At 62.8% G+C, this 51,146-nt stretch carries 47 protein-coding genes and 1 pseudogene; 25 read left to right on the plus strand and 23 right to left on the minus strand.

Translation table 11 applies throughout. The features are described from left to right. Together C515_RS20765 and C515_RS20770 are read left to right on the plus strand one after the other, a co-directional pair. A partial coding sequence (locus tag C515_RS20765) for a transposase (protein WP_043649277.1) occupies nt 1–248 on the plus strand: 248 nt, incomplete at its 5' end. 91 nt (nt 249–339) lie between these two features. Further along, nucleotides 340–1,095, plus strand: a complete 756-nt coding sequence (locus tag C515_RS20770) for a DUF418 domain-containing protein (protein ID WP_051304879.1) — start codon at nt 340–342, stop codon at nt 1,093–1,095. Nucleotides 1,096–1,257: 162 nt separating this feature from the next. On the opposite strand, the gene nirD is transcribed toward C515_RS20770, so the two are convergent. The 5 genes from nirD to lplT form a co-directional block, all read right to left on the minus strand. Further along, on the minus strand, nt 1,258–1,581 hold the full coding sequence (gene nirD / locus C515_RS0111815; RefSeq protein ID WP_028455707.1) for a nitrite reductase small subunit NirD: 324 nt from the start codon (nt 1,579–1,581) through the stop codon (nt 1,258–1,260). Between the two features lie 117 nt (nt 1,582–1,698). Continuing rightward, on the minus strand, nt 1,699–4,248 hold the full coding sequence (gene nirB, locus C515_RS0111820; protein ID WP_028455708.1) for a nitrite reductase large subunit NirB: 2,550 nt from the start codon (nt 4,246–4,248) through the stop codon (nt 1,699–1,701). Between the two features lie 573 nt (nt 4,249–4,821). Beyond that, on the minus strand, nt 4,822–7,881 hold the full coding sequence (locus C515_RS0111825) for an efflux RND transporter permease subunit (protein WP_028455709.1): 3,060 nt from the start codon (nt 7,879–7,881) through the stop codon (nt 4,822–4,824). Then, a complete protein-coding gene (locus tag C515_RS20775) occupies nt 7,878–9,026 on the minus strand; it encodes an efflux RND transporter periplasmic adaptor subunit (RefSeq protein WP_081686924.1) in 1,149 nt (382 codons plus the stop codon). The genes C515_RS0111825 and C515_RS20775 overlap by 4 nt, the downstream gene beginning before the upstream one ends. Then, complete coding sequence (gene lplT, locus C515_RS0111835) at nt 9,019–10,311, minus strand: lysophospholipid transporter LplT (protein ID WP_028455710.1); 1,293 nt, start codon at nt 10,309–10,311, stop codon at nt 9,019–9,021. The genes C515_RS20775 and lplT overlap by 8 nt, the downstream gene beginning before the upstream one ends. 220 nt (nt 10,312–10,531) lie before the next feature. Between lplT and C515_RS0111845 the strand changes: the two genes are divergently transcribed. Continuing rightward, nucleotides 10,532–11,398 (plus strand): hypothetical protein, encoded by an 867-nt coding sequence (locus tag C515_RS0111845; protein WP_028455711.1) that lies wholly within the window; start codon nt 10,532–10,534, stop codon nt 11,396–11,398. A 256-nt stretch (nt 11,399–11,654) separates the two neighbouring features. On the opposite strand, the gene C515_RS20780 is transcribed toward C515_RS0111845, so the two are convergent. The 6 genes from C515_RS20780 to C515_RS0111880 form a co-directional block, all read right to left on the minus strand. Beyond that, nucleotides 11,655–12,428 carry a pseudouridine synthase gene (locus C515_RS20780; RefSeq protein WP_245575028.1) on the minus strand — a complete coding sequence of 258 codons (774 nt, stop codon included), beginning with the start codon at nt 12,426–12,428 and terminating at the stop codon, nt 11,655–11,657. Between the two features lie 662 nt (nt 12,429–13,090). Further along, nucleotides 13,091–14,365 (minus strand): Y-family DNA polymerase, encoded by a 1,275-nt coding sequence (locus C515_RS0111860; protein ID WP_028455712.1) that lies wholly within the window; start codon nt 14,363–14,365, stop codon nt 13,091–13,093. Then, nucleotides 14,362–14,844: a LexA family protein gene (locus tag C515_RS0111865; protein WP_245575029.1), complete on the minus strand. Its 483-nt coding sequence runs from the start codon at nt 14,842–14,844 to the stop codon at nt 14,362–14,364. Before C515_RS0111865 ends, C515_RS0111860 begins: the two co-directional genes overlap by 4 nt. A 346-nt stretch (nt 14,845–15,190) precedes the next feature. Continuing rightward, a complete protein-coding gene (locus C515_RS0111870) occupies nt 15,191–16,558 on the minus strand; it encodes an NAD(P)(+) transhydrogenase (Re/Si-specific) subunit beta (protein WP_028455714.1) in 1,368 nt (455 codons plus the stop codon). A 2-nt stretch (nt 16,559–16,560) separates the two neighbouring features. Further along, a complete protein-coding gene (locus C515_RS0111875; protein WP_081686925.1) occupies nt 16,561–16,932 on the minus strand; it encodes a proton-translocating transhydrogenase family protein in 372 nt (123 codons plus the stop codon). Between the two features lie 30 nt (nt 16,933–16,962). Then, the gene (locus tag C515_RS0111880) at nt 16,963–18,141 is read right to left on the minus strand and encodes a Re/Si-specific NAD(P)(+) transhydrogenase subunit alpha (protein ID WP_028455716.1); all 1,179 of its coding nucleotides are present in this window, start codon (nt 18,139–18,141) and stop codon (nt 16,963–16,965) included. A gap of 203 nt (nt 18,142–18,344) precedes the next feature. On the opposite strand from C515_RS0111880, the gene C515_RS0111885 reads away from it, so the two are divergent. The 17 genes from C515_RS0111885 (at nt 18,345) to C515_RS22570 (ending at nt 35,460) form a co-directional block, all read left to right on the plus strand. Next, the gene (locus C515_RS0111885; protein ID WP_028455717.1) at nt 18,345–18,683 is read left to right on the plus strand and encodes a DUF2325 domain-containing protein; all 339 of its coding nucleotides are present in this window, start codon (nt 18,345–18,347) and stop codon (nt 18,681–18,683) included. Nucleotides 18,684–19,005: 322 nt separating this feature from the next. Further along, the gene (gene flgB / locus C515_RS0111890) at nt 19,006–19,419 is read left to right on the plus strand and encodes a flagellar basal body rod protein FlgB (protein WP_028455718.1); all 414 of its coding nucleotides are present in this window, start codon (nt 19,006–19,008) and stop codon (nt 19,417–19,419) included. A 10-nt stretch (nt 19,420–19,429) separates the two neighbouring features. After that, a complete protein-coding gene (flgC, locus tag C515_RS0111895; RefSeq protein WP_028455719.1) occupies nt 19,430–19,837 on the plus strand; it encodes a flagellar basal body rod protein FlgC in 408 nt (135 codons plus the stop codon). 21 nt (nt 19,838–19,858) lie between these two features. After that, nucleotides 19,859–20,560, plus strand: a complete 702-nt coding sequence (locus C515_RS0111900; protein ID WP_028455720.1) for a flagellar hook assembly protein FlgD — start codon at nt 19,859–19,861, stop codon at nt 20,558–20,560. 14 nt (nt 20,561–20,574) lie between these two features. Next, on the plus strand, nt 20,575–21,975 hold the full coding sequence (flgE, locus tag C515_RS0111905; RefSeq protein ID WP_028455721.1) for a flagellar hook protein FlgE: 1,401 nt from the start codon (nt 20,575–20,577) through the stop codon (nt 21,973–21,975). A gap of 19 nt (nt 21,976–21,994) precedes the next feature. Beyond that, nucleotides 21,995–22,735 (plus strand): flagellar basal-body rod protein FlgF, encoded by a 741-nt coding sequence (gene flgF / locus C515_RS0111910; RefSeq protein WP_028455722.1) that lies wholly within the window; start codon nt 21,995–21,997, stop codon nt 22,733–22,735. A 40-nt stretch (nt 22,736–22,775) separates the two neighbouring features. After that, the gene (gene flgG / locus C515_RS0111915) at nt 22,776–23,561 is read left to right on the plus strand and encodes a flagellar basal-body rod protein FlgG (protein ID WP_028455723.1); all 786 of its coding nucleotides are present in this window, start codon (nt 22,776–22,778) and stop codon (nt 23,559–23,561) included. A gap of 6 nt (nt 23,562–23,567) precedes the next feature. Then, on the plus strand, nt 23,568–24,254 hold the full coding sequence (locus tag C515_RS0111920; protein ID WP_043649283.1) for a flagellar basal body L-ring protein FlgH: 687 nt from the start codon (nt 23,568–23,570) through the stop codon (nt 24,252–24,254). A 15-nt stretch (nt 24,255–24,269) separates the two neighbouring features. Further along, on the plus strand, nt 24,270–25,334 hold the full coding sequence (locus tag C515_RS0111925) for a flagellar basal body P-ring protein FlgI (RefSeq protein WP_028455725.1): 1,065 nt from the start codon (nt 24,270–24,272) through the stop codon (nt 25,332–25,334). A 77-nt stretch (nt 25,335–25,411) separates the two neighbouring features. Then, a complete protein-coding gene (flgJ, locus tag C515_RS0111930) occupies nt 25,412–26,356 on the plus strand; it encodes a flagellar assembly peptidoglycan hydrolase FlgJ (RefSeq protein WP_028455726.1) in 945 nt (314 codons plus the stop codon). Nucleotides 26,357–26,387: 31 nt separating this feature from the next. Beyond that, on the plus strand, nt 26,388–28,430 hold the full coding sequence (gene flgK, locus C515_RS0111935) for a flagellar hook-associated protein FlgK (RefSeq protein WP_028455727.1): 2,043 nt from the start codon (nt 26,388–26,390) through the stop codon (nt 28,428–28,430). Between the two features lie 20 nt (nt 28,431–28,450). Continuing rightward, nucleotides 28,451–29,917 (plus strand): flagellar hook-associated protein FlgL, encoded by a 1,467-nt coding sequence (gene flgL / locus C515_RS0111940; protein WP_028455728.1) that lies wholly within the window; start codon nt 28,451–28,453, stop codon nt 29,915–29,917. Between the two features lie 127 nt (nt 29,918–30,044). Next, on the plus strand, nt 30,045–31,397 hold the full coding sequence (radA, locus tag C515_RS0111945) for a DNA repair protein RadA (protein ID WP_028455729.1): 1,353 nt from the start codon (nt 30,045–30,047) through the stop codon (nt 31,395–31,397). A 113-nt stretch (nt 31,398–31,510) separates the two neighbouring features. Beyond that, the gene (gene trxA, locus C515_RS0111950) at nt 31,511–31,837 is read left to right on the plus strand and encodes a thioredoxin TrxA (RefSeq protein WP_028455730.1); all 327 of its coding nucleotides are present in this window, start codon (nt 31,511–31,513) and stop codon (nt 31,835–31,837) included. A 209-nt stretch (nt 31,838–32,046) separates the two neighbouring features. Further along, nucleotides 32,047–33,306: a transcription termination factor Rho gene (gene rho / locus C515_RS0111955; RefSeq protein ID WP_028455731.1), complete on the plus strand. Its 1,260-nt coding sequence runs from the start codon at nt 32,047–32,049 to the stop codon at nt 33,304–33,306. A gap of 107 nt (nt 33,307–33,413) precedes the next feature. Beyond that, complete coding sequence (locus tag C515_RS0111960) at nt 33,414–33,671, plus strand: type B 50S ribosomal protein L31 (RefSeq protein WP_028455732.1); 258 nt, start codon at nt 33,414–33,416, stop codon at nt 33,669–33,671. Nucleotides 33,672–33,837: 166 nt separating this feature from the next. Then, nucleotides 33,838–35,460 (plus strand): ArnT family glycosyltransferase, encoded by a 1,623-nt coding sequence (locus tag C515_RS22570; RefSeq protein WP_028455733.1) that lies wholly within the window; start codon nt 33,838–33,840, stop codon nt 35,458–35,460. 46 nt (nt 35,461–35,506) lie between these two features. On the opposite strand, the gene C515_RS20790 is transcribed toward C515_RS22570, so the two are convergent. The 8 genes from C515_RS20790 to argF form a co-directional block, all read right to left on the minus strand. Further along, nucleotides 35,507–35,689: a DUF3149 domain-containing protein gene (locus C515_RS20790; RefSeq protein ID WP_043649286.1), complete on the minus strand. Its 183-nt coding sequence runs from the start codon at nt 35,687–35,689 to the stop codon at nt 35,507–35,509. Nucleotides 35,690–35,787: 98 nt separating this feature from the next. After that, complete coding sequence (locus C515_RS22575) at nt 35,788–37,668, minus strand: sensor domain-containing diguanylate cyclase (RefSeq protein ID WP_051304881.1); 1,881 nt, start codon at nt 37,666–37,668, stop codon at nt 35,788–35,790. Nucleotides 37,669–37,888: 220 nt separating this feature from the next. After that, complete coding sequence (locus C515_RS0111985; protein ID WP_028455734.1) at nt 37,889–38,383, minus strand: YajQ family cyclic di-GMP-binding protein; 495 nt, start codon at nt 38,381–38,383, stop codon at nt 37,889–37,891. Nucleotides 38,384–38,476: 93 nt separating this feature from the next. After that, nucleotides 38,477–38,788, minus strand: coding sequence for a pyrimidine/purine nucleoside phosphorylase (ppnP, locus tag C515_RS0111990; RefSeq protein WP_028455735.1), 312 nt, complete (start codon nt 38,786–38,788; stop codon nt 38,477–38,479). Nucleotides 38,789–38,833: 45 nt separating this feature from the next. Beyond that, complete coding sequence (locus C515_RS0111995) at nt 38,834–39,031, minus strand: DUF2788 domain-containing protein (protein ID WP_028455736.1); 198 nt, start codon at nt 39,029–39,031, stop codon at nt 38,834–38,836. Between the two features lie 173 nt (nt 39,032–39,204). Next, nucleotides 39,205–40,422, minus strand: a complete 1,218-nt coding sequence (locus C515_RS0112000; RefSeq protein WP_028455737.1) for an argininosuccinate synthase — start codon at nt 40,420–40,422, stop codon at nt 39,205–39,207. A 28-nt stretch (nt 40,423–40,450) separates the two neighbouring features. Then, on the minus strand, nt 40,451–41,071 hold the full coding sequence (gene leuE, locus C515_RS0112005) for a leucine efflux protein LeuE (protein WP_028455738.1): 621 nt from the start codon (nt 41,069–41,071) through the stop codon (nt 40,451–40,453). Nucleotides 41,072–41,082: 11 nt separating this feature from the next. After that, entirely contained in the window at nt 41,083–41,997 is a 915-nt protein-coding gene (argF, locus tag C515_RS0112010; protein WP_028455739.1) for an ornithine carbamoyltransferase, read from the minus strand. A gap of 275 nt (nt 41,998–42,272) precedes the next feature. On the opposite strand from argF, the pseudogene C515_RS0112015 reads away from it, so the two are divergent. Then, nucleotides 42,273–42,563 (plus strand): annotated as a pseudogene (locus C515_RS0112015) (DUF3579 domain-containing protein); the annotation flags it as partial. A 161-nt stretch (nt 42,564–42,724) separates the two neighbouring features. Beyond that, complete coding sequence (fabG, locus tag C515_RS0112020; RefSeq protein WP_028455741.1) at nt 42,725–43,465, plus strand: 3-oxoacyl-ACP reductase FabG; 741 nt, start codon at nt 42,725–42,727, stop codon at nt 43,463–43,465. A gap of 132 nt (nt 43,466–43,597) precedes the next feature. Here the strand turns inward: fabG and C515_RS20800 are convergent, their stop codons facing one another. From C515_RS20800 to C515_RS20805, 3 genes are all read right to left on the minus strand, one after another. Continuing rightward, on the minus strand, nt 43,598–44,869 hold the full coding sequence (locus C515_RS20800) for a L,D-transpeptidase family protein (protein WP_051304882.1): 1,272 nt from the start codon (nt 44,867–44,869) through the stop codon (nt 43,598–43,600). 3 nt (nt 44,870–44,872) lie between these two features. Next, complete coding sequence (locus tag C515_RS0112030) at nt 44,873–45,925, minus strand: nuclear transport factor 2 family protein (protein ID WP_028455742.1); 1,053 nt, start codon at nt 45,923–45,925, stop codon at nt 44,873–44,875. Between the two features lie 88 nt (nt 45,926–46,013). Beyond that, a complete protein-coding gene (locus C515_RS20805) occupies nt 46,014–46,334 on the minus strand; it encodes an HU family DNA-binding protein (RefSeq protein ID WP_051304883.1) in 321 nt (106 codons plus the stop codon). Nucleotides 46,335–46,456: 122 nt separating this feature from the next. Here C515_RS20805 and C515_RS0112040 point away from each other — a divergent pair, with 122 nt between their 5' ends. From C515_RS0112040 to C515_RS0112050, 3 genes are all read left to right on the plus strand, one after another. Continuing rightward, on the plus strand, nt 46,457–48,130 hold the full coding sequence (locus C515_RS0112040) for an FAD-dependent oxidoreductase (RefSeq protein WP_028455743.1): 1,674 nt from the start codon (nt 46,457–46,459) through the stop codon (nt 48,128–48,130). A 166-nt stretch (nt 48,131–48,296) separates the two neighbouring features. Continuing rightward, nucleotides 48,297–48,926: a uracil phosphoribosyltransferase gene (upp, locus tag C515_RS0112045; RefSeq protein ID WP_028455744.1), complete on the plus strand. Its 630-nt coding sequence runs from the start codon at nt 48,297–48,299 to the stop codon at nt 48,924–48,926. A gap of 404 nt (nt 48,927–49,330) precedes the next feature. Next, a complete protein-coding gene (locus tag C515_RS0112050; protein WP_028455745.1) occupies nt 49,331–50,572 on the plus strand; it encodes a uracil-xanthine permease family protein in 1,242 nt (413 codons plus the stop codon). A gap of 86 nt (nt 50,573–50,658) precedes the next feature. On the opposite strand, the gene C515_RS0112055 is transcribed toward C515_RS0112050, so the two are convergent. Beyond that, the coding region (locus C515_RS0112055) for a transposase (RefSeq protein WP_043649308.1) at nt 50,659–51,146 on the minus strand (488 nt) is incomplete at its 5' end.

Genomic DNA, 51,146 nt, shown 5'->3' on the forward strand with positions numbered 1-51,146 from the left:
AACCGAAGGACTTGCCGGAGTTTTACTGGATCAACACCGTGCTCGGGAATGTCAAGATGACGCTCTCGGGCGCTTACCATGCGTTTGCCTTCGGCAAGTACGCTGATCGTTACCTGGCCGCCATCGCCTACCGTTTCAACCGCCGCTTCCGGCTGGATGCCTTGCCTGAACGCTTACTACTGGCGGTAGTGGCTTGCGGCCCAAAGACAGAATTGTGGCTACGTAAGAAAGCTGAGAGGGCTTGCTAATCAGGTTCTGTTTACCTATTCCCTGCTCGGTGCTGCGCTGCTCTGCCTGCGCGGCATTGCGCCCCGTACTGCGCTGAAACTCGCTCTGGGCTTGTGGCTGTTTACCGTGCTGGCCTGGGCCGCGCTTGCCGCACTGAGCAGCCTGGCCCCGCAAACGATGGATGTCGCCGCCCTCAATGCTCAGGCAAGCGCCGCCACCGCAGCCTATCAGGGGAGCCCGCAGGCCGTGATCGGGCAACACGTGCGCGACATCGAACAGGGCATCGCGCTGGTGTTGCTGCTGATACAGGCACCTTGCGCCTTTGCCTGCTTCCTGCTGGGTTTCGCGGCTGGCCAGTCCGGCTTTCTGAATCGCCTTGCCGCTGATCCGCTTCGTCTGCGCAGGGCGTTCTTCCGGATGCTCGCCCCGGGTTTGCTGGGGGCGCTGGCTTATGTGCACCTGGAGCGCCAGGCGACTACCGAGCATCAGGCCTTGTTTGCCCTGGCCATTGACCTCGCGACAGCACCCTTTCTCAGTGCCGCATGGGTGCTGGCCTTGCTGTGGAGTTTTCACACGGCCCGCGGCGCCCGCCTGGAAGCGGCGCTGGCGCCTGCCGGCCGCCATGCCTTGACGCACTACCTCGGACAATCCCTGATCGGCGCGCTGATTTTTACCGGCTGGGGGGCTGGCCAGATCGGTCTCTGGTCACCGCTGGCCATCCTGGCCTTGGCTGTGGCAGTCTGGTTGCTGCAACTCATCCTGTCCGGATTCTGGGTTTCCCGCTTCGCCTATGGCCCTGCGGAGTGGTTGCTGCGCTCGCTAACCCTTTGGCGCAAGCCGCGCTGGCGAATGCAAGCGGCAAGCTGAGACAGTTGCTCCGGCATACCCGCTAGCCAGTGTGCCTGCGGCCACTGCGAAAATTCCATGCGGGAAGCGCGCGGGCACAAAGCCGATGGCTGCTGGATGGCGGCAAACTGCGCTTAGCCATGCACCGGCTCGATGGTGCATCTTCACCATTGCCCATGCGCATCAGTTCTGGACTTCGATATGCCCCTCGCTGACCCGCACGGCATAGCTCGCCACCGAGTAATCGCGGTTTTCCAGGCACAGGCCGTCGCGCAGGCGAAAGCGCTGTTTTTTCAGCGGGCTGGCCACCCACAGCTCGCCCTGATGCTCGCAAATCAGCCCGCGCGAGAGCACGCTGGCTTCGGCGAAGGGGTCGATGTTGGCGATGGCGTAGACGGTGTCATCCGCATGCGGGCGGAAGATGGCGATCTGTGCATCGCCCACCAGCGCGCACACGCCGGTGCCGGGGACGATGGCGTCGAGTTCACAAACGGTAGTCCAGGTCATTATGTGCTTTCCATTTTTGAACCACAGAGGCACAGAGAACACAGAGAAGGGCAATAATTGCGCCAAATTTCTCCGGGTTTTCTCTGTGCACTCAGTGCCTCTGTGGTGAATCGGTTTTCAAACAGTTTCGACCGGCCTGATCGGGATGATCCTGCGTTCCGCCGGGCTGGCCGGGCGGTGCTGCTCGCGTGCGGGTACAAACGCGACGTTCGGATCATGCACCGGGCTGTTGATGAAGTGGGCGAAGCGGGCGTGCTGGCTTGTGTCTTCGACGGTCGCTTTCCACTCGCATTCGTATTTGGCGCGCACTTCGGTCATGTCGGCTTCCAGCTGCGCCCCCAGCCCGAGCTTGTCATCGACAATCACTTCGCGCAGGTAGTCGATGCCGCCGTCGAGGCTTTCCAGCCAGGTCGCGGTGCGCTGCAGCTTGTCGGCGGTTGACGCATAGAACATCAGGAAGCGGTCGAGATAGCGCAGCAGGGTTTCATGATCCAGGTCGGAGGCCAGCAGGTCGGCGTGGCGCGGCTTCACGCCGCCGTTGCCGCCGACAAACAGGTTCCAGCCGGCATCAGAAGCAATGATGCCGACGTCCTTGCCCTGGGCTTCGGCACATTCGCGGGTGCAGCCGGATACGCCGAATTTCATCTTGTGCGGTGTGCGGATGCCCTTGTAGCGGTGCTCCAGCTCGACGCCCAGGCCAACGCTATCCTGCACGCCAAAGCGGCACCAGGTGCTGCCGACACAGGTTTTCACCATGCGCAGCGACTTGCCGTAGGCCTGGCCGGTTTCAAAGCCGGCGTCGATCAGCCGGCGCCAGATTTCCGGCAGATCGCCCTTGTGCGCACCAAACAGACCAATGCGCTGTGCACCGGTAATCTTGGTATACAGCTGGAAGTCTTTCGCTACCTGGGCTACCGCCATTAACCCCTCGGGGGTAACTTCACCGCCGGCCATGCGCGGGATGACCGAATAGGTGCCGTCCTTCTGCATATTGCCAAGGAACACGTCGTTGGTGTCCTGCAGCGGGGTGTGCTCGGGCTTGAGGATGTAGTCGTTGTGTACCGTCGCCAGGATCGAGCCAACGGTCGGCTTGCACACCTCGCAGCCATAGCCGTGGCCGTGTTTCGCAATCACTTCGCCGAATGTCTTCAGGCCGCCGACTTTCACCAGGTGGAACAGCTCCTGGCGTGAGTGCGGGAAGTGCTCGCACAGGTGATTTTTCACCTCGATGCCCTGCTTGGCCAGCTCGGCATTGAGCACCTGGGCAATCAGTGGCACGCAGCCGCCGCAGCCGGTGCCGGCGCCGGTTTCCGCCTTGATCGCTGCCACCGTATGGCAGCCGGCGGCGACCGCATCGGCAATGCGCTGTTTGCTCACGTCAAAACAGGAGCAGATTACGGCCGAAGCGGGCAGTGCATCGACGCCCATCGCCGGCTTGGCGCCGGCATACGAAGGCAGGATCAGCGTATCCGGGTGTTCGGGCACCGGCAGATCGTTGAGCTTCATCTGCAGCAGTTGGCCGTAGTCGTCGACGTCGCCGACCAGCACCGCGCCGATCAGTTTCGTGCCATCGGGCGAGACGACGATTTTCTTGTAGATGCCCGCCTGGTCGTCCTGGAAGATGTAGTTGCGGCTGCCCGGCGTTCTGCCGTGCGCATCGCCGATGCTGCCGACCGACACGCCCAGCAGTTTCAGCTTGGCGCTCATGTCCGCGCCGGTGAAGTTCAATTCCTTGCGGCCAAGCAGGTGGTCGGCGGCGACCTGCGCCATCTTGTAGCCCGGCGCCACCAGGCCGAAATACTGGCCGTGCCACGACGCGCATTCACCAATCGCGTAGATGTCCGGATTGCTGGTCACGCACTGGTCGTTGATGACGATGCCGCCACGCTCGGACACAAACAGCCCGCTGTAGCGCGCCAGCGTGTCCTGCGGCCGGATGCCGGTGGAAAAGACGATCACATCGGTATCCAGCGTGCTGCCGTCGGCAAAGTTCAGCCGGTGCAGGCCGGTGCGCCCGCCGTGCATGGCGATGTTCACCGTATTGCGGCTGGTGTGTACCGACACGCCCAGCGAATTGATCTTGCGGCGCAGCATCTCGCCGCCCATGCGGTCCAGCTGCTCGGCCATCAGCACCGGCGCGTATTCGACCACGTGGGTATCCAGTCCCAGCGCCTTCAGCGCGCCGGCGGCTTCCAGCCCCAGCAAGCCACCGCCGATCACCACGCCGCTCTTGCCCTGCTTGGCGGCGGCTTCGATGGCGTTCAGGTCTTCGATGGTGCGGTAGACGTAGCATTCGTGGTGCGCGCTGCCGGCAATCGGCGGCACCCACGGTGACGAGCCGGTGGCCATCACCAGCTTGTCGTACGCCATTGTCTTGCCCTTGTTCGAGTGCACGAGCTTTTGCGCGGTATCGAGCTGCTTGACCGCCTCGCCGACCAGAACAGAAATGCCGTACTTCTCGAAAAAGCCTGGTTTGACCAGTGACAGGTCTTCGTCGGTGTGGTGCGAGAAATAGGAGGACAGGTGCACGCGGTCGTAGGCGACGCGCGGCTCGGCACAGAAGACGGTAATGTCGAAGGCGGCCGGGTTGCCTTTCTCGCACAGTTCCTCGAGAAAACGCTGGCCGACCATGCCGTTGCCGACGACGATAAGGCGGGTTTTTGCCATGCTGCATGCTCCATCCGGCAGGAAAACGGCCGGGAATGCAGTCATGCTAGGGGGGCGCCGCGTGCAAGAAATTGACCTCGGCCAAGGTCTGCGGCCAGCTTATGCGTCAGGACTAGTCCTTTCGGGCTAGCCGGGGCGCAGACTCACTCATGCCGCCACTTGATTGAAAATCCTTGTCAGCAAACCACAAGCTGATTAGGTAGCTACCTCAGCAAAGTACAATTCGTCATTCCCGCGAAAGCGGGAATCCAGCTGCAATGCCTGTTTGAGCGTCGCTCTGGATGCCGGCCTCGCCGGCATGACGAGTTGCAGCGCTGGCTACCTAATCAGGAACCACAAAGACCTATTGCACCACAGAGACACAGAGCGCACAGAGAACGCAAAACCCAGAGCAATGCCTATTGCCCCCGCTTTCTCTGTGTGCTCTGTGCCTCTGTGGTTGATTTGGTTTTTGCTGACAAGTCTTGCTAATCGGGTGTCGCCATGGCTGGCATGAGCGAGTCTGGCAGGAGGTGAAAATCCAGTTCTATGGGGGTATGTTCTGAAAGCCCTTTTCTTGAATGGGTTGTGGCCTTATACCTCTTGCAGTTTTTGCGTTTTGCCCAGCCGGTCAAAGGTCAGGTAGATCACCGGCGTGATGTAGAGCGTGATCAGCTGCGAGAAGATCAGCCCGCCCACCACGGTGACCCCCAGCGGCATGCGCAGTTCGGCCCCGGCGCCCAGGCCCAGCGCGATGGGCAGCGCGCCCACGATCGCTGTCAGTGTGGTCATCATGATGGGCCGGAAACGCTTGTGGCAGGCATCGCGGATCGCGGCTTCCGGAGTTGCGCCAGCCCGCTGCGCTTCCAGCGCGAAGTCGATCATCATGATCGCGTTTTTTTTCACGATGCCGACCAGCAGCAGTATCCCGATCATCGCGATAAAGCTGACCTCCAGCCCAGTGAGGCGCAGCGCCAGCAGCGCGCCCACCGCCGCCGACGGGATGCCCAGCAGGATGGTCACCGGATGGATCCAGCTTTCGTACAGCACGCCAAGGATCACGTAGATCACCGCGATGGCGATGGCGATCAGCCACAGCTGGCTGGTTTGCGAGGACTGGAACACGGCGGCTTCGCCGGCAAAGGCGCCGAACACCGAGGGCGGCAGACCGATGCTTGCGCTGGCGGCGCGAATGTCGGCCGCCGCATCCGACAGCGAGGCGCCATCGGCCAGGTTGAACGACAGCGTGATCGCCGGCAACTGGCCCTGGTGGTTGATCGTCGTCGCGGCAACCGTGCGCTCGATGCGCACGAAGCTCGACAGCGGAATGAGCGCGCCGGAGCTGCTGCGCACCTGCAGGCGGGCCAGGTCGCTTTCGTCGCGGCGGTCGCGGTCTTCCAGCTCCATGATCACCGAGTAGCTGTCCTGCGGCGCGTAGATGGTGCTGACCTTGCGCCCGCCATAGGCGGCGTACAGCGTGTCGCGCAGCGACTGCATGTCCACGCCCAGGAGCGCCGCCTTGTCGCGGTCGATGAAGAGCCGCGCCTGCAGGCCGCGCTTTTGCGAGTCCGAGCTGATGTCGGTGATGGCGCGACTGTTGCGCAGCTCGCGCTGCAGCTTCTCGACCCACTGGTCGAGCTCCGACGAATTCACCGATTGCAGCGTGTACTGGTATTTGCTGTTGCTGGTGCGCCCGCCGATGCTGAGGTTCTGCGTGGGGCGGAAGAACACGCTGAAGCCGGGTTCGCCGCCGGTGGCGCGGCGCAGGCTGGCGAGCACGCCTTCCATCTTGGCGCGCTCGCTGCGCGGTTTCAGCGTGATGAAGAGACGCCCGCTATTGCCCGAGCCGCCCAGGCTGGAGGCGACATAGGCGACATTCGGGTCCTGGCGCACGCGTTCGGCGATGCGCTGCTGCACCGTCAGCAGCGTGTCGTAGGCGACGTCCTCGGGGCCCTGCACGGTGGCCTGGATCTGGCCGATGTCTTCCTGCGGGAAAAAACCCTTGGGCGAAGCGATGTAAAGCCAGGCGGTCAGCCCGAAGGTGGCCACGGCGAGCAGCAGGATCCAGTTGCGGTGCGCGAGCGCGCGATCCAGCGTGCGCGTGTAGAGATTGAGCAGGCCGTTGAAGGCGTGCTCGGAGAAGCGGCTCCAGCGCGGTTCCGGCCCGGCGTGCGCATGGTCGCGGATAAAGCGCGGCACCAGCAGCGGAATCAGTGTCAGCGAGACAATCGCCGACATCAGTACGGCCAGCGATACCACCCAGGCAAATTCGTGGAACAGCCGGCCGACGGTGCCGGGCATGAAGAAGATGGGAATGAAGACGGCGACCAGCGACACCGAAATCGAAATGACGGTGAAGCCCACTTCCTTCGCGCCCTGCAGTGCGGCCTGTCGGGGGGGCATGCCGTCCTCGATGTGGCGCATGATGTTCTCCAGCACCACGATGGCATCGTCGACCACCAGGCCGACGGCGATGGTCAGCCCCATCAGCGAGATGTTGTTCAGGCTGAAATCCATCCACAGCATCAGCGCGAAGGTGCCCAGCAGCGAAATCGGCAGGCTCAGCGACGGAATCAGCGTCGCCGACATGCGCCGCAGGAAGAGCAGGATGACGAGAATGACGAGCGCGATGGTCAACAGCAGCGTCAGGTTCACATCGTGAATCGCTTCGCGGATCGATGCCGAGCGGTCGTTCACCTCGCGGATCTCGACCGAATCGGGCAGCTGCTCCTTCAGGCGCGGCAGGATGTCGCGGATTGCGTCGACGGTCGCCACCGTGTTGGCGCCGGGCTGGCGCTGAATCGCCAGGATGATCGAGCGCTCGCCGTTGATCCAGCTGCCGCTCTTGATGTTTTCCACGCTGTCCTCGACGCGCGCGATGTCCGAGAGGCGCACCGGCTGCTGGTCGCGTGTGGCGACGATCAGTTTGGCGAAGTCGGCGGCGCGCATCAGGTCGCTGCCGGTTTCCAGCGACAGCGTCTGGCGCGTGCCGTCGAGCTGGCCGATCGGCGTATTGGCGTTGGCCGTGCGCAGCGCGGCCGACAATTCGGCCAGCGTGATGTTCAGCGCGGCAAGGCGGTCCGGTCGCAGCTGGATGCGCACCGCGTAGCGCTTTTGCCCGAAGATCTGCACCTGGGCGACGCCCTTGATGGTCGAGAGCGCGGGCGCGATCAGGTTGTCCGAGTAGTCGTTGAGCTCTGCCAGGCTCAGCGATGGCGAATTCAGCGCGATCAGCAGGATGGCCGCATCTGCGGGATTCACCTTGCGGTACGACGGCGGGCTGGTCATGTCGTCGGGCAGCGAGCGGCTGGCGCGAAACAGCGCGGCCTGCACGTCGGCGGCTGCCGAGTCGATGTCGCGATCCGGGTCGAATTCCAGCGTCAGCGAGGTGCTGCCCTGCGTGCTGGAAGACGTAATCAGCGCCAGGCCCGGAATGGTGGAAAACTGCTTTTCCAGCGGCGTAGCGACCGAGGTGGCCATGGTTTCCGGGCTGGCGCCCGGCAGCGAGGCGGAGACCTGGATGGTTGGCGTGTCGTAGGTGGGCAGCGCGGCAATGGGCAGCTTGAACCAGGCCAGTACGCCGGCGATGCTCACCGCCAGCCACAGCAGAATGGTGGCGACCGGCCTTTGCAGGCAGATGGCGGAAATATTCATCGCGCAGCCCTCGCGGACTGGCTGGCGCCCGAGGCATTCTTGCCGGTGGCGCCCGCTTCCTGCACTTCGGCGCCGGGCCGCAGGTTCTGGCCGCCGTCACGCACGACCTTTTCGCCGCCGGCCAGGCCTTCGATGACCGCCAGCCTGTCCTGCAGGCGCAGGAGCGTCACCGGCTTGGCGCTGACGGTCTTGTCCGCCCCGACCAGATAGACAAAGCGGCCGTCGGGACCGGTCTGCACGGCTTCGGCCGGCAGCACGACGGCGTTCGGGGTAAGGCCGGCGCTGACGCTGACGCGCACGAACTGACCCGGCCAGAAAGCCTGCTCGGCGTTGGCAAAGCGCGCCTTCAGGCGAATGGTGCCGGTGGCGGGGTCAACGCTGTTGTCGATAAAGCTCAGCTCGCCCTGGCTGGGCACGCCGCCTGCCGTGCTGGCGGTGACGCCGACCTTGCCCTCCTTGCGGGCCTGCATCACGGTGGCGAGTTCGCGCTCGGGCAGCGAAAACTCGACGAGCACCGGGTCGAGCTGGCTGATGGTGACCAGTGCGGTGGCGGCATTTTGCTGGGCCAGCGAGCCGGTATGCACATCGACGCGCCCGGCCTTGCCGCTGATGGGGGAGGTGATGCGGGTGAAACCGAGCTGCACGCGTGCGGCATCGACATCCGCGCGGGCGGCGGCCAGCTGGGCGCGCAACGTGTCGGCCTTGCTGGCGGCGGTGTCCACCGCGCTGTCCGACAAAAAGCGCGCGGTGGCCAGTTCTTTGCTGCGTGCCAGGTTGCGCTCGGCTTCCCTGAGCTGCGCCTCGACCTGCTTCAGCTGTGCCTGCGCGCGCGCCAGTGCGGCTTCCTCGTCGGCGGCGTCCAGCGTGAACAGCAGCTGGCCGGCGCTGACGAGATCGCCCTCGCGGAAATGGATGCTGCGGATCGCACTGGTGAGCTGCGGGCGGATTTCCACCGTGTTGGCAGCAGTGACATGGCCTTCGGCCGCCAGCACGACCGGCAGGTCGCGACGCTCGACGATGACCGTGCTGACGGTCGCTGGCGGGCGGGCCTTCCTGTCCGCTGCGCCATCGCTTTTCTGGCAGGCGGTCAAAGAAAAGGCCAGCATCAAGCTGGCCGGAATGAGAGCAAGGGTTTGCTTAGTCATGCATGATTCCCGCCGCGACGCCCCGGCGGTAGCGTCGCTGAATATAGATCATGGTCGCGGCCACAAACAGGCCGAACCCGGTAATGATGATGTACATCGGCGGCATGCCGCTGGCTTTAAAGATCGTTTGCACAATCTCGGGTTCCCCGGCCGGCACTGGTGAGCTGAAATATTTCACCAGCAGCGCGTGCAGGCCCACCATGACCAGAATGCCGATGTTTTCGTTGAAGTTCTGCACGGCAATCGAATGGCCGGCCCCCATCAGCAGGTGGCCGCGGTGCTGCAGCATGGCGTTGAGCGGCACGACGAAAAAGCCCGACAGCACGCCGACGACGAACATCAGAACGGCTGCCAGCCAGTATTGGTTGACAAAGAGCATGATAATGACCAGCACACCCATCATGGTGCCGGCTGGCAGCACGCGAAACGCGCGCTTGAGCGGAATGTAATGCCCGGCCAGCACGGCGCCCGCAGCGATGCCCAGCGCCACCATGGCGACCAGCTGCGTGGCCTGCTGCATCGACAGGTGCAGCCAGATGATGGCCCAGTTCAGCACGACCAGGCGCATCGTCGCGCCCGCGCCCCAGAACAGCGTCGTCACGCCCAGCGACAGCTGGCCCTGCGGGTCCTGCCACAGCCGCTTCACGCAATGCCAGAATTCGCCGATCAGTCGCGCGGGCTGCAGCGTCAGCGGTTTGAGCACGACATTCAGGCGCGGCACATACATGTTTAGCCAGGCCGCGGCGAGGTAGAGCAGCACGATCAGTGCAATGGCGAATTCAGCGGCCGTGAAATACGGGGACAGGACCGTAAGCTGCAGCCAGGACGAGACCTGGGCGCCGGCCAGCATGCCCCCAAGCAGCGTGCCGAAGATGATGGCGCCGACGGTGGCGCCCTCCAGCCAGCCGTTGGCCGCGACCAGTTTTTCATGGGGCAGGTATTCGGTGATGATGCCGTACTTGGCCGGCGAATAGGCCGCAGCGCCAAAGCCCACCAGTGCGTAGGCCAGGATGGGCGGTGCGCCGACCAGCATGCCGACACAGCCGGCAAGCTTGATGCCGTTGCAGATCATCATGGCGCGCCCCTTGTGCATCGAGTCGGCAAAGGAGCCGGCAAAGGGCGCGAGCACCACATAGGAGACCGTGAAACACCACAGCAGCATCGACAGATGCCATTCCGGTGCATGTTGTTCTTTCAGCAAGGCCAGCGCCGCAAAGAACAGCGCATTGTCTGCCAGCGCAGACAGGAACTGCGCGCCCAGGATGATGAAGAAACCGCGATCCATTGTGCTCGGTCGGGGGAGTGGCGTTGCGGGGTTATACCACGAATTGTCAGCTGCAACATGCGCGTCATCATGACGTCGCGCAAAAGTCATCCGGATGCGTTTGTCCGCGTTTCCGCGCGCGCGTCCGTCGGCAAAAAACACGGCACGGCGCGCGCAATGCTGTACAAAGAGGAGTGCCTGTAAGTATTGTTGCCGACACCCAACGACGAGACCGACCCTCATGCCGATGCGCCGCTGCCTGAGTTTGCTGTTTGCCTGCTTCCTGACCTGCCCGCTGCTGGCGCAGGCCGCGATCGACGTGGCCGTGCCGCAGGATGTGCTGACCGATTACCGCGAGCTGGTCGCCGGGCGCAATCTAGACGAGATCCGCGACTACAGCGGCCCCGGCGCGCGCCGCGACACCGTGGAAATGATCCTCTTCCAGCAGGCATTGCGGCTGGGCGGCTTTGCCGAGGCGGTGAATTTCGTGCCGGTCGACAGCTATGTGCGCAATCTGGTCGAGGTCGAGCAGGGCCGCATTACCGCCACCGGTACCAGCGTCTGGGCCGCCGACATCAAGGACAGCCAGGCGCGGCTGTCCGAGCCGCTGATCCGCGAGGGCGAGTATGTCGTGGGCTTTTACACGCTGGCCGGCAGCAAGGTGCAGCAGGCCAGTCTCGACGAATTGCGCAAGCTGACGGTGGTGACCAACCGCGCGTGGAAGAACGACATCGCCACGCTGGAGGGCCTGGGCATCACCCGCGTCACCGACGCGCCGACCTTCACCATGATTGCCCGCATGATCAAGGGCGGACGCGGCGAATTCACCATGGCCTCGTTCAAGCCCACGCCGGACATGTCCTTCGAGGTCGACGGCATACGCCTCGCGCCAGTGCAGGGCCTGAAGGTGGCGATGCCGGGCAGCCGGCACTTCCTCGTGGCGCCCGGCGCGGTCGGCGACAAGGTCAACACTGCCCTCGCCAAGGGTCTGGCGCAGCTGCGCCGCGAGGGCCGCATCCGCCGCGCCTACACCGACGGCGGCTTTTTCAACCGCAAGGTCGACGGCTGGAAACTGGTCAACCCTGGTGCGTTCAAATCGGTTGATTGACAGGGTATTGCCATGCAGCCAAAAGGGCTGATTGCCTGTGGCTGGATAGGGTGTATGGTATCTGAGGGGTGAGGCCGGCGCAAGCCGGCCTCGGCGTATCGGCCCGGCCGGATACCTGCTGGACAAGCACCGAAAACCCTTCAACGCAGAGACGCAGAGGAAAGGCAGAATCTCTGCTGTTTTTCTCTGCGTTGGGTTTTGCCTTTGCCTTGGGCGAACGGCATTGCGGCCAATCCGGGCATTTCTGGCCGGGATGTCAGTCCTTGTCGGCCGGCTCGCCAGCCAGCGCCAGCGCGGCAGCGGCGCCGTCCTGCCAGGGCAGGCGGCGCAACAGCGCGGCAAACTCGTCGGCCAGCGGGCAGGCAAGCGCGATGCGCTCGCCGCTCGCCGGATGCGGGAAGGCGATGGCGGTGCACGCCAGCAGCAGGCGCTCGCTGCCGTATTCCTCGGTGAAGCGGCGGTTGTGCACGCCCTTGCCATAGGTCGCGTCGCCGATGATGGGGTGGCTGATGTGCTTCAGATGGCGACGCAGCTGGTGGCGACGGCCGGTGAGCGGATCGAGCTCGACCAGCGCGTAGCGGCTCGTCGGATAGCGGTCGATCTGCCAGGGCAGCTCGACCTTCGCCTGCGTGCGGTAGCGCGTCTGCGCGGGCTGTGCGCCGGTCGGGACCGGCCCGCCGTAGAGTTCCGCGTCGTCGAGCTTGCGCTCCAGCGCGTGGTCGATCAGCCCGCTGGCCGGCGGCCAGCCGCGCACCAGCGCATGGTAGGTCTTGTCGACCTGCTGCGCCTCGAAGGCCATCGCCAGAGCGCGGCCGGCCTCCGGCGTGAGGCCGAACAGCAGGATGCCCGACGTGCCCTTGTCGAGCCGGTGCGCCGGATAAACCCTGCGCCGCAGCTGATTACGCAGGATCTGCACGGCAAAGCGGGTTTCCCAGGCATCGAGGCTGGTGCGATGCACCAAGAGGCCGGAGGGCTTGTGGATGGCGACGAGGTGCTCGTCCTGGTAAAGAAGGGGGAGGATTTCGGGCATCGGCCGATTTTACGCCGGGGTGTCGGCGCTTGTCGTGCCGGCCGGGATGCGGAACAGCCAGCCGGCGTCGTGGCCATCGTGCGGGCTCATTGGCAAGACTTCTCAGCAAAACCCAAATTAACCACAGAGGCGCAGAGATCACAGAGAAAAGCGGGAGCAGCTCCTCTGCATTTTCAGGGCTTTGCTTCCTCTGTGGCCCACTGTCGCGAAAATAAGCTGGAGCCTGAGGTTTTTGCTCCATCCATCTTGTAAGGGGGGGCGCAGAGGAGGGGGTCTTCTTGCGTAAATCATATATGCCCGATTATGTCTCTCCTCCAGACAGTCCGAGCAACAAAGGCGTTGGTTAGGACGTTCTGCCCTGAAAGCCGCTGAGAAGCGCAGGTTTTCCGGGGTCAGGTGCGGGACGTGTTTGAGGGCGCAGCCCGAGTTGTCCCGCGCCCCCGGAAAAACGAGCATCGCAAGGTACCCCGCGCAGCGGGGCGGCTGACCGGGCGCGCCTTGGGGGTGTCGGGGGGCTTGGCAAGACAAGCCCCCTGACGTGTTGCCGGGCACACCCGGCATCGATACCCTGCGCCGCAGGCGCTGAAAATTCAACCAGTTTCAGGCGTTTTCCAGGATGTGCTTCCCGGTCAGCGCTTGCCCTTGCTTGCGTGTGTGCGGGTTCAGCGCGCGTGCGCGACCGGCAGTTCCTGCCAGTTGGTGGTCCAGCTCGGCGACAGGTGCTGGCGGCGCATTCCCCAGCCCGGCTCGGCGGGGCCGCTGCTGGCCAGGCGCAGCGTGCCGCGGCCGAAGCGCTGGTTGATGGCGTCGAGCGTGGCGTTGAGTCTGGCGCGGCGCAGCGGATCGCCCGCCTCGGGAAAGAGCTGGCCCTGCAGCGCATGCATGGGGGTCAGCTCGGTCAGCAGCACGGCCGCCTTGGCATAAGCGATGCCGGGGCGATACAGGCGTTGCAGGATGCGCAGCGCGGCGCTGGTGAGCTGCAGGGTGTCGGCGCTGGGCTCGGGCAGCGGCAGCAGCAGGTGGGCGCTGTAGCGCTCCGCATCGGGCCGGTTCGGGCTGCTGCGTATCGCCAGCGCCAGCGCGCCGCAGGCCGAGCGCTGGCGGCGCAGCTTCTCCGCCGCGCGCGCCACATAGGTGCTCACCGCCTCGGCCAGCTCGTCCTCGCGGTAGACCGGGCGGCCGAAGGAGCGGCTGCACAGGATCTGCTGCTTGTCCTGCGGCTGGTCCGCCAGCGTGAAGCAGCGCTGGCCGCGCAGTTCGAGCAAGATGCGTTCGAGATTGACGCCGAAACGCCGGCGCAGCAGCTCGGCATCGGCGTGCAGGAAATCCATGGTCGAGTGTATATGCATGGAGGCTAATTGTTGATTGAGCTTGCGGCCGATACCCCATAGCTTTTCCGCGGGAGTCTCGGTCAGCAGCCGCGCTTGCCGGGCTGGCGCCAGCCGGCTCCAGTCGCACACGCCGTGCATGTCGGCGTGTGTCTTGGCGAGGTGGTTGGCGAATTTGGCCAGCGTCTTGCTGGGCGAGATGCCGACGCAGACCGGCAGGCCGGTCGACTGCCGCACGGTCTGGCGGATTGTCGCGCCGAGTTGCGCCGGATCGCCGGGCAGGCCCGAGAGGTCGAGAAAGCATTCGTCGATCGAATACACCTCGGTGTGCGGCGCGAAGCGCGCGAGGATGGCCATCACCCGGTTGCTCATGTCGGCGTAGAGCGCGTAATTGCTGCTGTAGGCAATCACGCCGTGGCGGCGGGCGAGTTCCGTGCACTGATGCCAGGGTGCGGCCATGGGAATGCCGATGGCCTTGGCCTCGGCGCTGCGCGACACCACGCAGCCGTCGTTGTTCGACAGCACGACCACCGGCTTGCCCTCCAGCTTCGGCTCGAACACGCGCTGGCAGGACACATAGAAATTGTTGACGTCGACGAGCGCAATCATCGCGGCCGCATGATCCAGGCGGTGACCACGCCCCAGATGGCGATTTCCTGTCCTTCGCCGGCGACCAGCGGCAGGTAGGCCGGGTTTTCGGCGACCAGCGCCAGATGGCGGCCGCGCCGGAACAGGCGCTTGACGGTGAAATCGTTGTCGATGAGCGCCACGACGATGTCGTCGTGCACGGCCTGGCGCGTGCGGTCGACGACGAGCAGCGCGCCGTCCGGGATGCTGCGCGCCGGGTCGCTGCCGCACATGCTGTCGCCGCTGACGGCGAGGAAGAAGGTTGATTCCGGATCGCGCACCAGCAGGCGGTTGAGGTCGACGCGCTCGTCCGCCCAGTCCTCGGCGGGCGAGGGAAAGCCGGCCGGCACCAGCGTGTCGAGCCGGGGCAGGGCAAGCAGCGGCGGGCAAGGGTGGGCGCCTTGGGCGCGGGGCAGTTCCGGTGGCTGGCTGGGCATGATGCTGGCGCTGGCGAAGGTCATGCCGGTATTCTATAGAACGAAAGTTCTATTTGTGAAGCAGCAGATGACCGGTCAGTGTTGCCGCCCATGGCACTGGCCGCATTGCGTGTAGTGTGCCTGCTGATCGGCAAGGCTTCCCGGCTAAAGCCCGAATCCACCACAGAGGCACAGAGAACACAGAGATAAGCGGGAGCTCATCATCGGCATTTCTCAGGGTTTTGCTTCCTCTGTGCCCTCTGTGTCTCTGTGGTTCAATCGGTTTTTGTTGTTTGCCGAGAAGGGTTTCTAATCAGGAAAGAAGTTGTTGTCTTTCCTCTGCGTCTTTGCGTCTCTGCGTTGTAAGGTTTTTCCCAGCCGCTGCTGCGGATCAGTGCACCGCCTGCAGCATTTCCTCGACCACCTTCTTGGCGTCGCCGAAGACCATCATTGTGCGATCCATGTAGAAGAGATCGTTGTCGAGACCGGCGTAGCCGGCGCTCATCGAGCGCTTCACCACCATCACCGTGCGTGCCTTGTAGGCATCCAGAATCGGCATGCCGTAGATCGGGCTGGCCGGGTCGTTCTTGGCCGCCGGGTTGACGACGTCGTTGGCGCCGATCACCAGCGCCACGTCGGCGGTGCCGAATTCGCTGTTGATCTCCTCCATTTCGAACACCTTGTCGTAGGGCACCTCGGCCTCGGCCAGCAACACGTTCATGTGCCCCGGCATGCGCCCGGCGACCGGGTGAATCGCATAGCGGACATCGACGCCGCGTTCGCTCAAGAGGTCGGTCAGTTCCTGCAAAGCATGCTGCGCGCGCGATACCGCCAGGCCATAACCGGGAATGATGATGACCTTCTCGGCATTTTCCATCAGGAAGGCCGCATCGTCGGCCGAGCCCGAGCGGTAGTTTTTCTGCGCGCTGCCAGCCGGACCTGCCGTCGCCGCTTCCGCGCCGAAGCCGCCGAGCAGCACCGAGACGATGGAGCGGTTCATCGCCTTGCACATGATGTAGGACAGGATCGCCCCCGACGCGCCAACGCAGGCGCCGGCGATGATCAGCACCGGGTTTTCCAGCGTGAAGCCGATGCCGGCCGCGGCCCAGCCCGAGTAGGAGTTGAGCATGGACACGACCACCGGCATGTCCGCGCCGCCGATGGGGATGATCAGCGTCACGCCCAGCGCCAGTGCAATCGCCACCATCATCAGGAAGGCCGCCTGGCTCTCGGACAGGAAGTAGGTCATCCCGAAGCCGAGCATGGCGAGCGCCAGGATCAGGTTCAGCAGATGCTGGCCCTTGAAGTTGATCGCGCGGGCGCCGAATTTGCCCGAGAGCTTGCCGTAGGCAATGACCGAGGCGGTGAAGGTGATGGCACCGATGAAGGCACCGATGAAGAGCTCGATCTTCTGCACGCCGCTATGGCTGACACCAGCGTGATAGACGGCCGCAACCGCGATCAGCACGGCCGAGAGGCCGACCAGCGAGTGCATGGCGGCAACCAGCTCCGGCATCGCCGTCATGGCGACCGTGCGGGCCTTCCAGGCGCCGACAACAGCACCGGCGGCAATCGCGGCGACAATCAGCCAGATGACCGGCGAATCGGCGACAAAGAAGGTGGTCATGACGGCCAGTGCCATGCCAGTCATGCCGTAGAGGTTGCCGCGCCTTGCGGTGAGCGGGCTGGACAGGCCTCTTAGCGACAGGATGAACAGCACGGCCGAAACCAGATAGAGCAGGGCGAGTAGGTTTTGCATGATCATCCCCTTCCTTGTGCTTTTTCTTGAGCGTTCTTTTTCTTGAACATTTCGAGCATGCGCTGGGTCACCAGGAAGCCGCCGAAAATGTTGATGCTGGCAAGGAAAATCGCAATGGCGCCCAGCACGCTGGTGGGCGTGATCTGCTGGGCGTGGATGTCGACGACCTGCAGCATGGCGCCGACCACGATGATCCCGGAAATCGCGTTGGTGACGGCCATCAGCGGCGTGTGCAGCGCCGGGGTCACGTTCCAGACGACGTGGTAGCCGACGAAGATGGCCAGCACGAAAATCGTGAGCAGGCCGATAAACGGGTCGGTGCTCAGGCCATGGCTGGCCTGACTGACCGCGGAAGCAACAGCGGTTGCGGACATGGAATTCTCCCTTTCTTGTGATCAGGCTTGTCAGGCGGTCGCGTCGGCCGGCTCGGGCTGGCTGGCCGGGCTGGCTGGGATTTGCAGGTCGGCGGCGAGTGTCTGGCCGTCGGCGCAGATGCGGGTGGCGACGACGATTTCATCGTCCAGCTGCGGTGCGTAACGGCCGTCCTTGTCAGTCAGCAAACCCGTAAAGGTCAGCAGGTTGCGCGCATACATGGCCGACGCGTCCGCCGCGAGCAGCGCCGGCAGATTGCCGTGGCCAGCGATGATCACGCCGCTCTCACTGGTGATGACTTCATCCGCACGCGACAGCGGGCAGTTGCCGCCGGTGTCGACCGCCAGATCGACGATCACGCTGCCGGGCCTCATCTGCGCCACGGTGTCTGCCGTCACCAGCACGGGCGCGGCCTTGCCGGGAATCTGCGCGGTGGCGATGACGATGTCGGCCTGGGTGGCATGCTTGGCGATCAGCGCGCTCTGGCGGGCCTGATAATCCGCCGACATCTCGCGTGCATAGCCGCCCAGATTTTCCAGTGACGCCTTTTCTTCGGCGCTCAGCTCAACCTCGACAAACTTCGCGCCCAGCGACTCGACCTGTTCGCGCGTGGCGGGGCGCACGTCGAAGACTTCGACGACCGCGCCGAGGCGCTTGGCGGTGGCGATCGCCTGCAGGCCGGCGACACCGGCGCCCAGGATCAGCACCTTCGCCGGTTTGACGCTGCCGGCGGCCGTCATGAACATGGGCATGAAGCGCGGATAGTATTGGGTGGCCAGCAGTACGGCGCGGTAGCCGGCAATATTTGCCTGTGAGGACAGGATATCCATGGCCTGGGCCCGGGTGATGCGCGGGATGCGCTCCAGCGCATAGGCGCTGATGCGTTTCTGGTTCAGCTCGGCAAAACAGGGGTAGCGCCAGGCGTCGAAATGCGCGAGCACCGCGCAGCCTGCGGGCAGCGCGGCGATTTCGGCGGCGGCGGGCGGGCGTACCTTCATCACCAGCGTGGCGCCGGCAACGGTGGCGGCAAAATCGTCGCACAGCGTGGCGCCGGCGGCGCTGAAATGGTCGTCCGGGATGGCGGCCCAGTGCCCGGCGCCGCGTTCGACGGCGATCTGGTGGCCGGCGGCGATCAGTTTCCTGACCGTGTCCGGGGTGGCGGCGACGCGGCGTTCACCCGGGCTGTGTTCGGTGGGTATGGCGATCAGCATGATGGCGATCCTGATGGCATTGAATGTCGGGTGCGGGTATTAGCGCACCAATGGCCATCGCAAACTTTGACGTGACACAACGCCGACGCCGGTTTGTCAGGGTTTTGCCCTACCCGCCGCCGATTTCACACAAATGCAATTGATAACGATTATCGTTTGATGTATCGTGAGCGCATCTCTCCTTTCGATACAGGTAATCCACGATGAATGCCTATCTGGTTGGCGCTGATGTACTGGGCAATATTCCCGATCTGCTCGCGCAGCGCGGCATCCGCATCCAGCACCATGTGTCCGGGCGCAATGTCGCGCACCAGCGCCGCCCCGCCTCGCTGCGTGGCGCCGATCTGCTGATCCTCTTCACCGATTTCCTCAGTCACAATGTGATGCGCGCCTACCGCGAGCTGGCGCAGGAAGAGCAGATCCGCTTCGTCGCCTGCCGCCGCTCGGTCTGTGCGCTGTCGCAATCGCTCGACAAGCTCGAATGTTCGACTCCGGCCGCCAAGGCCTGCGAAAGCTGCCCGAAGCGCAAGAACAGGCACTGATGCTCGCGCCGTACCCACCGCTGCGTTCGCGGCAGTGCCAGCGAAACGGCAGGCAGGGAGCGCAGCGGCGCGGCCATGACAATGTCATGCAGTAATTCCATTGGGTATTGGCTTGTGACCTTTTCATATAAAAGGCTTCAAGCCAATACGGCATGATGTATCTGAAAAAGGCGGCGTGCCAGATGCCGCCTTTTTGCGTTTGCGGGGGTGGAAGACTGGTCGCAGAGCGCGCGCGGCACGAGCTGCTTGCATTCGCGTCATGGAGATTCTGCAGGTTGGCATGAATCCTGCTTGATAAGCGGCGGGAACCCGGAGACGATTCATGCTTGCCCAACTCAGCACCTATTTCCAGCCGCAGGAAACCGCCCTCAAGCTCGCCGCATATCGCCAGGAAGTGCTGGCGTCGAATATCGCCAATGCCGACACGCCGGGCTACAAGGCGCGCGATTTTGATTTCGGCAAGGCCTACGTCGCCGCGCGCGCCGTGCAAAGGGCTGGCGGCAACGAGGTGCTGGCGCGTACCGACTCCCGGCATCTGCAGCCGTCCCGGCGGATTGATCCGCTGCAGCCGGAGTTGGGTTACCGCAATCCGCAGCAGCCCTCGATCGATGGCAACACCGTCGACATGAACAATGAAATGAGCGAGTTCTCGCAGAATGCGCTGCGCTACCAGGCCGCGCTGACCTTCTTCCAGCGCCGCGTCGAAGGCATGCGCACCGCGCTGACCGGGCAATAAGGGGTAAGAAATGTTCCGCGTTTTTGATATTGCATCCTCCGCCGTGCATGCCCAGTCGGCCCGCCTGAATGCGGTGGCCAGCAATCTGGCCAATGCCGAATCGGTGACCAGCTCCAATGGTCAGCCTTACCGCGCCAAGCAGGTGGTGTTCCAGGCTGCGCCAGTTGGTGCGGCGGGCAAATCCGGCGTCGGCGTGAAGGTGGCGGGCGTCATCGAAGACCAGGCGCCGCCGAAGCTCAGCTACGAGCCGCACAACCCGCTGGCCGATGCCAATGGCTATGTGGCGCGCCCGAATGTCGATGTGGTCGAGGAAATGACCAATATGATCTCGGCCTCGCGCTCCTACCAGATCAATGTCGATGTCATGAATACCGCCAAAACCCTGCTGATGCGCACCATCGCCATCGGCCAGTCCTGAGCGTTTTAAGGAGAACTCATCATGGCGACCGCAACGGCCAGTGTTTCGAACCAGTTTGACTACAGCGCGCTCAACGGGGCGAATTCCAAGAAGAAATCCGACATCGAGCAGCAGCAGGACCGTTTCCTCAAGCTGCTGGTCAAGCAGCTGCAAAGCCAGGATCCGATGAATCCGATGGATAGTGCGGAAACCACTTCGCAGATGGCGCAGATCAATACCGTGACCGGCATCGAGAAGCTGAACCAGACCATGGGCACGATGATGTCGCTGTATGCCGGTACGCAGGTGATGCAGGCGGCAGGCCTGATCGGCAAGGAAGTGCTGTCGCCCGGCAAGGAATTCCATTTTGACGGCAAGAGTGCCGAGCTGCGGCTTGAAGCTCCGGCGGCGCTCAAGAGCGCAACGCTCACCATCAGCGACAAGAACGGCAAGGCCGTGGCCACCATTCCGTATGGCGCCTTGCCGCCCGGCGGCAAGGCCATCGAGTGGGATGGCAAGAAAGCCGATGGCTCCGTGTTGCCGGCCGGTGACTATACGGTGACGGCCAAGGGCGTGCAGGCCGAGGATGGCAAGGAAATTGCTTTGACCATGCAAACCTGGCAGGCCGTGAAGTCGGTCGAGTTTGGCGCCAATGGCGTGGTTGCCCTGCTGGCCAATGGCGGCAAGGCCGATTTTGGCAGCATTGTACAAATTCAGGACGGCAAGAAAGCCGTTGCAGCGTAATTCAGGAGTAAATCATGGGCTTCCAGCAAGGTCTTTCCGGCTTGAATGTTTCGTCCAAGAATCTGGATGTGATCGGCAATAATGTGGCGAATGCCCAGACGGTCGGCTTCAAGGGTTCGCGTGGCGAATTCGCCGACATTTACGCCGCCACCTTCGGTACCGCCGCCAATGTGGCCGGTATCGGTGCCAAGGTCACCAACATCGCCCAGCAGTTTGCGCAGGGCAATCTGACCACCACCAATAATCCGCTGGATATCGCCATTTCCGGAAATGGCTTTTTCCGCATGCAGGACACGACCGGTTCGATCAGTTACACGCGCAACGGCCAGTTCCAGCTCAACAAGGATGGCTATATCGTCAACAATGGCCAGTATCTGACCGGCTGGCCGGTTGACCAGAGCAGTGGTCTGGTGCTGGCCGGCAGCAATCCGCTGCCCATCCAGCTGCAGTTTTCCAATATCGGCGCGCAGGAAACCGGGGGTTCTGGCGTGAGCGGTGCTGGCCTTGATCTGGGGGTCAACCTGAATGCTCAGGATAAGGTCATCAATGATGTATCCAATGCCAACCCTGGGCCCGCATTCTCGTACACCGATCCAACCACCTACAACTACTCCACCTCGGCCACTGTGTACGATTCGCTGGGCGTGGCGCATACCCAGACCATGTATTTTCGCAAGCAGGATCCGGGGGCGACGGTGCCCGGACCTGGCGCGGTCAATACCTGGGATGTGTATTACTCGGTGGATGGCAAGCCGGTAAACCTGGACGGTACGCTGGCCGACCCGACGGGGGTGCCACCGGTGCCGCTCAATGCGCTGGTCGGGACGCTGAGTTTTGACGGCAATGGCCGTTACGTAGATTACACCTCGAATATTGCGGCCGCGCCGGTTGCGCCGGAATTGCCGATCAGCGCCAATGCCGGTGATGACTGGCTGTATGTGCAGACCGGGGCGCTGAACAATGGCTCGAACGGCTTGAGCTTTCAGCTTTACTTTGACAAGTCCACCCAGTTTGGCAGCCCCTATAACGTTAACTCTCTGGCGCAGGATGGCTATACCGACGGTATTCTGACCGGTATTTCGGTGAGCAAGGAAGGCGTGGTGCAGGGGCGTTATTCCAACGGTGAAACCCGCGATGTGGCCCAGGTGGTGCTGTCGACCTTCACCAATCCGCAGGGCTTGCAGCCGGTGGGTGACAATCGTTGGGTGGAGTCGTATTCCTCCGGCCAGCCGCTGGTCAATGCGCCGGGCACGGGCAGTACCGGCCTGCTGCAGTCGGCGACGCTGGAAGATGCCAACGTCGACCTGACCAGCGAGCTGGTCAACCTGATTACGGCCCAGCGCAATTATCAGGCCAATGCCCAGACGATCAAGGCGCAGGACACCATCATGCAGACCCTGATCAATATCCGCTAACCACTAGGCGCGCAACTTCATGGATCGTCTGCTCTATGTGTCGATGACCGGTGCCAAGCACGCGCAGCTGCGTCAGGCCACCGTGTCGCACAATCTGGCCAATGTCGGCACCACGGGGTTTCGCGCCGATCTGGCGGCCTTTCGCGCCGTGCCGGTGATTGGTGGTCCCGGCCATGCCACTCGCGCGTATGCGGTCGAGCAGAGCACTGGTTCAAACTTCAGCCAGGGGCCGTTCCAGATTACCGGGCGCGAGCTGGATGTGGCGGTAAAGGGCGAGGGCTGGATTGCGGTACAGACGCCGACCGGTGAGGCCTATACCCGCAACGGTCATTTCGATATCGATGCGACCGGCATGCTGAAGACGCTGGATGGCCAGCCGGTGCTGGGCGAAACCGGGCCGCTGCTGGTGCCGGAAAATACCCGCCCCAGCATCGCGCCGGATGGCACCGTGAGCGCGATTGCTCTGGATAATCCGACGCAAGCGGTCGAAATTGGCCGCATTCGCCTGGTGCGCGCCGACGCGGCCGAATTGCAGAAGGGCAATGATGGCCTGTTCCGTTTGCGCAATGGCGAGCCCGCCGAGGCTGATGCGACGGTCAGCCTGACCGTGGGTGGCCTGGAGGGCAGCAATGTCAATGCCGTGGAAGAGCTGGTGAGCATGATTTCGACCCAGCGCCATTACGATTTGCAGATCCGCATGATGCAGACCGCCGACCAGAATGCACGCGCCGCGTCGCAGCTGCTGTCGATGAACGGCTGATCGCGGCTCATTTGAAGAATACCGAGAAGGAAACAGCATCATGATGCGTTCGTTGTGGACTGGCAAAACCGGCATGGATGCCATGCAGATGAATGTTGACGTGATTTCGCACAACCTCGCGAACGTCAACACCACCGGTTACAAGCGCGAACGCGCCGTATTTGAAGACCTGCTGTACCAGAACCTGCGTCAGCCCGGTGGGGCGACCAGCCAGCAGACCCAGCTGCCCACCGGTCTGCAGATCGGTACCGGCTCCCGCGTGGTTGCCACCAGTCGCGCCTTCATGCAGGGCGGCCTGCAGGCGACCGAGGGCCCGCTGGATCTGGCCATCAATGGTCAGGGCTTTTTCCAGATCGCCATGCCGGATGGCACGACGGCCTACACGCGCGATGGCACCTTCGAGGTCGACAGCCAGGGCAATGTGGTGACCTCCAGCGGTTACGCATTGCAGCCGGCGCTGCAGGTGCCGCAGGGTACGACCCAGCTGACGGTGGGCAAGGACGGCACGGTCACCGCCATCATCAACAATGACTCGGCTGCGCCGGTGCAGCTGGGCAACATCCAGCTGGCCACCTTCATCAACCCGCCCGGCCTGCAGGCTGTGGGTGAAAACCTGTTCCTGGAAACGGCCGCCAGCGGTGCGCCGACGGTCGGTCAGCCGGGGACCAATGGGCTGGGCGCCATCAACCAGGGGTATATTGAGACCTCCAACGTCAATGTGACCGAAGAGCTGATCAACATGATCCAGGCGCAGCGCGCCTACGAGCTCAACTCGCGTTCCGTGCGTACCTCCGATGAAATGCTGCAGAAACTGACCCAGTTGTAATTCGCCATGATCCTTCGTTCCGAACTGTTCCGGCTGCCCCTTCTGCTGGCCTGTTGCGCCATGCTGGCGGCCTGCGCCGCTCCCAAAACCATCATCACCCAGCCCGTGAGCAGCCGCCCGCAGCCGCAGGCAACGGCCGAGACGAGCAATGGCGCGATTTTCCAGGCGGCGAATGCCAAGCTGCTGTTCGAAGAGCCGAATGCGCGCATGGTCGGCGACACCCTGCTGGTGCAGATCGAGGAAAACCTTACCGCCGCCAACAGCGCCAACAGCAAGACCAGTCGCGCCGGCACCATCGATGTCGCCGGCAATGCCAGCGCGCCGTACTTCCCGGGGGTGCTGGAAAAACTCTTCAATGCCACGATTACCGGCAGCAGTACCAATACCTTCGAGGGTGATGGCGAAACCAATGCCAGCAACCGTTTCCGCGGTTCCATCATGGTGACGGTGGTGAATGTGCTCCCCAACGGCAATCTGGTGGTGGGCGGCGAGAAGCAGGTTGCCATCAATGGCGAACTCAATACCGTGCGCCTGACGGGCGTGGTGAGTTCGCGCGACATCAAGGCTGGCAATACGGTGTCGTCGACGCGTGTCGCCGATGCGCGCCTGGAGCAGGTGGGCGAGGGGGCGATCAATGATTCGAACACCATGGGCTGGCTGCAGCGCTTCTTCCTGAGTGTCTGGCCGCTATAAACCAGGGGTATAACCATGCAGCCTTTTCTGAAAAAGGTTTTTCTGCTGATACTGTTGATGGTATCGGCGGTGGCGCAAGCCGATCGGGTTAAGGATCTGGCCACGCTGGCCGGCGTGCGCAACAACCAGCTGGTCGGCTATGGCCTGGTGGTGGGCCTGGATGGCAGCGGCGATCAGACCACGCAAACGCCGTTCACCGTGCAATCCGTCGTCAATATGCTGACCAATCTCGGGGTGCAGGTGCCGCCTGCCGGGAATCTGCAGCTCAAGAACGTGGCCGCGGTGACGGTGACGGCCACCCTGCCGCCCTTTGCCCGTCCGGGGCAGCCGCTGGATGTGACCGTATCGTCCATCGGCAATGCCAAGAGTCTGCGCGGTGGCACGCTGCTGATGGCGCCGCTGAAAGGCGCCGATGGCCAGATTTACGCCATGGCGCAGGGCAATCTGCTGGTGGCCAGCAATGGCGTCGTGGGTGGCGGCGCGGGCGCCCAGCCCAATCTGCTGGCAACCGGTCGCATTCCGGCTGGCGCGACCGTCGAGCGTGCGGTGCCGACCATGCTGGGCAATGGCGAGTATGTGCAGCTGGAGCTGATGCAGACCGACTTTGGCACGGCCAACCGCATGGTCACCGCCATCAATGCCCAGCTTGGGCCGGTTGCCGCCGCGCTGGATGGCCGTGTCATCCAGGTGCGCGCGCCGATGGACAGCAATCAGCGCGTGGCGTTTCTGGCTCGTCTGGAAAATGTCGAGCTTACGCCGGCGGCGGTCAGCCCCAAGGTGATCATCAATGCGCGTACCGGTTCGGTAGTGATGAACCAGGCGGTGCAGGTCGAGCCCTGCGCCGTGGCGCACGGTTCGCTGACCGTGACGGTGGCGCCGCAGCAGGGCGGCAATGCACCGGCAGCCAATGCCGGTGAGGCCGAGGTGGGTGGGGCGGTGCTGCGCTTTGGCAAGGCGGCCAGCCTCAACCAGGTGGTGCGCGCGCTCAATGCCGTCGGCGCCACGCCGCAGGATCTGCTGGCCATCCTGCAGGCCATGAAGTCGGCGGGCGCCCTGAAGGCGGAGCTGGAAATCATCTGATGACCGTCTGATCAAGGGCGGTCTGGCATTGGCATGCATCTTGCTCATCTGTTGGCAGCAACAGAAGGAGCACGACGATGCAAACAGCAGCAACAGCCAATCAGCTGGCCATTGACCCGCATGCACTGCGGGGACTGCACAGCGAATTGCGCAAGGATGGCAGCAAGGCCGCCGGCAAGGTGGCCGAGCAGTTTGCCGCCCTGCTGCTGCAGCAGATGCTCAGCAGCATGCGCGAGGCATCACCGCGCTTCTCCGAGGAAAGCAATACCGGCAGCCAGGATCTGTTTCGCAGCATGGGCGATCAGCAGCTGGCGCAGACCTGGTCATCCCAGCAGGGGCTGGGCGACAGCCTTGCCGCGATGATCCGCCGCCAGATCGAGCGGCAGCAAAATCCCGAATCACTGAATCAGGCGCGTGCAGTGCGTCCGGACCCCTTGCGCGTGGGCACCAGTCCGCTGCCGATGTCGGCTGCCGGTGCGGCAAAAGCTGCCGTGACGGCAAATTCCTCCGCTTCTGCCGGCGCCTCTGCCAGTGGCTTTGTGCAAGGCACCCAGGATTTCATCCTCAAGGTGCGTGATGCCGCCGCCGGTGCCGCGAAGAAGCTCGGTGTGAGCGCCGAGCTGCTGGTTGGGCATGCCGCGCTGGAAAGCGGCTGGGGCAAGCGCTCGATCAAGGACAGCCAGGGCAATGAAACCTGGAATCTGTTCGGCATCAAGGCTGGCTCCGGCTGGACCGGCAAGACCGCCGACGTGCTGACCACCGAATACGTGAATGGCGTGCCGCAGAAGCGGGTCGAGCGTTTCCGCGCCTACGACTCGCTGCAGGATGCCTTTGCCGATTACCAGTCGCTGCTGGAGCGCCGCTACAAGGGTGTGATCGGTGCGGGCAATGATGCCCGCCAGTTTGCCAGCGCGCTGGCTGCCGGTGGTTATGCCACGGCGCCGGATTATGCCAGCAAGGTGGTGGCCGTCGCCGGCTCGGTGCAGCAGCGCCTGGCGGCCCAGTCAAGAACACTCGGCTGATGCCGATAGCAGAACAAGCAGGAGTTAAATCATGGGTTCTTCCGTTTTTGGCATCGGTGTCTCCGGCCTCAATGCCGCCAATCTGGGCCTGACCACGACCGGTCACAATATCGCCAACGTCAATACCGATGGCTACTCCCGCCAGAATCTGCGCCAGAGCGCTCCGTATCCGCTGCTGGGTGGCAGCGGTTTTGTCGGCATGGGCGTGCGCGTCGACACCATTGCGCGCGTTTATGACCAGTTTCTGACTCGCAATGTGCAGCAGGCGCAAACGCAGGCCAGTTTCTACGACACCTATCTGTCGCACCTGAGCGAAATCGACAATATCGTGGCCGACCCGGATGCCGGTGTGTCGCCGGCCCTGCAGGATTTTTTCAGTTCGGTGCAGAACGTTGCCACCAATCCTTCCAACCTGCCTTCGCGCCAGCAGATGCTGGCGTCGGCCCAGACCATGCTCAGCCGCTATCAGGTGTTCGAACAGCGCCTGCAGGAGCAGCGCAACTCGCTGAATGGCGAAATCACCAATACGGTCAACAGCATCAATGCGCTGGCCAAGAATATTGCCGAGGTCAACAACCAGATCGCGCTGACCAATGGCGCCGGCCAGCCGGCCAACGACCTGCTCGACAAGCGCGACCAGCTGGTGCGCGACATGAACAAGCTGGTCAAGGCCACCACGCTCAATAACTCCGACGGCACGATCAATGTATTCATCGGCAGCGGCCAAAGCCTGGTGCTCGGCGGGCGCAGCGTGACCATGACGACTGCCCCGTCGCCCGCCGATCCGGAGCGTCTGGCCGTCGTGTATGACGATGGCAATAATCAGGTGGCCTTGCCCGATTCGCTGCTGACCGGTGGCGAGCTGGGGGCCTTGCTCGATTACCGCAACAAGGCGCTCGATCTGGCGCAGAACAGCCTCAACCGCATGGCGCTGGTCATGGCGCAAACCTTCAATGACCAGCATCAGGCGGGCATGGACCTGTACGGCAATCGCGGTGGCGATTTCTGGGATTACGGGTCGGTGACCATTCCCTCGATTCCGCCAACGGTGCCGCCGACGAATGTGACGCCCCCGGCGATCGGGCGCATCGGCAGCAACACCAACAACACCGGCACTGCAACCATGTCCGGTTACATCGCCGATGTCAGCCAGCTGACCACCAGCGATTACGAGGTGCTCTACGATGGAACCAATTACGTGCTGACGCGCCTGAGCGACAACGCCAAGGAAGTCATCCCGGCGGGCAATATGGAGGCGGGTGTGAATACCCAGGATGGGCTCTTCCTGCAGATCACGCCCGGCCTGGCCCTGCCCGGTGACCGCTTTATGGTGCAGCCGACCAAGGGCTTCATCAATTCGCTGCGCGTCGGTATCAGCGACCCGCGCGAAATCGCTGCTGCCGGCCTCGTGAATGCCACACCGGACAAGAACAACACCGGCACCATCAAGGTTTTCCAGCCCGAAGTCGACCCGCGCACCAACAGCACGACGGATACCCCGATCCATCCCGATCTGCTGACCGATCTGAATTCGGTGCCCAAGCTGTCCTATACGCTGATTTTCAATGGCACGCCGGGCGCCATCACCTATGAAATCTATGATTCGGCAAATCTGCCGCCGGCGGCGCCGGTGCAGGCCGCCCAGCCTTATACGGCGGGCGCCAAGATCAGTTTTCACGGTTGGTCGATGAAGGTGGATGGTCAGCCCGCAGCGGGCGACAAGATTACGGTCAGCCCGAACACGGCCACCGGCAATGCCGACAACCGCAATGCGCTGGCGCTGGCTTCCCTGCAGACCACGCGCATCATGGATGGCCAAAATGCCACCTACCAGGAGGCGTATGGCCGCATGGTCGCCACCATCGGCACCCAGACCAACGAGGCCGACATCATGGCCAAGGCGCAGGGCACGGTGCTCTCGCAAGCCGAGCAATCCCGCGATTCGGTGTCCGCCGTCAACCTGGATGAAGAGGCCGCCAACCTGCTGCGTTACCAGCAGGCTTACCAGGCTGCCAGCAAGGTGATCCAGATCGCCCAGCAGGCCTTCCAGGAAATCATCAATATCGGACGCTGATAGGCAAAAAGGAGTCTGACATGCGTGTAGCGACCACCACCATTTACCAGCTGGGTGCGCAAAACCTGCAACGGCACATTGCCGACCAGGCCAAGCTGCAGAACCAGCTGAGCACGGGCCGGCGCGTGCTGAGCCCGGCCGACGATCCGATTGCCTCGGCGCGCGCACTGGAAATCACCCAGGCGCAGAGCCTCAACGGCCAGTACAGCGTCAACAGCGATTCCGCGGATTCGGCGCTGCGCATGACCGAGGAATCGCTGCAGCAGGTTACGACGCTGATCCAGAATGTGCAGCAGCTGGCGGTCAATGCCGGTAATCCAACGCTGACGGCAGTCGAGAAAAAGATGCTCGACAGCGAATTGCAGGGGCGCTATCAGGAGCTGATGGCGCTGGCCAACTCGACCGATGGCACCGGCCTCTACCTGTTTTCCGGTTTCGCCGGCTCGACCAAGCCGTTTACCGAAACCAGCTTCGGCAATGTGACCTACAACGGTGACGACGGTCAGCGGCTGGTGCAGATTTCCGCATCGCGCAACATTCCGGTCTCCGAATCCGGCAACGATGTCTTCAACCGCATCAAGAACGGCAACGGTACCTTCGTGACCGCCCAGGCCGACGCGGGGGCTCCCAGCTTCACGCCGACCAACAAGGGCAGCGGCATCATCAGCCCGGGGGAAGTGCTTGACCCGGTGAAGTGGAACGACGTCAGCAACCCCAAGGATTACCGCATCAAGTTCCACTGGACCGAAAATCCGGCCCAGCCGAACAAGCCCAACATTACCTACGACATCATCTACAACCGCCAGTTCGACCCGGTGACCGGGGCGGCCGATCCGAACTTCGGCGTGTCGATGCTTGATGGCATGGCCAATGCGGATACCCGCACGACCGCGAGCGCCAACTCGATCACGACCCTGCGCCCCTATGTGCCCGGTGGTGACATCGAGTTCAAGGCGCTGCCGACCGACCCGGCTGGCGCACCGCCCATTGCCGGCTGGGATGCTGGCATCAAGATGTCGATCAGCGGTACGCCGCTGCAGATCGATCCGAATACCAAGATTCCGCTGCCGGTGGGGGCAACCGAAGGCGGGGCTGACGAGTTTACCGTCAAGGCCAGCACCAATGTGGACCTGTTCACCAACCTGGCCGATCTGTCCCGGGCCCTGAACGCCTACAAGACCGACGGCACCGGAACCGGCCAGGCGGCCTTCCAGAATCAGCTCAATACCGCGCTGTCCAATCTGTCGAACTCGCTGACCAATGTGCTGACCGTGCAGGCGAATATCGGTGCGCGCATGAATGAAACCGATTCGGTGCGCAACACCAACGAAGACCTGAATCTGCAATACGCGACCACGCTGAAGGATCTGCGCGATCTCGATTACGCGGCGGCGGTGAGCGACTTTGCGCAGAACCAGACGGTGCTCGACGCCGCGCGCCAGTCCTTTGCCAAGGTGCAGGGCTTGAGCCTGTTCCAGTATATTTGATGTCTTGTTGGGTATGTGACTGTAGCCATTCGTCTTGATTGGCTATAGGGTTATACGTGCCTTGGTATTTGTCTGGTCAATGCGGCCGCATGGTGATGCCATGCGGCCATTTCGTTGTGGAGTGTCAATGGCAAAAAACCGGGTGATGTTCAGTTGCCAGGAGTGCGGCGCCCAGTCACCGAAGTGGCAGGGGCAATGTCCGGGTTGTGGTGCCTGGAATACCTTGCAGGAAAGTCTGGTGAAGGAGGCCGCGCCCAGCCGTTTTCAGTCGCTGGCCGCCGATGGCGCCATCCGCCAGCTGGCCGAGGTCGACGCCACCGAGCTGCCGCGCACGCCGACCGGTCTGCAGGAGCTGGACCGCGTATTGGGCGGTGGCCTCGTGCCCGGCGGCGTGGTGCTGATTGGCGGTGATCCGGGCATCGGCAAGTCGACCTTGCTGTTGCAGGCGCTGACGCGGCTGGCCGAAGCGCACCGCGTGCTGTATGTGTCCGGCGAGGAATCGGCGCAGCAGATTGCGCTGCGCGCCAAGCGGCTGGACCTCAGCGCCGCGCGCGTCGCGCTGTTTGCCGAAATCGGCCTGGAAACCATCCTGCAGGCGCTGGAAAAGGAAAAGCCGCGGGTTGCCGTCATCGATTCGATCCAGACGGTTTACACCGATGCGCTTTCGAGTGCGCCAGGCAGCGTCGCGCAGGTGCGCGAATGCGCGGCGCAGCTCACCCGCTTTGCCAAGCGCACCGGCACCACCATTCTGCTGGTCGGTCACGTGACCAAGGAGGGGGCGCTGGCCGGCCCCCGCGTGCTCGAACACATTGTCGATGCCGTGCTGTATTTCGAAGGCGACACGCATTCGAGCTTCCGGCTGATCCGTGCCATCAAGAACCGCTTTGGCGCGGTCAACGAGCTGGGCGTTTTCGCGATGACCGACAAGGGTCTGCGTGAAGTGACCAATCCGTCGGCGCTCTTCCTGTCACAGCATCGCGAGCCGGTGGCGGGTTCCTGCGTGCTGGTGACCCAGGAAGGGACGCGCCCCCTGCTGGTCGAGGTGCAGGCGCTCGTTGATGACGCGCACGCGCCGCAGCCGCGGCGACTGGCTGTCGGCATCGAGCAGAACCGGCTGGCGTTATTGCTGGCCGTGTTGCACCGCCACGCCGGCATTGCCGCCTTTGATCAGGACGTGTTCATCAACGCCGTCGGGGGCGTGCGCATCAGCGAGCCCGCAGCCGATCTGGCTGTCCTGCTGGCGATCGTCTCCAGCCTGAAAGACCGGCCCTTGCCGGAAAAGCTGGTGGTATTCGGCGAGGTGGGGCTGGCTGGGGAGGTAAGACCGGTGCAGCGCGGGCAGGAGCGCTTGCGCGAGGCGGCCAAGCTGGGGTTTACCCATGCCATCGTGCCCAAGGCCAACCGGCCGCGCCAGCCCATCGACGGCATGCAGGTGACTGTGGTCGAGCGTCTGGCCGATGCCGTAGATGCGGCCCTGTAGGGTGCGCCTATCGTGGTCATAGCCATGATTGTTGGAAAAAAGCGCTTGAAGCCGGTTAAAATGCCCTCAGTTTTAGCCTTGTGCTGTTCAAATTCATCGCCTGGAGATCCGTAATGAGCGACAAAATCCTGCAACTGACCGATGCTTCCTTCGACACCGATGTGCTGCAGGCCAAGGGCCCCGTGCTGGTTGACTACTGGGCCGAGTGGTGCGGTCCCTGCAAGATGATTGCGCCGATTCTGGATGAAATTGCCGGCGAATATGCCGACCGCCTTACCGTTGGCAAGCTCAATATCGACCAGAACCAGGCTACGCCGCCCAAGTTCGGCATCCGCGGCATTCCGACGCTGATGCTGTTTGTCGATGGTGAAGTCAAGGCGACCAAGGTGGGCGCGCTCTCCAAGTCGCAGCTGGTGGCCTTCCTGGACGCCAATCTCTAAGTGGTTTCCGAGGATCTCGTTGCCTTCGCGCCGCCTGGTGTCGGGCGCGGCGAGATCGATAGCGGACTTGAGCCTGTGCCGAAGTCCGATTGACAGGGTGGCCCGCCAGGGCTAACCTTGCCATACCGTTCCACACGGCGAACGTTCTGTTCGCCGTTGTCATTTCCGTGACGCGCTTCCCCCCTTCCTCCCGAGCATACCTTTACATCATGCGTTTATCCGACCTCAAAAAGCTCCATGTGTCCGAGCTGATCGAAATGGCGACCGCCAACGAGATCGACGGCGCCAACCGGATGCGCAAGCAGGATCTGCTGTTTGCCATTCTGAAAAATCAGGCCAAGAAAGGGGAGACCATCTTCGGGGATGGCACGCTGGAAGTGCTGCCGGACGGTTTCGGCTTTCTGCGCAGTCCGGATACCTCCTATCTGGCCGGCCCGGATGACATCTACATCAGCCCGAGCCAGATCCGCCGTTTCAATCTGCATACCGGCGATACCGTCGAAGGCGAGATCCGCACCCCCAAGGATGGCGAGCGCTATGTGGCGCTGGTCAAGGTGGACAAGATCAATGGCGAGCCACCGGAAAACGCCAAGAACAAGATTCTCTTTGAAAACCTGACGCCGCTGTTCCCGAACGAGCGCCTGCGCCTCGAGCGCGACATCCGCGCTGAAGAGAACACCACGGGCCGCCTGATCGACCTGATGGCGCCCATCGGCAAGGGGCAGCGGGCCCTGCTGGTGGCGCCGCCCAAGTCGGGCAAGACCGTGATGCTGCAGCATATCGCGCATGCCATCACCGCCAATCATCCGGAAGTCGAGCTGATCGTGCTGCTGATCGACGAACGTCCGGAAGAAGTGACGGAAATGCAGCGTTCCGTGAAGGGCGAGGTGGTGTCGTCCACCTTTGACGAACCCGCCATGCGGCATGTGCAGGTCGCCGAAATGGTCATCGAGAAGGCCAAGCGCCTCGTCGAGCACAAGCGCGATGTGGTCATCCTGCTCGATTCGATCACCCGTCTGGCGCGCGCCTACAACACCGTGGTGCCGGCCTCCGGCAAGGTGCTGACCGGCGGCGTGGACGCCAATGCGCTGCAGCGCCCCAAGCGCTTCTTTGGTGCTGCGCGCAATATCGAGGAAGGCGGCAGCCTCACCATCATCGCCACGGCGCTGATCGATACCGGCAGCCGCATGGATGACGTCATCTACGAAGAATTCAAGGGCACGGGCAACAACGAAATCCACCTGGATCGCCGCATGGCCGAGAAGCGGATCTTCCCGGCGATCAACATCAACCGCTCCGGCACCCGCAAGGAAGAGTTGCTGATCGAGCAGGACCAGCTGCAAAAGATCTGGGTGCTCAGAAAGCTGCTCTATCCGATGGATGATCTGGAAGCGATGGAATTCCTGATGGACAAGATCAAGGCCACGAAGACCAATGATCAGTTCTTCGATTCCATGCGCGGGCGCTGAGCGCCAGGCCGGAATGCATGACGCTTGCCTTGCGCATCCTGCCCGTGTGATAATCCGCGTTTTGCGTCGGCACAACCCCGGCGCGCTATAGCCAAAGGACCTTAACGATGAAGCCCGGTATCCACCCCGAATACAATGAAGTGATCTTTTTCGACGCCAGCGTTGATTTCAAGTTTCTGACCCGCACCACCATGAAGGTACGCGGCAGCGAAACCATGAAGTGGACCGACGGCAAGGAATACCCGGTCGTGCGTCTGGACGTTTCTTCCGAATCGCACCCCTTCTACACCGGCAAGCAAAAGATCGTCGATACCGCCGGCCGTATCGAGAAATTCAACCAGAAGTTCAATATGTATCGCCGCTAAGCGCAGCGCATGCAGGAAAAAGCAGCCTATGTGGCTGCTTTTTTTTTCAGTAGCCGCAGCCGGCTCCCTGGCCTGCCTGCCCGATTGCTGGCGGCCGCTCATCCGGTGTGAGTGGATCGCTAAGGTGATGGCAGGGTATCAGGCTGTGACCTAATGGATTAAAGTGATGCTGACGTATACCCCATCATCGACGGTCTCTGCTCCCGCTCCGCTCCAGCCTGCCGACAAGCCCTGGCTGCTGATTGCCCTGTGCCTGTTGTGGGCCTTGCCGGGTCTGGTCGGGCACGACCCCTGGAAGCCGGCCGAAAACCAGACGCTGGCAGTGGTCATGCACATGCTGCGCAGCGGTGACTGGTTGCTGCCGCAAATTGCCGGTGTGGCCGACCTGGATCAGGGACCGCTGTATTTCTGGCTGGGGGCCTTGCTCGCCAGAGTGCTGGGCGAGCTGGGCTTGCCTGCCCATGATGCGGTGCGCCTGTCAACCGGCCTCTGGATGGTGCTGGGCATGTGGGGTATCGGGCTGGCCGCGCACGAGCTTTATGGCAAGCGGGCGGGAAGGGTGGCCGTGGTCATCCTTATTGGTTGTCTTGGTCTGCTGCAGTGGGGGCACCACGCTTCCCCGGGTGTGCTGATGGTCTGCGGCATGGCCTGGCTGGCCTATGCCCTGGTCGTGGTCAACCGCCGACCCTTCAAATCCGGTGTGGCGCTGGCCTTTGCGCTGGTTGTGTTCGGTATCGGCATTTCCTTTGCCGAGGTGGTACTGGCGCTGCTGTGCTTTCTGCTGGTCTGGCTGCTGGCCGAGCGCAAGAAGCCCGGCCTGTTCAGCCTGCTGGTCGCCCTGCTGATCGCCGCTCCCTTGCTGGCGATCTGGCCGGTGGCACTACTGCAACACGCGCCTGACGCCGGTTTGCTCTGGTGGTCGCAGCATGTGCTGGGCGCCTTTGGCGGCATGCAGGAGATCCGCTTCCTGCACGATTTTGGTTTTCTGACCGGCATCATCGTCTGGTTTGCCTGGCCTGCCTTGCCGCTGGCCATCTGGGCGCTGTGGTTGAACCGGGCTGTGCTGTTCAGCCAGCCACTGTGGCGCAATCAATTGCTGATTCTTGCCTTGCTGGTGCTCTATGTCGTGCTGGCCGGGCGGCCTTCCGAACTCCTGGCGCTGCTGCTGCTGATTCCGCTGGCGCTGCTGGCAGCCGGGGCGGTCGATGATCTGCGCCGGGGCGCAGCGCAGGCGCTCAACTGGTTTGCCATTGCCACCTTTGGAACCGGTACGCTGCTGCTCTGGGGGGGCTGGCTGCTGATGCGCTACGAGCTGGCGCCCTTGCGCGGGGAGTTGCAGCAGTACGGTGGCGGCGGCATGCCCGGTGCGGGCTGGTCAACACTGTGTGCGTTCCTGCTGACGGCGTTGTGGATCTTGCTGTTGATGCGCCGCCACCCCTGGGGGCGACGCTCGGTCACGAACTGGGCTTGCGGCATGACACTGACCTGGGCCGTGTTCATCAGTCTGTGGCAAAACTGGCTGGACGAGGGCAAGAGTTATCGCGCCGTGGCCGAGGCGGTCGGCCAGCGGGTGCAGGCAGGCTGCCTCGATGTCGCGGCCATCAGCGAGGCGCCGCGTGCCGCGCTGGCGTACTTTACCGCCTTGCCCTTGCGCAGCGACGGCGGTGCCTGTGCCTACCGCCTGACTGCTTCACCGCAAGAAGGTGTGGGCGGCCAGCTGTTGTGGGATGGCGCGCGCCCACACGAACGCCGCGAGCATTTCTATCTGTACAGGATGGGCGCGAACTGACAAAGGCTGGAGGGGGGGGGCATGTGGTGCCCCCTCAATGCCTTGCTCAGTGTTTCCGGGCTGCCGCTTCTTCCTGCTCGCGTTGTGCTGCAGCGGCCGTGTCTTCCCGGACATGGCGGCGCACAAAGAGAAAGATGTAGACCGCCATCACCAGAATGAACACGATGGTGAAGAGCGACAGCAGGCCGATGTCGGACGTGAACAGCGCTTGCAGCGGGGTATTTTCCATGGTGTGCTCCAGGGCCTTTGGGCCGTTATGCGGATCATGCGCATATCATTTTCCCAACCGGTCCACCATGGCTTGATCAAGGTCAAGCCGTGCCCTGTTTACTCGCCGGGCGGTTCTTCTCCCGTATCCACGCAAACCTGGTTGCGTCCCTGGTGTTTGGCCTGATACAGCGCCTTGTCGGCGCGCTTGAGCAGATCGCTGATCGACTCGTCGGCAAAACCGAGTTCCGCCACGCCGACGCTGGTCGTGAAGCGGATGCGGTGTCCCTCGCTGGTGGCCACGACATGGCTTTCAATGGCGCTGCGCAGGCGTTCGGCCGCATCCATCGTGTGCGGCAGACCGGTTTCCGGCAGGAGGATGGCGAATTCCTCGCCCCCCATGCGCGCGATCAGGTCGGTATCGCGCAGGCAGCTGCGGGCGACCGTCGCAATGGCCTGGATGACCTGGTCGCCAGCGGCGTGCCCGAAGGAGTCATTGATCTGTTTGAAGAAGTCGATATCGAGCATCATCAGTGACAGCGGGTGCCGATAGCGGCGCGCGCGCTGCAGCTCTGCCTCGCTGCGCTCCATGAAATGGGCGCGGTTGGCCAGGCCGGACAGGCCATCGGTCGTGGCGCGGCGCTTCAGTTCTTCCTCCAGGCGCTTGCGTTCAGTGATGTCGTTCACGCCGATCACCACCACGGGCTGGTCACTGATGGTCACTACCGAAATCGACAGCGTGGCCCACAGCGGCAGGCCGTCGTGGCGCTTGAGCACGATTTCGACATTGTGCGCCGGTTCACCCTGCTGGGCGTAGTACACCAGATCGAGGAACTGCACGCGATCCTGGAAGAAATCGAAGGCGCGCATCGAGAGCGCCGCAGCCTGCGGCAGATCGAAGAGCTGGGCGGCCTGCTGGTTGATGTAGGTGACGAAATGGTCTGGCAGTCTGGCCAGCATCAGGGCGACCGGCGTTGTTTCAATGACCTGGCGAAAGCGGTTTTCACTGGCCTGCAGCTTCAGCTCCTTGTTGCGCAGGCTGCGGGTCAGCCGATGCGAGCGCCAGAAGAAAAAGCTCATCAGCAGTGCCATGCCGAGCAGGATGATGCCACCGGCCAGATAAGCGGTGGCAGCGTTTTTCCAGCTGCGCAGGTAATCGGGCGAGGCCGCGCTGACCAGCAGGCGCAGCGGCGTGCCGGCGATGGCGCGATAACTGATGATGCGTGTGCCGTCCGGGTGGTAGGCAAATTCGGTAATCGTTTCCGCCTCGCCCTGGGTGGCCAGCGTGGCGAGGATTTCGGCATTCGGGCTGAAGGGCATGCTGGCCGAATCGTGGGTGCGCCCGCCGAGGCTGGCGATGGTGCGGCCCTGGCCGTCGATGAGCTCGATCACGGCCTGCTCGCCCAGCTCGCTGCTGGCAAACAGTTGCTGGAAGTACGCGCTCGACAGGCTGGCGACCAGCAGGCCGGCGAAGTCGCCGTTATCGTCCTCGATGCGGTTGATGACCAGCAGGCTGGCAGGCACCGAGCGGCTTTCCGGGCGCTGTACCAGAAACTGGCGTGCCAGGTAGCGGTTGTTGCGCAGCGTGGCGACGTCATCGACGCTCAAGGCAATGTGCGTGTCCGCGCTGTCGAGCGCTTCGTGGCTGAGCTGGCCGTCCGGGGCGATCAGCGCGATATTGCTGATCTGGCGCACGAGGGTCAGCTTGTCCAGCAGCAAGCCCTGCAGGGCCTTGTGCTGCTCTTCGGGCAATGGTGCGCCCGACAGCTCCGCGCTGCCGATGCGGTTGCCGACATCGGTAAGCAGCAGATTGATCTGTGCCATGGTGCTGCTGATGCGGCTTTCCAGAATGGCCGACTGGGTGCGTGTTGCGGCCAGGGCGTGATTCTGGGCATTCCTGAATGACTGGTTGACTTGCAGGCCGAGAATGAGCACCACGCCGGCGCAGAAGAGCAGGGCCAGCGCGGTGATGATCCACGGGGGGCGACGGGTCCAGTTCATGGTGCGATGCCGGTATGGCGGCCTGTAAAGCGGTCATTCACTGCGTTCTTCTCCTTGCCGACTGGGTGCGCATGCCTTGTGCCTGCTCGTGCAGCGGACCGGCACGTATCCGCCAGGCGCATCAGCAGGTTCTAACTATAGTTGCTGACGGGCGCGGCAGGGTGGCGCCCGTCGGTTGCGGTCGGCAGGGAGGCTCCGGCATGATCGCCCGGCGGGCCGCTCAGTCGCGGAAGTTCTGATATTGCAGCGGGAAGTCGGTGATGCTCTTGCGCACCAGTGCAATCACTTCCTGCAGCGTATCGCGCTTGGCGCCGGTGACGCGTACGGCGTCGCCCTGAATGGCGGCCTGGACCTTGAGCTTGTTGTCCTTGATCAGCTTGATGATCTTCTTGGCCAGCTCCTGATCGATGCCTGCCCGGATTTTCAGGTCCTGCTTGACCTTGTTGCCCGAGACTTTCTGCACGTCCTGGGCGTCCAGGCGCTTGCTGCTGTCGGGTTCTTTCTTTTCCATGGCCGGAAAGAGCAGGTCCTTGATCTGGTCGAGCTGGAATTCCGAATCGCCATGAATGGTGATGATTTCATTCTTTTCCTGCAGCTCGACTTTTGCGCTGGTGCCCTTGAAGTCATAACGGTTGACGATGGCGCGTTCGGCCACATCAATCGCATTTTTCAGGGCAACCATATCCACTTCCGAGGTGATGTCAAACGAAGGCATGGAGCACTCCCATCCGAAAATTAGCATCCAAAATTAAGCGGTAGAACGGCAAAGAGCCGCATGCAGCGGCTCTTGCAGGCAGGCCGAAGCGGCTTAGCCGAAATGGCAGACGTAGTGCAGCGTGTCGCTCACTTCGATTTCGAAGCTGGAGTCGCCCGGTACGCTGAACGACTGGCCGCCGGTATAGGTGGTGGCCGCGCTTTCGCCGGCCAGCTTCACCGTGCAGGTGCCGGCGATCAGCTCCATGATTTCCGGAGCGCCGGTGTTGAATACCAGCTTGGACGGCAGGATGACGCCCACGGACTTGCGGGTGCCGTCGGCCAGCAGCACGGTGTGGCTGACGCACTTGCCGTCGAAGTAGACATTGGCTTGCTTGAGTACGGATACGTTGTCGAACTGGCTCATGATGGTCTCGTAAATGGCTGGAATGGCAGGGCTGGAATGGCGGGGTTACTGCAGCACTTCGGTCAGGATGGTCTTGGCGATAAAGCCGAACATCCCGAAGCCGAGCACGAACAGCAGGATCAGAAAGCCTTTCTTGCCGGCCTTGGATTCCTTGGCCAGCTTGTAAATGATGAAAAACATGTACAGCATCAGGCCGGTGCACAGCACGATCACCGAAGTCGAGGCAAATTGTTCTTCGCTCATGGGTATGTGTCTAAAGGCTTTGATCGGTAATGGTTAGGGGGTCATACCCCGGTATGCGCCGGGGCGTTCCACCTGGCAGACTGTGGCAGGAAGGCGGAAGCGCAGCCGGCAAGGCCTTGCTGGTGCCGGGCACGCCTGTTGTCGGCTGACAGGCCGGCGTGCCCAGCATGCTGTCAGCGGCCCTTCTTGCCGGCGATACGCATGCGCAGCGCGTTCAGCTTGATGAAGCCACCGGCGTCAGCCTGGTTGTAGGCGCCGCCGTCATCGTCGAAGGTCGCGATGGTCTGGTCGAACAGGGTGTCCTTGGAGTCGCGCGCGACAACCGATACGCTGCCCTTGTAGAGCTTCACACGCACCCAGCCGTTCACATAGCTCTGGGTGTGGTCGATCAGCACCTGCAAAGCCTTGCGTTCCGGGCTCCACCAGTAGCCGTTGTAGATCAGCTCGGCGTAGCGCGGCATCAGGCTGTCCTTCAGGTGGGCCACTTCGCGGTCCAGGGTGATGGATTCGATGCCACGGTGGGCCTTCAGCAGGATGGTGCCGCCGGGGGTTTCGTAGCAGCCGCGGCTCTTCATGCCGACGTAGCGGTTTTCCACCAGATCCAGACGGCCGATGCCGTGCTTGCCACCCAGCTCGTTGAGCTTGGCCAGGATTTCGTGCGGCTTCAGTGCCACGCCGTTGATGGCGACCGGGTCGCCATTGGCGAACTCGATGTCGACGTATTCGGCGGCATCCGGTGCGGCTTCCGGGCTGATGGTCCAGCGCCACATGCTTTCTTCGGCTTCGGCCTTCGGATCTTCCAGATGGCGGCCTTCGAAGCTGATGTGCAGCAGGTTGGCATCCATCGAATACGGCGCGCCGCCGTTCTTGTGCTTCATGTCGACCGGGATGCCGTTGGTTTCGGCGTAGGCCAGCAGTTTTTCGCGCGAGAGCAGATCCCACTCGCGCCACGGCGCGATGATTTTCACTTCCGGCATCAGCGCATAGGCGCCCAGCTCGAAGCGCACCTGGTCGTTACCCTTGCCGGTGGCGCCGTGGCTGATGGCGTCAGCGCCGGTTTCGCGGGCGATCTCGATCAGGCGCTTGGCGATCAGCGGGCGGGCAATCGAGGTGCCCAGCAGGTATTCGCCTTCGTAAACGGTGTTGGCGCGGAACATCGGGAAGACGAAGTCGCGCACGAATTCTTCGCGCACGTCATCGATATAGATGTGCTCCGGCTTGATGCCGAATTGCAGCGCTTTCTGGCGTGCCGGCTCCAGCTCTTCGCCCTGGCCGAGGTCGGCGGTGAAGGTCACCACTTCGCATTGATAGGTGTCCTGCAGCCATTTCAGAATGACCGAGGTATCCAGGCCGCCGGAATAGGCAAGCACCACTTTTTTGACATCAGACATCACTACACTCCCGATAAAACGATGCCGGTCAGCGCGCGAGCGCCAGCCGGGCTCCAAAACTGATGAAAAGAACGCCGGTGGCGCGTTGCAGCCACTGGCCCAGCGCCGGAATGGCGCGCAGGCGTCGGGCAAGGCCGGCGCCGGTAAAGATGAGCACGCTGAGGTAGCTCAGGCTCACGACCTGCAGGATCAATCCCAGCGCGGCAAACGACAGGCCGGGATGCGCGTAGGCCGGGTCGACGAATTGCGGAAAGAAGGCCATGAAAAACAGGATGGCCTTGACGTTGACCAGCGAAATGCCCAGCGCTTTGCGAAACAGTTGTCTGGCCGGTACATCGACGGGTTTATCGCTGCCGCCCTTGCTGTGATTGAGCAATAGCCGCATACCCAGGTAGGCCAGGTAGGCCGCGCCGGCGTAGCGCACGATGTCGAAGGCGGCCGGGAAGGCGCGCATCAGCGCCGCCACTCCCAGTACCGCCGCCAGCATCAGGCAGAAATCACCGACCACGATGCCCGCCGCCGCCGCGTAACCGGCGCGCACGCCACGCTGCGCGGCAACGCTCAGCGTGAACAGCGAGTTGGGACCCGGCAGCAGGATGATGGCCACGGTGCCCAGCAGGTAGGTGGTGAGATCGGTGATGCCCAGCATGGTGTGGTGCGTCAGTCGTCGATGCGGCCCAGCATCAGGTACTCGATCACGGCCTTTTGCGTGTGCATGCGGTTTTCCGCTTCTTCCCAGACGATGGACTGCGGGCCGTCGATCACTTCCGGGTCCACCTCTTCGCCGCGGTGCGCCGGCAGGCAGTGCATGAACACCGCATTGGCCTTGGCCTGCAGCATGACCTTTTCGCTGACCTTGTAGGAGAGGAAATCCTTCTTGCGCTGCAGCGTCTCGCGCTCGAAACCCATCGACACGCTGACGTCGGTGGTGACGATGTCGGCGTCGCGCGCGGCCAGATAGGGGTCGCGGAAGATTTCGAAAATCTCGCTGCCATAGGTCTGGCCATCGAGCACGACCATGTCGTAGCCGGGCGGGCAGGCGAGGTTGAGCTTGAAATTGAAAATCTTCGCCGCCTGCAGCCAGGTGCGCGACACATTGTTCGAGTCGCCGATCCAGGCGACGGTCTTGCCCTCGATCGAGCCGAATTTCTCGATGTAAGTGAAGATGTCGGCCATGATCTGGCAGGGGTGATATTCATTGGTCAGGCCGTTGATGACCGGCACCAGCGAATTGTCGGCAAAGCGCTCGATGATGCTTTGCTCGAAGGTGCGGATCATCACGATGTCTACCATGCGGCTCATGACCTGGGCCACGTCCTCGATGGGCTCGCCGCGGCCGAGCTGGGTGTCTTTCGACTGCATGAACATGGCATGGCCGCCGAGCTGGAACATGCCGGCTTCGAAGGACACCCGCGTGCGCGTCGAGCTTTTCTCGAAAATCATGCCGAGTACCTTGCCCGGCAGCGGCTGATACAGCTCGCCGGCCTTCAGGCGGGCCTTGATGATGGCGGTGCGTTTGAACAGGTACTCATATTCTTCGCGGGTAAAGTCGGAGAACTGGAGGTAATGACGCATGATGGATTGGGTCCTGTCTGGCCGCGCGCAGCGAACGCCGGCAGCTCGGGAAAAAGTTAACATTATTCAGCCCTTTGCGCTGTACTGGCAAGTCCCGAGCGCCGCTGCACGCGCTTTTTGCGCCAGCGTGAAAAGATCATGGCGCGGTTTCGCTGGCGGCTTGCCATGCCGCTGCGCCGGATGGCGGTGGAAATAGCCCGGCCCGGGCAGGCAGCTTGCGGGCGGCGGTGGTATAATCCCGCCAAGCCTGTGAGGGCATACTTCAGCCAAGATTCATCATGATCTGTAATCCTTACGAAATCATTATCCAGGGTCTAACCAGTTCCGGTCGCGAATTCCGTCCGAGCGACTGGGCTGAACGCCTCTCCGGCATCCTCTCCACGTTCGGGCACGACCAGAAACTCTCCTACGCCCCCTATGTCCGCCCCATGGTGCACAACAATGTGCGCTGTGTCGCCGTCGACAAGCAGCTCGAAACCATTGACCCGCGCGTGTTCGAATTCATCATGACCTTCGCGCGCGACAACGACCTGCGCATCATCGATTGCCGCACGCTGATGAACGAAGTGTACGGCGAATCCACCGAAGGTTGATTTTGCGCAGATTTTGATGGATTCTCCTTCTTGCTGCACTGCACAAGGGTGTCCTAAGCTGCCTTGAGTCCGCGCGCCGGCAGTGGCGCCAGTGTGGCCGTCTGACGGCTTTTTTTCATTCAAGGGGGCAGTAAATGCGACTTAAAGACAAGGTATCCATCATTACCGGCGCAGCCAGCGGCATTGGCGAGGCAACCGCGCGCAAGTTCGCTGCAGAAGGCGCGAAGATCGTGGTTTGTGACGTCAACAAGGATGGCGTGGACAAGCTGGTCGCCGATCTGCAGGCTGGTGGCGCCGATGCAGTGGGTTTTGAGGTGAACGTGACCGACAAGGCGCAGATCGCCGCCATGGTCGACGGCGTGAAGAACAAGTATGGCCGCATCGACGTGCTGGTCAACAATGCCGGCATCACCGCTGATGCCCAGCTGGTCAAGATGACCGACGAGCAGTTTGATCGCGTGATCGACATCAATCTGAAGGGCGTGTACAACTGTGCCCGCGCCGTGGTCGATACCATGGTTGCGCAGGGCAGCGGTGTGATCCTGAATGCTTCGTCCGTGGTGGGGGTGTATGGCAACTTTGGCCAGACCAACTATGCCGCCACCAAGTTTGGCGTGATCGGTTTCGTCAAGACCTGGGCCAAGGAGCTGGGCAAGAAGGGCATTCGCGCCAATGCGGTCTGCCCGGGTTTTGTCGGTACGCCGATGGTCATGGCCATGCCGGAAGACGTGCTGAAGAAGATGGAATCGCGCATTCCGATGCAGCGCGTGGCCAAGCCCGAAGAAATCGCCAGTGTGTATGCCTTCCTGGCCAGCGACGAAGCCAGCTATATCAATGGCGCCGCCATTGAGGTGACCGGCGGTCTGGCGCTGTAAGTCTGCACCAGCAGCAAGAAAAAACCGCAGCGTGATGCTGCGGTTTTTTTGTGGCCAATTTCACTGAAGCGTAGCAACTTCTAGGGGTATGCGGCTGCAGCCTATGTCGTTGTTGGGTTGTGTGGATATACCTTAACCAGCGTTGCTGGCGCCTTCCCAGATGATGCGCCAGCCTTCGCCCTCGCGCTGCCAGTACTGGCGCTTTTTCATGCGATTGTCGAGGTTGTTGCTGCGGTAATCCTGTTCGAAGCTGGTGACGAGCTGGCTGGCGTTCTGCCCGGCGGCGTAGATGCTCAGGTCGCGCAGCTCGATTTCCACCCATTCCTTGCTGGCATTCACCGCGGCCTTCTGTTCGCTCCAGCGCGTCAGATTCAGGCCATCGTCACTGCGGAACGCATCGGCATAGTGGTTGAGGTAAAGCGAAGTCTTGCGCTCGGCCCAGGCCTTGCGCCAGTTTTCCACGGTAGCCGCCGCCTGCTCGCGCTGCTTCTCCCAGGCCGCCTTGTCCAGCCACTGGATGCCGGGCACGATGACCACGGCCGTCTTGCCCAGTTGCAGATACTGGGCGAGCTGCTCCATTTCCGGATTGCTCAGCGCTACGCAGCCGTTGGAGGCCAGTGGCGCGCGCGCGTAGGTGGCTGCGGGAACGCCATGCAGCCAGATGCCATGCCCTGTGCGGCCCTGGGTGCGGTCAAGTTCGTTCGGGTAGGAAATCGGCCAGGCTCCGACACCGTAGAGGTCGGCCTGATCGCCGTAAGTCTTGTCGAGCTGCTCGCGCGGCAGGTGGCCGGTGACGAAATACACGCCCAGCGGCGTGCGCTGGTCGCCTTCCTTGTATTTGTCAAAGCCGAGTTTGCCGATGGTGGCATAGAAGTCGAGCACATAGCGCGGCACGCCCTTGTCATTGGCGTAGACATAAATGCGCGAGCTGCGCGCGTCGACCAGGATGGCGTGTTGCTGATCCTTGCCGAACACCAGCAGATTGCCCGGCAGCTTGTCCTGTTCCGGTGGATTCTGGTGGTGCTGGATGCGGCGCAATGCTTCCAGGCGCAGGTCTTCCAGCTGTTCGGCCATGGTGTTCACGCCGCCGCCGATCTGCGGCAACGGCATGGCGCGCATGGCGTAGAGGTCGCCGCGCAAGAGGTGTGCGAGCCGGTAGTTGGGCTGTTCGGCCAGCAGCGCGTCAACCGTGGCCATGGCGTCTTCGACATGGCCGGCGCGAATGGCGTCGATGGCCGCAAGGATGCGCTGCTCCGGCGTACCGGGCGCCGCCTTGCCGGGTTTGTCGACCAGCAGCAGCGGAGGGGACAGGCTGTCGGTGAAGATGGGGCGGGCCGCCGGGGCGATGACCAGCAGCAGGACCAGAATGATCAGCCGCTTGATCCAGGTTTGCTTGCGGGACATGGCTTAGCCGGCGCGCTCTTCGCGGATCAGCCAGCCATCGCCGCTGCGCTCGAGGATGAAGGTCTTGCGTGTGGTCGAGCTCAGGCGGTCGGACTTGTAACTCTGGCGCACCGTCACCTTGGCCGTCTTGTCATCAATGAATTCGACATCCTGATCGGAGAGCGCCACTTCGATGTATTTCGGCGCCGTCACGCGCTCGCGGCGTTCCTTGGCCCATTCGGCGTATTTCTGGCCGCCCGGCGTACGGAAGGACTTGCTGTAGCTGGCCAGATAGCCATCGGCATTCTGCTTGCTCCAGGCATTCGCCCAGCGGTCCAGGCTGGCGAGCACGCGCTGGCGCTCGGCCGCACCATCGGCTTTCTTCGGCACCTCGCTGGGTTTGGCCGCCAGTGTCGGCGCCGGCCTGGCGGTCGGTGTAGCGCTTGCTTTCGGAGCCGGTGTCGGCGTGGCTTGTGGCGCGCGGGTGGCCGGTGGCAGCGTCGGCTTCTGGGTAATGATGGTGATCGAGGGCTTGACGGCGGCCATATTGGCGGAGCCGCGCGGCGCCATTTGCGGGTTGCGGCTGAACAGCTCGTGCACCAGCGTCAGTTTGGTCTGCACCTTGGCATTGCCGGATTCGAGCTGCAGCGCCTTGTCATACGATTGCGACGCCAGACGGGCATAGAGGTCGCCCAGGTTTTCATGCGCAATCGCATAGCTGGGATTGGTCTGGATGGCCATCTGCAAGGCTGCGCGCGCCTTGTCGAGCTGGTTTTGCTGGGCGTACAGCACCGCGAGGTTATTGTAGGGCTCCGGCAGTCCGGGGTTTTCCTCGGCAATCTGCGTAAAGGCCTTGATGGCATCCTCGATGCGACCGGTTTCGGTCAGTGCGATCGCGCGCATGAAGCGCAGCTGCAGATCCTTGGGATTGCTGGCCAAGGCGCGGTCCGCGCGTTCCAGGGCCTGCGGGAACTGGCGGGCCTTGAGCAGCTGCTGGATGTCTTCGGCGTCGCCGGCAAAGGTCGCGCCGGCGGCGAACAGGGTCAGGGTCACAAGCAGGTGGGGCAAACGCAGCATGAGGCAGTAATCCGGCGCGAAAGGCTAAAAACCGGCCGATTTTAGCAAAAGCTGAACAAGCCTGCGCAGCTAGATGACAGCGCCGTGTCTAACTTGCCATATCGTGTGGCTTATCTTGCAACTGGCTGAGCGTGTCCTTCAGCGCCTTCAGCGGGGTGTATTTCAGTGTGCGCTTGGCGGCGATGGCGACCGGTTCGCCGGTGCGCGGGTTGCGTCCCATGCGCGCCGCACGCTGCTGGATGGCCAGTTTGCCAAGCCCGGGCAGCGGCAGGCTGCCGCCGCCCTTGAGCGTGGCCGCGCCGACCTCGCCCAGCGCGTCCAGCACGAGGGCGACGGTCTGGCGATCCAGTTCCGGTTGGTCCAGTGCGGCCAGCAGGCGCACCGCTTCGATCAGTTCACGTTTGTTCATGCCGGTTTCCTTTTTTCGGGAATCTGCGCTGCCTTGCCGGACTTGTCAAATTGCACGCACTTTACAATATATAAAAAAATATAATATTATGGTGTTAATTAAAATGGCAACGCGAGGGCAGTATGGAACAGGCACAGCGCATCATCATTGTCGGCGGCGTGGCGGGCGGGGCTTCGGCCGCGGCGCGGGCAAGGCGGCTCAGTGAATCCGCCAGCATCACCGTTTTCGAACGCGGGCCCTATGTGTCGTTTGCCAATTGCGGCCTGCCTTACCATCTGGGCGGCGAAATCACCGAGCGTGACGCACTCTTGCTGCATACGCCGGAAAGCCTGAGCGCGCGCTTTGGCATCGAGGTACGCGTCAATCACGAGGTGCTTGCCATCGATCGCGTGCGCAAGACGGTGCGCGTGCTCGACCGCCTGAGTGGCGAAACCGGCGAGGAGGCCTACGATGCGCTGATCCTCGCGCCCGGCGCCGCGCCAATCCGCCCACCCTTGCCGGGGCTGGACGATGCGCGCGTGTTCACGCTGCGCAACCTGCCCGATCTGGACCGGCTGATGGCGGCGCTCGACCCGGAAATCCGCACGCTCAGTGTCGTTGGCGCCGGTTTTATCGGCCTGGAAACCGTCGAGGCCTTGCGGCAGCGCGGGTTGAACGTCCACCTGATCGAGCGCAGCCCGCAGGTGCTCGCGCCGCTGGACGCCGAAATGACCGCGCCGCTGGTGGCGACGCTGCGCGCACACGGCGTGGCGCTGCATCTGGGTGAAACGCTGCAGCGCATCGAAACGGCGGGCGAGTCGCTGCAGTTGCGGCTGGAATCCGGTGCGAGCATCGCCAGCGATCTGGTCGTGCTGGCCATCGGTGTGCGCCCGGAAACTGCGCTGGCGCGCGAGGCTGGTCTGGAGTTGGGAGAAACAGGCGGGGTATGGGTTGATGAGCAAATGCGCACAAGCGATCCAGCCATATACGCGGTGGGGGATGTGATTGAAGTGCGCCATGTCGTCGATGGCAGGCCGGTGCTGCTGCCGCTGGCCGGCCCGGCCAACCACCAGGGCCGCATTGCCGCCGACGCCATTTTCGGGCGTGCCAGCACTTATCGCGGCAGCCAGGGCACGGCCATCTGCAAGGTCTTCGAGCAGACGGCGGCCAGCACCGGTCTGAACGAAAAGGCGCTGCAGGCCGCCGGCATCGCCTATCGCAAGCTCTACCTGCACGCCGGCGATCATGCCGGCTACTACCCCGGCGCCACGCCGGTCAGCCTGAAAATCCTTTTCGCTACGGAATCCGCCCGCCTGCTGGGCGCGCAAGCGGTGGGCGAGAAGGGCGTGGACAAGCGCATCGACGTGCTGGCCGTCGCGCTGCAGGCCGGCCTGACGGTGGACGATCTGGCTGAAATGGAACTGGCCTACGCGCCGCCGTACGGTTCGGCCAAGGATGTGGTCAACCTGGCCGGCATGGCCGCGCAGAACCTGCAGGACGGCCTGTTGCAACTGATCGGCGCCGAAGAAGTCGGCCAGGCCGTTGCTGAGGGCGCGCAGCTCATCGACGTGCGCGAGGCCGAGGAAATTGCCACCGGCCTGCTGCCGGGCGCGCGCAATCTGCCGCTGTCGCAGTTGCGCCAGTTGTTGAGCTTGCTTGCGCGTGATCGGGAGGTGATTGTCTATTGCCAGGTGGGCTTGCGCGGCTATATCGCCCAGCGCTTTCTTGCGCAGCAGGGCTACCGGGTGCGCAGTCTCAACGGCGGCTACAAGACCTGGAGCATGTGGCAACAGAGCCGAACGTTTCGGCCGGGCTGATCTTGCGCGACGGCCGCGTGCCGGGCTGCTTGTGCGTGTCCGCGCGGGTGCCCAGGCCGCCGCACCGCTTTGATGCGGGTCAGATGCAGGCGCCGATAGCGGTTTCGCTAATGGCGAAACCGGCTGGCAGGCCTACAATTGGTGGGTTTAATTTCCGAGGCCTGTCATGAAGATCTCCGTCGTCAATCACCCGCTGGTCCAGCACAAACTCGCACTGCTGCGCGAGGCGGACGTCAGCACCAACAAATTCCGCCTGCTGACCGAAGAGCTGGCGCGCCTTCTGGCCTACGAGGCCACGCGCGACCTGCCGCTGGAGCCGGTGACCATCGAGGGCTGGTGCGGCCCGGTGGATGTGCAGAAGGTCAAGGGCAAGAAGCTTACCGTCGTGCCGATCCTGCGGGCCGGCATCGGCATGCTCAACGGCGTGCTCGATCTGGTGCCCTCGGCCAAGATCAGCGTCGTCGGCCTGGCGCGCAACGAGGAAACGCTGCAGCCCGAGCCGTATTTCGAGAAATTCGTCGGTTCGCTCGACGATCGCCTGGCGTTGATCATCGATCCGATGCTGGCCACCGGTGGTTCGCTGGTCGCCACCATCGACATGCTCAAGCGCAAGGGTTGCACGCACATCAAGGCCATCGTCATGGTTGCCGCGCCCGAAGGCGTGAAACTGGTGAACGAAAAGCACCCGGACGTGGAAATCGTCGCCGCCTCGCTCGATTCGCACCTGAACGAGCACGGCTACATCATTCCGGGCCTGGGCGACGCCGGCGACAAGATTTTCGGCACGACCAAATAACAAGCTGATTAGAAAGCCTTCTCAGCAAACCACAAAAACCTATTGAACCACAGAGGCACAGAGGGCACAGAGGAAGTAAAACCCTTCCTGATTAGGAAGCCAGCTCAGCAACTCGTCATACCGGCGAAAGCCGGTATCCAGAGCGCTGCTCGAACAAGCATTGCAGCTCGATTCCCGCTTTCGCGGGAATGACGAATTGTACTTTGCTGAGATAGCTGCCTAATTAGGAAACCCTTGGGAATTCCTATGAAGTGCCCCCCTTTTCTCTGTGCTCTCTGTGTCTCTGTGGTTGATTTGGGTTTTGCTGCGAAGTCTTGCTAATCAGGAATGACAAAGAACGACAAGAATGCGCGGGCAAAGGCAGCCCGCGGACACGCTTTGCTGTTTCAGATCAGGGGAAAACCATGTTCCATACACTGCGCCAGTTCATTTCCGGCGCGCAAATCCTGTTTGTCGCCTTTGGCGCGCTGGTGCTCGTACCCTTGCTGACCGGGCTGAACCCGGCGATGGCGCTGCTGGGCGCCGGCGTCGGCACGCTGCTGTTCCAGCTGGTCACCGGGCGCAAGGTGCCGATCTTTCTCGGCTCCTCGTTTGCCTTTATCGCCCCCATCATCTTCTCCATCCAGACCTGGGGAATGGCGGCGACGCAGTTCGGCCTGTTTGCCGCCGGCTTCATGTATTTCGTGATTGCCGCCATCGTGCGCTGGCGCGGCATGGCGCTGATTGAAAAGCTGCTGCCGCCGGTGGTGATCGGCCCGGTGATCATGGTCATCGGCCTGTCGGTCGCCGTGGCGGCTTCCGGCATGGCGATGGGGCAGGGCGGCGGCCAGCAGCTGGTGCCCTATGGGGTGTCGCTGACGCTGGCGGCCATTTCGCTGGCGACGACCATCATCGTCTCGGTGTTTGCCGGCGGCATGCTGCGGCTGGTGCCGATTCTGGCCGGCGTCATCGTCGGCTATATTGCGGCAATCTTCATGGGGGTGGTGGATTTCTCCGGCATCGTCAATGCGCCGTGGTTCGCCATGCCGACCTTCGTTTCGCCCGAGGTGAACTGGGCGGCGGCGCTCTTCATGCTGCCGGTGGCGATCGCGCCCTGCATCGAGCACATCGGCGGCGTGATGGCCGTGGGCAAGGTGGCTGGCAAGGATTACACCAGCGAACCCGGCCTGCACCGCACGCTGGCCGGCGACGGCCTGGGCGTGTGCTTTGCCGGCGCCATCGGCGGCCCGCCGATCACGACGTATGCCGAGGTGACCGGCGCGCTGATGATCACGCGCAATTTCAACCCGGTCATCATGACCTATGCCGCCGTACTGGCCATCATCCTGGCCTTCTTTGGCAAGTTCAACGCCGTGCTCACCTCGATTCCGCTGCCGGTGATGGGCGGCATCATGGTGCTGCTGTTCGGCACGATCGCCTCCATCGGCCTGAAAACGCTGATCGACGCGCGCGTCGACCTGATGGCGCCGCGCAATCTGGTCATCGTGTCGGTGATTCTCACCTGCGGCATTGGCGGGCTGATGTTCAAGGCCGGCAATTTCAGCCTGGCCGGCGTGGGGCTGGTGAGCCTGCTGGCCATCGCGCTCAACCTGCTGCTGCCGGCGGACCGCCATCACGACGGCATTGTCGAGGGTCAGGATATCTGACAGGGTATGGCTTTACAGCCATTCATCGTGAATGGCTGTAGACATATACCCATGAAAAAAGGACGCCGCGGCGCAATGCCGCTCAGTTAAGCCTGAGCGGCATTTTTCTTGACTGGGTAACGGGTTTTGCTCATCTTCACTGCGCGCGGATAGCGCCGCTCGCTGCGACGTGGCGGCAGAATGAAGCGCTTGATGTTGCTGCGCATCGCCTTCAACTTGCCCGGGATCGTGCCCGGTGAGCAACGACCCGAACTCCACAGCCACTCATCCACAATGTAACGCAGCGCCGTCAGGAAACTGATCCGGCATGGCGAAACTGCCGCCTCTTCCGCAATGCGCAGCATCTCCAGCCGGATCAGGTTGTACATCAGCAAGGTCGCCCACAACTCCTGCTTGATCCCCTCGGGCTGCAGGCTGCGCAAGGTCATCGCCTGGCGCTGCAGGTCTGTCTTGATTTCCCCGTAGGTCAGCTCGATTTCCCAGCGCTCGTGATACAGCGCGAACACCTCGTCGGCCGGCCAGTGTTCCGGATCGGCCAGCGAGGTAAACACGGTCCGACGCTGTCCGTTGGGCA

Origin of the sequence: Chitinilyticum litopenaei DSM 21440 (assembly GCF_000428145.1) — a bacterium.
Taxonomy (GTDB): domain Bacteria; phylum Pseudomonadota; class Gammaproteobacteria; order Burkholderiales; family Chitinibacteraceae; genus Chitinilyticum; species Chitinilyticum litopenaei.

Excerpts from the sequence above, each read along its gene's own strand:
- nirD (WP_028455707.1), bottom strand. The coding sequence starts at position 1,581 with ATGACCTGGACTACCGTTTGTGAACTCGACGCCATCGTCCCCGGCACC.
- nirB (WP_028455708.1), bottom strand. The coding sequence starts at position 4,248 with ATGGCAAAAACCCGCCTTATCGTCGTCGGCAACGGCATGGTCGGCCAG.
- C515_RS0111825 (WP_028455709.1), bottom strand. The coding sequence starts at position 7,881 with ATGAATATTTCCGCCATCTGCCTGCAAAGGCCGGTCGCCACCATTCTG.
- C515_RS20775 (WP_081686924.1), bottom strand. The coding sequence starts at position 9,026 with ATGACTAAGCAAACCCTTGCTCTCATTCCGGCCAGCTTGATGCTGGCC.
- lplT (WP_028455710.1), bottom strand. The coding sequence starts at position 10,311 with ATGGATCGCGGTTTCTTCATCATCCTGGGCGCGCAGTTCCTGTCTGCG.
- C515_RS0111845 (WP_028455711.1), top strand. The coding sequence starts at position 10,532 with ATGCCGATGCGCCGCTGCCTGAGTTTGCTGTTTGCCTGCTTCCTGACC.
- C515_RS20780 (WP_245575028.1), bottom strand. The coding sequence starts at position 12,428 with ATGCCCGAAATCCTCCCCCTTCTTTACCAGGACGAGCACCTCGTCGCC.
- C515_RS0111860 (WP_028455712.1), bottom strand. The coding sequence starts at position 14,365 with ATGATTGCGCTCGTCGACGTCAACAATTTCTATGTGTCCTGCCAGCGC.
- C515_RS0111865 (WP_245575029.1), bottom strand. The coding sequence starts at position 14,844 with ATGACCTTCGCCAGCGCCAGCATCATGCCCAGCCAGCCACCGGAACTG.
- C515_RS0111870 (WP_028455714.1), bottom strand. The coding sequence starts at position 16,558 with ATGCAAAACCTACTCGCCCTGCTCTATCTGGTTTCGGCCGTGCTGTTC.
- C515_RS0111875 (WP_081686925.1), bottom strand. The coding sequence starts at position 16,932 with ATGTCCGCAACCGCTGTTGCTTCCGCGGTCAGTCAGGCCAGCCATGGC.
- C515_RS0111880 (WP_028455716.1), bottom strand. The coding sequence starts at position 18,141 with ATGCTGATCGCCATACCCACCGAACACAGCCCGGGTGAACGCCGCGTC.
- C515_RS0111885 (WP_028455717.1), top strand. The coding sequence starts at position 18,345 with ATGAATGCCTATCTGGTTGGCGCTGATGTACTGGGCAATATTCCCGAT.
- flgB (WP_028455718.1), top strand. The coding sequence starts at position 19,006 with ATGCTTGCCCAACTCAGCACCTATTTCCAGCCGCAGGAAACCGCCCTC.
- flgC (WP_028455719.1), top strand. The coding sequence starts at position 19,430 with ATGTTCCGCGTTTTTGATATTGCATCCTCCGCCGTGCATGCCCAGTCG.
- C515_RS0111900 (WP_028455720.1), top strand. The coding sequence starts at position 19,859 with ATGGCGACCGCAACGGCCAGTGTTTCGAACCAGTTTGACTACAGCGCG.
- flgE (WP_028455721.1), top strand. The coding sequence starts at position 20,575 with ATGGGCTTCCAGCAAGGTCTTTCCGGCTTGAATGTTTCGTCCAAGAAT.
- flgF (WP_028455722.1), top strand. The coding sequence starts at position 21,995 with ATGGATCGTCTGCTCTATGTGTCGATGACCGGTGCCAAGCACGCGCAG.
- flgG (WP_028455723.1), top strand. The coding sequence starts at position 22,776 with ATGATGCGTTCGTTGTGGACTGGCAAAACCGGCATGGATGCCATGCAG.
- C515_RS0111920 (WP_043649283.1), top strand. The coding sequence starts at position 23,568 with ATGATCCTTCGTTCCGAACTGTTCCGGCTGCCCCTTCTGCTGGCCTGT.
- C515_RS0111925 (WP_028455725.1), top strand. The coding sequence starts at position 24,270 with ATGCAGCCTTTTCTGAAAAAGGTTTTTCTGCTGATACTGTTGATGGTA.
- flgJ (WP_028455726.1), top strand. The coding sequence starts at position 25,412 with ATGCAAACAGCAGCAACAGCCAATCAGCTGGCCATTGACCCGCATGCA.
- flgK (WP_028455727.1), top strand. The coding sequence starts at position 26,388 with ATGGGTTCTTCCGTTTTTGGCATCGGTGTCTCCGGCCTCAATGCCGCC.
- flgL (WP_028455728.1), top strand. The coding sequence starts at position 28,451 with ATGCGTGTAGCGACCACCACCATTTACCAGCTGGGTGCGCAAAACCTG.
- radA (WP_028455729.1), top strand. The coding sequence starts at position 30,045 with ATGGCAAAAAACCGGGTGATGTTCAGTTGCCAGGAGTGCGGCGCCCAG.
- trxA (WP_028455730.1), top strand. The coding sequence starts at position 31,511 with ATGAGCGACAAAATCCTGCAACTGACCGATGCTTCCTTCGACACCGAT.
- rho (WP_028455731.1), top strand. The coding sequence starts at position 32,047 with ATGCGTTTATCCGACCTCAAAAAGCTCCATGTGTCCGAGCTGATCGAA.
- C515_RS0111960 (WP_028455732.1), top strand. The coding sequence starts at position 33,414 with ATGAAGCCCGGTATCCACCCCGAATACAATGAAGTGATCTTTTTCGAC.
- C515_RS22570 (WP_028455733.1), top strand. The coding sequence starts at position 33,838 with ATGCTGACGTATACCCCATCATCGACGGTCTCTGCTCCCGCTCCGCTC.
- C515_RS20790 (WP_043649286.1), bottom strand. The coding sequence starts at position 35,689 with ATGGAAAATACCCCGCTGCAAGCGCTGTTCACGTCCGACATCGGCCTG.
- C515_RS22575 (WP_051304881.1), bottom strand. The coding sequence starts at position 37,668 with ATGAACTGGACCCGTCGCCCCCCGTGGATCATCACCGCGCTGGCCCTG.
- C515_RS0111985 (WP_028455734.1), bottom strand. The coding sequence starts at position 38,383 with ATGCCTTCGTTTGACATCACCTCGGAAGTGGATATGGTTGCCCTGAAA.
- ppnP (WP_028455735.1), bottom strand. The coding sequence starts at position 38,788 with ATGAGCCAGTTCGACAACGTATCCGTACTCAAGCAAGCCAATGTCTAC.
- C515_RS0111995 (WP_028455736.1), bottom strand. The coding sequence starts at position 39,031 with ATGAGCGAAGAACAATTTGCCTCGACTTCGGTGATCGTGCTGTGCACC.
- C515_RS0112000 (WP_028455737.1), bottom strand. The coding sequence starts at position 40,422 with ATGTCTGATGTCAAAAAAGTGGTGCTTGCCTATTCCGGCGGCCTGGAT.
- leuE (WP_028455738.1), bottom strand. The coding sequence starts at position 41,071 with ATGCTGGGCATCACCGATCTCACCACCTACCTGCTGGGCACCGTGGCC.
- argF (WP_028455739.1), bottom strand. The coding sequence starts at position 41,997 with ATGCGTCATTACCTCCAGTTCTCCGACTTTACCCGCGAAGAATATGAG.
- fabG (WP_028455741.1), top strand. The coding sequence starts at position 42,725 with ATGCGACTTAAAGACAAGGTATCCATCATTACCGGCGCAGCCAGCGGC.
- C515_RS20800 (WP_051304882.1), bottom strand. The coding sequence starts at position 44,869 with ATGTCCCGCAAGCAAACCTGGATCAAGCGGCTGATCATTCTGGTCCTG.
- C515_RS0112030 (WP_028455742.1), bottom strand. The coding sequence starts at position 45,925 with ATGCTGCGTTTGCCCCACCTGCTTGTGACCCTGACCCTGTTCGCCGCC.
- C515_RS20805 (WP_051304883.1), bottom strand. The coding sequence starts at position 46,334 with ATGAACAAACGTGAACTGATCGAAGCGGTGCGCCTGCTGGCCGCACTG.
- C515_RS0112040 (WP_028455743.1), top strand. The coding sequence starts at position 46,457 with ATGGAACAGGCACAGCGCATCATCATTGTCGGCGGCGTGGCGGGCGGG.
- upp (WP_028455744.1), top strand. The coding sequence starts at position 48,297 with ATGAAGATCTCCGTCGTCAATCACCCGCTGGTCCAGCACAAACTCGCA.
- C515_RS0112050 (WP_028455745.1), top strand. The coding sequence starts at position 49,331 with ATGTTCCATACACTGCGCCAGTTCATTTCCGGCGCGCAAATCCTGTTT.